At 62.9% G+C, this 48,026-nt stretch carries 41 protein-coding genes, 3 tRNA genes, 2 pseudogenes and 1 riboswitch; of the genes and pseudogenes, 28 read left to right on the forward strand and 18 right to left on the reverse strand.

All coding sequences use genetic code 11. From position 1 onward, the window contains the following. The 4 genes from DUPY_RS04845 to DUPY_RS04860 form a co-directional block, all read right to left on the reverse strand. Window positions 1–654 (reverse strand): hypothetical protein (locus DUPY_RS04845; protein WP_070246748.1); only part of this gene is annotated, 654 nt, incomplete at its 3' end. Then, complete coding sequence (locus DUPY_RS04850; RefSeq protein WP_070246711.1) at window positions 651–1,631, reverse strand: MlaD family protein; 981 nt, start codon at window positions 1,629–1,631, stop codon at window positions 651–653. The genes DUPY_RS04845 and DUPY_RS04850, both read right to left, overlap by 4 nt. 8 nt (window positions 1,632–1,639) lie before the next feature. Beyond that, the gene (locus DUPY_RS04855) at window positions 1,640–2,398 is read right to left on the reverse strand and encodes an MlaE family ABC transporter permease (protein WP_141749425.1); all 759 of its coding nucleotides are present in this window, start codon (window positions 2,396–2,398) and stop codon (window positions 1,640–1,642) included. Window positions 2,399–2,489: 91 nt separating this feature from the next. Continuing rightward, a complete protein-coding gene (locus DUPY_RS04860) occupies window positions 2,490–3,356 on the reverse strand; it encodes a LysR family transcriptional regulator (protein WP_070246713.1) in 867 nt (288 codons plus the stop codon). A 110-nt stretch (window positions 3,357–3,466) separates the two neighbouring features. Here DUPY_RS04860 and DUPY_RS04865 point away from each other — a divergent pair, with 110 nt between their 5' ends. Beyond that, complete coding sequence (locus tag DUPY_RS04865) at window positions 3,467–4,852, forward strand: MFS transporter (protein WP_070246714.1); 1,386 nt, start codon at window positions 3,467–3,469, stop codon at window positions 4,850–4,852. Here DUPY_RS04865 and ribB read toward each other — a convergent pair. After that, the gene (ribB, locus tag DUPY_RS04870; protein WP_070246715.1) at window positions 4,849–5,517 is read right to left on the reverse strand and encodes a 3,4-dihydroxy-2-butanone-4-phosphate synthase; all 669 of its coding nucleotides are present in this window, start codon (window positions 5,515–5,517) and stop codon (window positions 4,849–4,851) included. The genes DUPY_RS04865 and ribB overlap by 4 nt on opposite strands. 104 nt (window positions 5,518–5,621) lie before the next feature. Beyond that, a riboswitch (FMN riboswitch) is annotated at window positions 5,622–5,772 on the reverse strand. A gap of 96 nt (window positions 5,773–5,868) precedes the next feature. On the opposite strand from ribB, the gene DUPY_RS04875 reads away from it, so the two are divergent. Further along, a complete protein-coding gene (locus DUPY_RS04875; protein ID WP_070246716.1) occupies window positions 5,869–8,691 on the forward strand; it encodes a M16 family metallopeptidase in 2,823 nt (940 codons plus the stop codon). Between the two features lie 55 nt (window positions 8,692–8,746). Continuing rightward, complete coding sequence (locus DUPY_RS04880; RefSeq protein WP_070246717.1) at window positions 8,747–8,947, forward strand: hypothetical protein; 201 nt, start codon at window positions 8,747–8,749, stop codon at window positions 8,945–8,947. Between the two features lie 11 nt (window positions 8,948–8,958). Here DUPY_RS04880 and DUPY_RS04885 read toward each other — a convergent pair whose 3' ends face one another. The 4 genes from DUPY_RS04885 to DUPY_RS04900 all read right to left on the reverse strand — a co-directional run bounded on the left by DUPY_RS04885 (window position 8,959) and on the right by DUPY_RS04900 (window position 13,412). Beyond that, the gene (locus DUPY_RS04885; RefSeq protein ID WP_070246718.1) at window positions 8,959–10,317 is read right to left on the reverse strand and encodes a diguanylate cyclase domain-containing protein; all 1,359 of its coding nucleotides are present in this window, start codon (window positions 10,315–10,317) and stop codon (window positions 8,959–8,961) included. A 338-nt stretch (window positions 10,318–10,655) separates the two neighbouring features. Beyond that, the gene (locus DUPY_RS04890) at window positions 10,656–11,849 is read right to left on the reverse strand and encodes an aminotransferase-like domain-containing protein (protein ID WP_070246719.1); all 1,194 of its coding nucleotides are present in this window, start codon (window positions 11,847–11,849) and stop codon (window positions 10,656–10,658) included. 67 nt (window positions 11,850–11,916) lie between these two features. Continuing rightward, complete coding sequence (locus DUPY_RS04895; RefSeq protein ID WP_070246720.1) at window positions 11,917–12,378, reverse strand: RidA family protein; 462 nt, start codon at window positions 12,376–12,378, stop codon at window positions 11,917–11,919. Window positions 12,379–12,479: 101 nt separating this feature from the next. Then, the gene (locus DUPY_RS04900) at window positions 12,480–13,412 is read right to left on the reverse strand and encodes a DMT family transporter (protein WP_070246721.1); all 933 of its coding nucleotides are present in this window, start codon (window positions 13,410–13,412) and stop codon (window positions 12,480–12,482) included. Window positions 13,413–13,509: 97 nt separating this feature from the next. Between DUPY_RS04900 and DUPY_RS04905 the strand changes: the two genes are divergently transcribed. From DUPY_RS04905 to htpG, 3 genes are all read left to right on the forward strand, one after another. After that, window positions 13,510–15,201: an aminotransferase-like domain-containing protein gene (locus DUPY_RS04905; protein WP_208599998.1), complete on the forward strand. Its 1,692-nt coding sequence runs from the start codon at window positions 13,510–13,512 to the stop codon at window positions 15,199–15,201. Window positions 15,202–15,213: 12 nt separating this feature from the next. After that, the gene (locus tag DUPY_RS04910; protein WP_070246722.1) at window positions 15,214–16,269 is read left to right on the forward strand and encodes a PDDEXK nuclease domain-containing protein; all 1,056 of its coding nucleotides are present in this window, start codon (window positions 15,214–15,216) and stop codon (window positions 16,267–16,269) included. A gap of 161 nt (window positions 16,270–16,430) precedes the next feature. Further along, window positions 16,431–18,344, forward strand: coding sequence for a molecular chaperone HtpG (gene htpG / locus DUPY_RS04915; RefSeq protein ID WP_070246723.1), 1,914 nt, complete (start codon window positions 16,431–16,433; stop codon window positions 18,342–18,344). A gap of 60 nt (window positions 18,345–18,404) precedes the next feature. Here the strand turns inward: htpG and DUPY_RS04920 are convergent, their stop codons facing one another. Beyond that, a complete protein-coding gene (locus DUPY_RS04920) occupies window positions 18,405–20,510 on the reverse strand; it encodes a toxin-antitoxin system YwqK family antitoxin (RefSeq protein ID WP_070246724.1) in 2,106 nt (701 codons plus the stop codon). Next, window positions 20,511–21,065: an RBBP9/YdeN family alpha/beta hydrolase gene (locus DUPY_RS04925; protein ID WP_070246725.1), complete on the reverse strand. Its 555-nt coding sequence runs from the start codon at window positions 21,063–21,065 to the stop codon at window positions 20,511–20,513. Between the two features lie 527 nt (window positions 21,066–21,592). Between DUPY_RS04925 and flhD the strand changes: the two genes are divergently transcribed. The 15 genes from flhD to DUPY_RS05000 all read left to right on the forward strand — a co-directional run bounded on the left by flhD (window position 21,593) and on the right by DUPY_RS05000 (window position 35,397). After that, window positions 21,593–21,910 (forward strand): flagellar transcriptional regulator FlhD, encoded by a 318-nt coding sequence (gene flhD / locus DUPY_RS04930; RefSeq protein WP_070246750.1) that lies wholly within the window; start codon window positions 21,593–21,595, stop codon window positions 21,908–21,910. Between the two features lie 30 nt (window positions 21,911–21,940). Then, window positions 21,941–22,510 (forward strand): flagellar transcriptional regulator FlhC, encoded by a 570-nt coding sequence (flhC, locus tag DUPY_RS04935; protein ID WP_070246726.1) that lies wholly within the window; start codon window positions 21,941–21,943, stop codon window positions 22,508–22,510. 41 nt (window positions 22,511–22,551) lie between these two features. Further along, window positions 22,552–23,325, forward strand: coding sequence for an SAM-dependent methyltransferase (locus tag DUPY_RS04940; protein WP_070246727.1), 774 nt, complete (start codon window positions 22,552–22,554; stop codon window positions 23,323–23,325). A gap of 129 nt (window positions 23,326–23,454) precedes the next feature. Further along, window positions 23,455–24,315, forward strand: coding sequence for a flagellar motor stator protein MotA (motA, locus tag DUPY_RS04945; RefSeq protein ID WP_070246728.1), 861 nt, complete (start codon window positions 23,455–23,457; stop codon window positions 24,313–24,315). Window positions 24,316–24,351: 36 nt separating this feature from the next. Next, window positions 24,352–25,308, forward strand: coding sequence for a flagellar motor protein MotB (motB, locus tag DUPY_RS04950; protein ID WP_070246729.1), 957 nt, complete (start codon window positions 24,352–24,354; stop codon window positions 25,306–25,308). 46 nt (window positions 25,309–25,354) lie between these two features. After that, the gene (locus tag DUPY_RS04955) at window positions 25,355–25,903 is read left to right on the forward strand and encodes a chemotaxis protein (RefSeq protein ID WP_070246730.1); all 549 of its coding nucleotides are present in this window, start codon (window positions 25,355–25,357) and stop codon (window positions 25,901–25,903) included. A gap of 71 nt (window positions 25,904–25,974) precedes the next feature. Then, window positions 25,975–26,340: a response regulator gene (locus tag DUPY_RS04960; RefSeq protein WP_070246731.1), complete on the forward strand. Its 366-nt coding sequence runs from the start codon at window positions 25,975–25,977 to the stop codon at window positions 26,338–26,340. Between the two features lie 45 nt (window positions 26,341–26,385). Beyond that, window positions 26,386–28,590: a chemotaxis protein CheA gene (gene cheA, locus DUPY_RS04965; protein WP_070246732.1), complete on the forward strand. Its 2,205-nt coding sequence runs from the start codon at window positions 26,386–26,388 to the stop codon at window positions 28,588–28,590. A gap of 12 nt (window positions 28,591–28,602) precedes the next feature. Further along, complete coding sequence (locus DUPY_RS04970) at window positions 28,603–29,091, forward strand: chemotaxis protein CheW (RefSeq protein WP_070246733.1); 489 nt, start codon at window positions 28,603–28,605, stop codon at window positions 29,089–29,091. A 128-nt stretch (window positions 29,092–29,219) separates the two neighbouring features. Beyond that, window positions 29,220–30,983, forward strand: coding sequence for a methyl-accepting chemotaxis protein (locus DUPY_RS04975; protein ID WP_070246734.1), 1,764 nt, complete (start codon window positions 29,220–29,222; stop codon window positions 30,981–30,983). Window positions 30,984–31,016: 33 nt separating this feature from the next. Beyond that, window positions 31,017–31,883: a CheR family methyltransferase gene (locus DUPY_RS04980; protein WP_070246735.1), complete on the forward strand. Its 867-nt coding sequence runs from the start codon at window positions 31,017–31,019 to the stop codon at window positions 31,881–31,883. A gap of 9 nt (window positions 31,884–31,892) precedes the next feature. Beyond that, on the forward strand, window positions 31,893–32,489 hold the full coding sequence (gene cheD, locus DUPY_RS04985; protein ID WP_070246736.1) for a chemoreceptor glutamine deamidase CheD: 597 nt from the start codon (window positions 31,893–31,895) through the stop codon (window positions 32,487–32,489). A gap of 18 nt (window positions 32,490–32,507) precedes the next feature. Then, window positions 32,508–33,581 carry a protein-glutamate methylesterase/protein-glutamine glutaminase gene (locus DUPY_RS04990; RefSeq protein WP_070246737.1) on the forward strand — a complete coding sequence of 358 codons (1,074 nt, stop codon included), beginning with the start codon at window positions 32,508–32,510 and terminating at the stop codon, window positions 33,579–33,581. A 143-nt stretch (window positions 33,582–33,724) separates the two neighbouring features. Next, window positions 33,725–34,114, forward strand: coding sequence for a chemotaxis response regulator CheY (gene cheY / locus DUPY_RS04995; RefSeq protein ID WP_008450066.1), 390 nt, complete (start codon window positions 33,725–33,727; stop codon window positions 34,112–34,114). A gap of 56 nt (window positions 34,115–34,170) precedes the next feature. Further along, the gene (locus tag DUPY_RS05000) at window positions 34,171–35,397 is read left to right on the forward strand and encodes an EAL and HDOD domain-containing protein (RefSeq protein WP_070246738.1); all 1,227 of its coding nucleotides are present in this window, start codon (window positions 34,171–34,173) and stop codon (window positions 35,395–35,397) included. 13 nt (window positions 35,398–35,410) lie between these two features. Here the strand turns inward: DUPY_RS05000 and panC are convergent, their stop codons facing one another. From panC to DUPY_RS05015, 3 genes are read right to left on the reverse strand one after another with little or no spacing between them, the layout of a single operon-like run. Next, on the reverse strand, window positions 35,411–36,250 hold the full coding sequence (panC, locus tag DUPY_RS05005; protein ID WP_070246739.1) for a pantoate--beta-alanine ligase: 840 nt from the start codon (window positions 36,248–36,250) through the stop codon (window positions 35,411–35,413). Between the two features lie 20 nt (window positions 36,251–36,270). After that, entirely contained in the window at window positions 36,271–37,131 is an 861-nt protein-coding gene (locus tag DUPY_RS05010) for a segregation and condensation protein A (protein ID WP_070246740.1), read from the reverse strand. Window positions 37,132–37,150: 19 nt separating this feature from the next. Beyond that, entirely contained in the window at window positions 37,151–37,360 is a 210-nt protein-coding gene (locus DUPY_RS05015; RefSeq protein ID WP_026636982.1) for a DUF3460 family protein, read from the reverse strand. Between the two features lie 145 nt (window positions 37,361–37,505). On the opposite strand from DUPY_RS05015, the pseudogene DUPY_RS05020 reads away from it, so the two are divergent. Next, window positions 37,506–37,661: pseudogene (locus DUPY_RS05020) on the forward strand (EamA family transporter); the annotation flags it as partial. 168 nt (window positions 37,662–37,829) lie between these two features. On the opposite strand, the gene DUPY_RS05025 reads toward DUPY_RS05020, so the two are convergent. From DUPY_RS05025 to metG, 3 genes are all read right to left on the reverse strand, one after another. Continuing rightward, a complete protein-coding gene (locus DUPY_RS05025; protein ID WP_070246742.1) occupies window positions 37,830–38,228 on the reverse strand; it encodes a hypothetical protein in 399 nt (132 codons plus the stop codon). 260 nt (window positions 38,229–38,488) lie between these two features. Continuing rightward, complete coding sequence (locus DUPY_RS05030) at window positions 38,489–40,222, reverse strand: extracellular catalytic domain type 1 short-chain-length polyhydroxyalkanoate depolymerase (protein WP_070246743.1); 1,734 nt, start codon at window positions 40,220–40,222, stop codon at window positions 38,489–38,491. A 441-nt stretch (window positions 40,223–40,663) separates the two neighbouring features. After that, window positions 40,664–42,835, reverse strand: a complete 2,172-nt coding sequence (gene metG, locus DUPY_RS05035) for a methionine--tRNA ligase (RefSeq protein ID WP_070246744.1) — start codon at window positions 42,833–42,835, stop codon at window positions 40,664–40,666. A gap of 133 nt (window positions 42,836–42,968) precedes the next feature. On the opposite strand from metG, the gene apbC reads away from it, so the two are divergent. Continuing rightward, window positions 42,969–44,057, forward strand: coding sequence for an iron-sulfur cluster carrier protein ApbC (gene apbC / locus DUPY_RS05040; protein ID WP_070246745.1), 1,089 nt, complete (start codon window positions 42,969–42,971; stop codon window positions 44,055–44,057). 45 nt (window positions 44,058–44,102) lie between these two features. On the opposite strand, the pseudogene DUPY_RS05045 reads toward apbC, so the two are convergent. Then, a pseudogene (locus DUPY_RS05045) lies at window positions 44,103–44,863 on the reverse strand (ornithine cyclodeaminase family protein). 85 nt (window positions 44,864–44,948) lie between these two features. Between DUPY_RS05045 and DUPY_RS05050 the strand changes: the two are divergent. The 5 genes from DUPY_RS05050 (at window position 44,949) to DUPY_RS05070 (ending at window position 47,924) form a co-directional block, all read left to right on the forward strand. Beyond that, complete coding sequence (locus DUPY_RS05050) at window positions 44,949–46,070, forward strand: alanine racemase (RefSeq protein WP_070246746.1); 1,122 nt, start codon at window positions 44,949–44,951, stop codon at window positions 46,068–46,070. Window positions 46,071–46,131: 61 nt separating this feature from the next. Then, on the forward strand, window positions 46,132–47,541 hold the full coding sequence (gene gltX, locus DUPY_RS05055; RefSeq protein ID WP_070246747.1) for a glutamate--tRNA ligase: 1,410 nt from the start codon (window positions 46,132–46,134) through the stop codon (window positions 47,539–47,541). Window positions 47,542–47,626: 85 nt separating this feature from the next. Further along, window positions 47,627–47,702 (forward strand) — tRNA-Ala (locus DUPY_RS05060). 22 nt (window positions 47,703–47,724) lie between these two features. Further along, window positions 47,725–47,800: transfer RNA gene (locus tag DUPY_RS05065), tRNA-Glu, on the forward strand. Window positions 47,801–47,848: 48 nt separating this feature from the next. Then, window positions 47,849–47,924: transfer RNA gene (locus DUPY_RS05070), tRNA-Ala, on the forward strand. Window positions 47,925–48,026: the final 102 nt, after the last annotated feature.

A 48,026-nucleotide genomic window follows, 5' to 3' on the forward strand; every position in this document is an offset into this window, starting at 1 on the left:
GGCCGCTGATGGCGTGGCTCGGCGCTGCAAGCGCTGCGCCTCCATCGTATCGCCAGCCTGCTGCGCGCGCATCGCTTGCACGCCGAGCCACGCCATCAGCGGCCGGCGCCAGCCCTGGTTCGACGCCACCTCGACCGCATCGTTCAAGGTTTGCGGTGTGGCTCTGCCGGCGCGCATCAGCACACCGGAGGCCACCAGTTTGGCCAGCGGATCGACAATTGCCTGCACCGCCGCCGCTGCGGCAGCATCGGTCGCGGCAGCAGCTGCGGTGCGGTGCTGTTCGGGCAGCAGGGCAGCATCGGCAGCGGTGGCGTGGCCGGCCAGGTAGGCGGCGTAGGCGCGGTCGGCCGGGCTGGCGTCCTGCGCCAGCTGGTTAAAGCCGGTGCAGTCTTCGAATACCAGCGATGCCACGCGGGTGGCGCAGCGGGTCAGTTCGGCGCGCAGCACCATGGTGGCCTGGCCGGTGCTGGCCAGGGCCTCGCGGGCGCGCTTGAAGTCGGCGTCTTCCACCCGGCTGTTGCCGGTCAGGTAAGCGTTGGTAAAGCGCTCGACCGAGCTTTGCGCGGTCAGTTGCCAGTCCGGCGCGGGCGGGGTATTGCCGCAGCCAGCCAATAGTGCGGCTGCAAGCGCAAGCAGGGAGCGGTTGATGCTCATGGTAGTTTGATCTCCGGGTCGCGCCTGAACGGCCATTTGCGGTTAATGTCGTTGACCAGCTGCTCCACCCGGCGCAAGCTGCTTTCCACCTCGTTGCGCAGCGTGCCCAGGTCGGCCGTGGCTTCCTTGGCGTTGGCGCCGACAGCCTGCGCTTCCACCAGCACCGCGTCCATTTTCTTCAGGCTGTTGCGGGCGTCGGCCAGCAGACCGTTGAGCTGAACGATGGTGGCCTGGGCATCGGTCATCACGCCTTGCGGGCCGAAGACCTGTTTGTCGGCATTGCCCACCAGGCTGTCGGCCTTGGTGGCCAGCGCGTTGACGGTGATAAGCAGCTTGTTGGCGCGCTCCGTCAGTTGCTGCGCGCTCTTGTCGTCGCCGGCGATCAGTCCCATCGCGCCGGACGGGCCATTGAGCTTGCCGGTCACGCCCTGGACATTGGCCAGGCTGGCGGCCAGCGCCGAATTTTCGGCCGTGAGGGTGTTGAGGTTTTGCAGCAGGTCTCGCGCGGAGGCCAGCAGGCGCGGGATTTCCGCGCCGGGGTCGCCGACCAGCAGGGTGCGCGCGGCGCCGTCGGGCAGCGGCGGATCGGTGGGAATGCCGGTAAAGGCGCGCAGCTTGGCACCGCCCACCAGGCCGCGCTCGAGCGTGAAGATGCTCGATGTGCGCAGCCAGTGTGCGTCGTCCTCGGGTACATCGACCAGCACGCGCGCCTTGCCTTCCTTGCTCAACTCGATGCGGCGCACGCGGCCAATGGGAAAGCCGGCGAACGTCACGTCCATGCCGACCACCACGCCGTCGGAGTCGTCGGCTTCGAGTACCAGGCGCTGGGTCGATTCGAAGGCGCCGCGCGCGTACATCAAGTACACGGCCGCACCGGCGACCAGCAGCACCATCAGCACCAGCAGCACGGCCGCCTTGAATTCGGCGTTGCGCACCGGTGTTTCGTGAACTACTTCCTGCGTCGTTTGTTCTGTCATCGTTATACCTAGTAGTAGTTACCCATCAGCGATGCCACCTCGATCAGCAGGATCACCGCGAACAGCCGCACCATGTCCGACAGGCCGTGCGTGACCTTGGCCCGGTAGCTGGCGCCGTAATAGAACGACGAGGCCATCGGGATCAGGCCCACCGCAAGGCTGAAGAAAATGATCTTGAGCGCCAGGATCATGGCGACGGCCGGATTGAACACCTGTCCCACCACGCGCGTGTAGCCGGGCAGGGCGTACGGCGTGAAGCCATACAGGGTCAGGTACGCCAGCACCAGCGTGAGCACGCATGATACGGCGGCCAGCATCCAGACCGCGAAGATGCCGGTGGCCACGCGCGGGAAAAAGGCGCTGCGCAGCTCGTCCAGAGTGGCGGCCGCGCCGGCTTTGCGGCTTTGTGAAAACTCCAGCCCGGTCGGCAGCGTGGTGCGCAGCGCCACGAAAGCGGCAGCCGTGAGCGGAATGAGTTCGAGCGTGAGCACCCGCACCACCAGGTCGAGCGCATAGCGGGTGAGGCCGTAGCTTTGCGAGGTGACCACCACGATGCGGATCAGCACCAGGCTCACCAGCGCCGACAGCACGCCGAACCACACCAGGTTGGGCACCGTGTCGCGCACCAGGTGGTGCGCCAGGATGCGGCGGTTATCTTTGCGATACGTGGCCGGCATCACGCCCACGGTGAGCATCAGCACCGAGAAATTGAGCAGCCGCCACCAGTCCAGTATCCACGCCACGGCGCCGCGGTGCAGCCGACGCACGATATTTGGCTGAATGGGATGTGATGGATGAACGCTCATCTTGGCATCTTAGCATTCGCATTGCCCGGTATGGCGTACGGATGCGCGGTCTTCATGCGCCGGGAAAGCTCTCGATGATGGCGTCGGCGGCGGCGCGCACGCGGGCGCTGCGGCTCAGGTCGCCGTGCATCACCAGCCAGACGTCGTAATGGTCCACCCGGTCGGGCCACACGCGCACCAGCAGCGGGTCGCCGTCGGCCATGTGGCACGGCAGTTCGGCCACGCCCATGCCCTTGCGGGCGGCGTCGAGCAGCATCAGGCCGCTATTGACTTCGATCGCCACGCGCGCGTTGGTGACCGGCTCGCGGCAGATCTTGTCGCGGTGGCGCGGCGCCACGCTGCCCTGGTATACCACGATGTCGTGGCCGGCCAGTCCCACGCCTTGCTCCGGCATACCGCGCAGCGCCAGGTACGACGGCGCCGCGTACAGGCCCATGCTGCGCTTGACCAGGTGGCGCGAGATCAGGTCGGGGCTGGTGGGTTTGAGCGTGCGCACCGCCAGGTCGGCTTCGCGCCGCGTGAGGCTGGTGATTTCGGTGCCGGTGGTGAGCACGATGCGGATGGCCGGATGGGCTGCGTGCAGGCGCCGCATGGCGTCCACCACGAAGGTGGCCGCCATGGTGTCGGACGTGGTCACCCGCACCACGCCGCACAGGCGGTTGTCGATGCCCTGCATCTCGCGCTGGAATTGCAGTGCGGCCGCCTCCATGGCCTGGGCGGCGGTTACGGCCAGTTCCCCTGCCGGGGTAGCCAGGTAGCCGGACGGCGTGCGCAGGAACAGCCGCGCACCGAGCGAGTCCTCCAGCGCATTCAAGCGGCGCCCCACCGTGGCCTGGTCGATGCCGAGCTGTCCGGCGGCAGCGCGCAGCGTGCTGGCGCGGTAGATGGCGAGAAAAATCCGGGCGTTGTCCCAGTCCATGCGATGTCTTTCGAGCGTGCGATGCATTTTGCATCGGGGTGCCGATGTTATGCGTCTTTACCGCATTCTGCAAGATGCCTAAGATGAGGTCCTTCAGACAAGGACTGCCCATGACCACCCCCGTTTTGCCGGCCGCCGCGCCGGCCCGCGAATTTGCGCCGTTGCTGGTGCTGACCACCTTGGCCATCGGCTTCGTGATGGCGATGATCGACGTCACCGCCGTCAACACCGCCCTCTCCGACATTTCCACCAGCCTGGCCGTGCCGCTCGCCGGCCTGGTGTGGGTGGTGGATGGCTACACGCTGACCTTTGCCGCGCTCCTGATGGCCGGCGGTGCGCTGGCCGACCGCTTCGGCCCCAAAGCGGTCTACCAGGGCGGCCTGGCCGTGTTCATCCTCGGCTCGGTGCTGTGCGCGCTGGCGCCCAGTGGCGCGGCGCTCGTCGCTGCGCGCCTGTTGCAGGGGGGCGGCGCGGCGCTGTTCATGCCCAGTTCCCTGAGCCTGCTCACCCACGCCTACGACGACCCGGCCACGCGCACCCGCATGTTGGCCACCTGGTCGGCCATCGTTGGCTGCTCGTCGGCGGCCGGGCCGCTGGTAGGCGGCTTGCTGGTCCACGAATTCGGCTGGCGCAGCGTGTTCTGGGTGAATGTGCCGATCGGCGTGGCCGGCATCGCGCTGGCGCACATCGTGGCGCCGGCCACGCAGGCCAACCGCCGTGCGTTGTCGCTGTGGAGCCATGCGCTTGGCGTGGCCTTGCTGGCCGGCCTGAGTTTCGTGCTGATCGAAGGACCGGTGCTGGGCTGGACGTCAATCCCGGTGCTGGCGGCGGCGCTGGCCACGCTGGCCGTGGGCGCCTGGCTGGTGGCGCGCGAGAAGCAGGGTGCGCACCCGCTGATTCCACGCGCGCTGTTTGCCACGCCGGCCTTTGCGGCCGCCAACGGCGTGGGCTTCATGATCAACTTCGCCGTGTATGGCCAGCTGTTTTTACTGAGCCTGTTTTTACAGGAGCGCGGCGCCGATGCGCTGGAGACGGGCGTGCGCCTGATTCCCATGATGGCCGCTTTTGCCATCGGCAACCTGACGTCGGGCCGCATCTCGGCGCGGGTGGGACCGCGCGCGCCGATGCTGTATGGCTTGCGGGTGGGGCTGGTGGCCGCCCTGGTGATGCTGACGACGATGACGCCGCAGTCGCCGTACTGGTATTTGATCGCGGTGACGATGGTGATGAATGTCGCCATCGGCATCGCCATTCCCGGCATGACCGCCACCGTCATGCTGGTGGCGGGCCGCGACTATGCCAACAGCGCTGCCGCCGCGCTCAACGCCAACCGCCAGGTCGGCGCGCTGGTGGGTGTGGCCGCCATGGGCGCTGTGCTGCACATGGCGCCCGGGTGGGCGGTACGGCTGCCATGGGCATTCGGGCTGGTCGCCGCCGCGTATGCGACGGCGTGCTCGCTGGTTTATCGCTATGTCAAGGCAGGCGAGCGGACTTAAACTCCGTGCTTCCGGCGCCAGGCGATCATCTCGGCGATGGTGAGGATCGGCATCGCATGCAACGCGGCGAACGCTTCGATGTCGGCTCCGCGCATCATGGTGCCATCGGGGTTCATCAATTCGCACAGCACCGCCGCCGGTTGCAGACCGGCCATGGTGGCCAGGTCCACCGAGCCTTCGGTGTGGCCTTTGCGCGCCAGCACGCCGCCCGGTGTGGCGCGCAGCGGGAACACGTGGCCCGGGTGGACCAGGTCGTGCGGCCTGGCGTCGGCGGCAATGGCGGCACGGATGGTGGTCACCCGGTCGGCAGCCGAAACGCCTGTGGTGACGCCGTCGCGCGCCTCGATCGACACCGTGAACGGCGTGCCGTAGCGGCTGCCGTTGTCAAGCGCCATCGGTGGCAGCTCCAGCTCGCGCACCTTGTCGGCGGGGAGGCACAGGCACACGATGCCGCTGCATTCGCGGATCAGGGTGGCCATGGTGGGGATGGTGATCTTTTCGGCGGCGACGATCAGGTCCGCTTCGTTCTCGCGGTCGAAATCGTCGAGCAGGATGACCGGCACACCGGCGCGCATGGCGTCCAGGGCGGCGGCAATGCGGCCTTCGAGGTCGTCGGACACGAGGGAGTAAGTGTTAAGGGGTGCTACGGATTGCGGGTCGAACATGGAAAACGCTCCTCGCTGTAAGCGAAAAACGCGACAGGGCAAGCAGATACGCGCAGCCCGCCACGCGCAGGCAGAACACCTGGGCGCGGGGAGGCCGCGTTACCGCACATCTTCTTTCATCCGGACTATACCGTCGGCCCTGGAGTCGCACCAGGTCTGCTGACCCCTGGCGCTGAACCGCCAGGGCGCTCGCGGGCTATGACCGTTGCCGGTCTTACCGCCGGTGGGGAATCGCACCCCGCCCCGAAGACGTTGTTGGCGCCTGCCGGATGGCAGGCGCGCGACGATTCTAGCCCAATTTTCGCAATTCGGTGTAAGGTAGCTGGTTACCTTAATTTATATGCATCTCGAATGAAGATCAGAATCATCCTGGCCGCCGCGCTGCTGTCTTGCTCTTTGCTGGCGCAGGCCGAAGCCACGGTCGCGCCGTCGCTGTCCCTCTCCAGCAACCTTCCCACCAGCCCCCTGGTCAAGACCGGCAAACTGGCCAACGGCCTGACGTACTACATCCACAAAAACCCGCGTCCGGAAAACAAGCTCGAACTGCGGCTGGTGGTCAAGGCCGGTTCGATCCTGGAGGACGACGACCAGCAGGGCCTGGCCCACTTCACCGAGCACATGGCCTTCAATGGTTCCACCAATTTCAAGCGCAACGAGCTGGTATCGTACCTGCAGTCGATCGGCGTGAAGTTCGGCGCCGACCTCAATGCCTACACCACTTTCGACGAAACGGTGTACATCCTGCCCATCCCCACCGACAATCCGAAAGTGGTGGACCAGGGCTTCCAGGTACTGGAAGACTGGGCCCATGGGCTGTCGATGAACGACGCCGACATCGACAGCGAGCGCGGGATCGTGCTCGAGGAACTGCGTATCGGCAAAGGCGTCGAAGACCGCGTCAACAAGGTGCTGCTGCCCAAGGTGCTCAATGGCTCACGCTATGCCGAGCGGCTGCCGATCGGCAAAGAACAGATCATCCGCAATTTCAACTACGACGCCATCAAGCGCTTCTACCGCGACTGGTACCGGCCCGACCTGATGGCGGTGGTGGCGGTGGGCGACATCGATCCGGACCAGGCGCAAAAGCTGATCGAGCGCCATTTCGGCAGGCTGAAAAATCCGGCCAACCCGCGCCCGCGCGTGTACGCCACCATCCCCGAGCGCCAGGAGTCCGAAGGGCTGGTCGTCACCGACAAGGAGATGAGCACCAACACCATCTACATCCGCTATCCGATCCAGCCCTGGCCGGCCGAGAACACGCTGCGCGACTATCGCCAGAAGCTGATCGAGTCGATCGGCGCCTCCATCCTCAGCCAGCGCATGGTCGAATTGACGCAGCAGGCCAACCCGCCGTTCCTGCAGGGCGGCAGCGGCATGAGCAAGATTGTGCGCGGCTACCGCTCGTTCGGCGCCGGTGCGGTGCTGGGCAAGGGCGGGGTGGCGCCGGCCATCAATGCGCTGGTGGCCGAGGACGAGCGCGCGCGCCAGTTCGGCTTTACCGCGTCGGAGCTGGAACGTGCCAGGAAGGGCATGTTGCGCAGCTACGAGAATATGTACCAGGAGCGCGACAAGTCCGATTCGGCTGGCTACGCGGCCGAATATATCCGCAACTTCCTCGAGGGCGAGTCGATCCCCGGCGTGGTGAACGAGTACCAGTACGCCCAGCAGCTTATCCCCGGCATTACGCTGGACGAGGTCAACGCTGCCATGCGCGCGGCGATTCCCGACAACCAGAGCAAGCTGGTGATCTACACCGGCATCGACAAGCCGGGCGCACCCGCGCCCAAGCCTGCCGAACTGCTGGCGCTGGCCACCGCCGCCGAGAAGATCAGCGTCAAGGCCAACGAAGAGAAGGTGTACGGCAGCCAGCTGATGCCGGCCAGGCCGGTGGCAGGCAGCATCGTCAAGCAGACCACCAACGACAAGCTGGGCACCACCGACCTGCTGCTCAGTAACGGCGTGCGCGTGGTGCTGCGGCCCACCGACTTCAATAACGACGAGGTGCTGATGGGTGGGCTGCGCTACGGCGGCTGGTCGCTGTTCGAGGACCGCGACCTCTTTGCTGCGCACTACGCCAGCAGCATCGTCAACCAGATGGGCGTGCTCGATTATTCGCCCAGCGACCTGGTGAAAATGTTGGCCGGTAAGAGCGTCAGTGCCAGCGCCCGCGTCAGTGCGCTCAATGAAGCGGTGCGCGGCGAAGCGGGCCGCGACGACATCGAAACCATGCTGCAACTGACGTACCTGCAAATGACCCAGCCGCGCAAGGACCCGGTCATCTACAGCGCCTTTGTCGACCGCCAGCGCGAGCTGGCGCAGAACAACCTGGTGCGGCCAGAGTCGGTGTTCTACGATACCGTCAGCCGCACGCTGTACAACGACAGCCCGCGCGTGCGGCGCCTGGCCAAACCGGCCGACTTCGACCAGCTCTCGCTCGACCGCGTGTTTGACCTGTACACCAGCCGCATGGCCAGTGCGCGCGACTTCACCTTCTTCATCGTCGGCAGCTTCGCTGTCGAGAAGATCAAGCCCCTGATCGCCACCTACCTGGCCAGCCTGCCCACCGGGCCGATTGCCACCGCCTTCCGCGACGAGGGCATCCGTCCGGTGCGCGGCGTGATCAAGAAAGAGGTACACGCGGGCGCCGAGCAAAAGAGCGTGATCTCGCTGTCGTTTACCGGCGAGGCGCCCTATACGCGCGAAGATGCGCTGCGCATGCGCGTGCTTACCGAGGTCCTCAACATCAAGCTGATCGAAGTGCTGCGCGAGAAAATGGGCGCGATCTACAGCGCGGACCTGAGCGGCTCGCTCAACCGCCAGCCGTACGCCAGCTACGCCATCAACGCCAACCTGCCGTGCGCGCCCGAAAACGTCGACAAGGTGCTGGCCGCCACGTTTGCCGAGATCGAAACGGTCAAGCAGCAGGGCGCGCAGGTGGCGGACCTGGACAAGGTCAAGGCCTCGATGCTGCGCGCCTACCGCAAGAGCATGCGCGAAAACGGCTACTGGATGGGCTCCTTGCAGAACGCCTTTGTGAACGGCACCGATCCGCAGGAAATCCTCACGTTCGAGCAGCGCCTCGCTGCCGTCACGCCAGCCGACGTGGCGCAGGCGGCGCAGCGCTACTTCGACCTGCAAAACTATGTGCAGGTGGTGCTGTATCCGCAAAAGTAAGCAGGGCGCCTGTTACACTGGCGCCTTGCATTCATACACGTAGCAGAGGCTGATCATGGCAAAGAAAAAAGAAGAACTGGACGAGGAAACCCTGGCGCTGATCCACTGGTGCATCGAGGTCGAAGGTTTCCTGGTCGCCGGTGGCGCCACCGTGGACCAGGCGCAGGAACATATCGAAGAACAGATCGAGTGGTTCACCGACCAGTTCTACGATGGCCTCACGCCCGAAGAAGCGGCCAAGGAGGCCCTGGCTTAATTATTTGGTCATCAACCGGCCATCAACGCCTTGACCGCATCGAGCGCCGCGCTGCCGGTGTTGGAACACCGCACCTGGTTGCGGCCACCTTCCTTGGCCACGTACATGGCGCGGTCGGCGGCCACGAACAGCGATTCGGTGTTGTCCAGCTGGTGCGGCAGGATGGTCGCCACGCCGATGCTCACCGTCAGCCACGCCGACGTGGTTGAACGCGGATGCGGAATTTGCAGCGCTTCGATGTGGGCGCGGATCGCCTCGGCCAGCAGGCATGCCGCGTCGCACGGGGTTTCGGCAAACAGCAGCACGAACTCCTCGCCGCCGTAGCGTGCCGCCAGGTCGGTGGTGCGCATCGCGTGCGAGGCGATCGCCTGCGCCACCTGCTGCAGGCAGGCGTCGCCGGCCGGGTGGCCCAGCGTGTCGTTATACAGCTTGAAGTGATCGACGTCGAGCACCACCAGCGACAGCGGCTGGCCGCTGCGCATGGCGCGCTGCCATTCCTTTTCCAGGAAGTTGTCGAAGTGGCGGCGGTTGGCGATCTTGGTCAGCGGGTCGACCATGGCCGCGCGCTGCAGCGCGTCTTCCGACTGCTTGTGGTGGGTGATGTCGTGCAGCAGGCCGATGAACAGCGGCTGGCGCAGGTACATCGGCGTGAGCGTCAGGTCCATGCACACCGAGCTGCCGTTGCGGTGGCGGATGATCACCTCGCGCGTGCCGTGGTGGTGGGCGGCGCCTGGCGCGCTGGCGTAGCGGCTGAAATACTCGAGGTATTCCTGCGCCACCAGCGGGTTGAGCAGGTCGGAGATATGGCTGCCGGCCAGTGCGTTCTCCTGGTAGCCCAGGTATTTATCGCAGGCCGGATTGGTAAACTGGATGCGGCCGTCGGCCTCGATGATCAGCAGGCCCTCGGCCATGTTGTTGACGATGGTGCGCAAGCGCTCGGCCTGTTCTTCCTGCGATTCCACGTTCACGCGGATCTGCAACTGGGTACGCACCCGTGCGCACACTTCGGCCATGCGCAACGGCTTGCCGATGTAATCGACCGCGCCAAGGTCGAAACCGGCCACCACGTCGTCGGTGCCGGTGCGCGCGCTCATGAAGATCACCGGGATGCGCGCAGTGGCGGGATTGCCCTTCAACTGGCGGCAGGTGTCGAAACCGTCCAGCCCCGGCATCACCACGTCGAGCAGGATCAAGTCTGGCTGGACCCGGCGCGCAATCTTGAGCGCTCGCTCGCCCGAGGTGGCGACAAAGGCCTGGTAGCCTTGCTCGACCATCAGTTTGCGCAACGCGGCCAGGTTCTCCGGCGCGTCATCGACGATCAGGACGGCAGCATCGCGCCGCCCCGCCATGCCGAGGATTTCGGGCGTCATGGCGCATCCTTAGCAGTCGGGTGAACGGGGATAAATTCTGCACAGTTGAACAATGAATTGCCTTGATTTAAGAGTGGTGATGGCCTTAAATCATACAACTTTGACTGCAGTAAAGGTGAAAATTAGCTTCGGGTATTCTTCAGGGAGAGACGATGCAACCTGCCCGGACCCCGGATTCGCCGGGTTTCTTCATTAACATTGTTATTTCTGCCAGGAACTTTGCTGATTTTGCCACGATATGGCGCGTACCGATACCGATATGGAATCGGCAAGTGTTGTATTTGTGCAGGGAGAATTCGGGCGGCGCGCGCCGCCCGGGATGAGGCGAGGGGACCAACTCAGATCTTGGCCGCGATCAGCTTGCCGAGAATTTCGATGCCGATGCGAATGCGCTCCGGCGCCACCGTCACGAACGACAGTCGCAGCGTGTTGGTGGCCGGGTCGTTGGCGTAGAACGGCGCGCCGGGGACGAAGGCCACTTTCTGGGCGATCGCCTCGTCGAGCAGGGCGATGGCGTTGATGTGCTTGGGCAGGGTTACCCAGATGAACATGCCGCCTTCGGGCCTGGTCCATTCCACGCCGGCCGGGAAGTACTGGGCCATGGCGTCAAGCATGACCTGGCACTGGTTGCCGTACAGGCTGCGGATTTTCGGGATGTGCTGTTGCAGGAACCCATCCTTGATCACCTCGTGCACGACCATTTGCGTCAGCTGCGAGGTGTGCAGGTCGGCGGCCTGCTTGGCCAGTTCCAGCCGGCGCACCAGCGGCAGCGGCGCCACCACGTAACCGAGGCGGATGCCCGGGGTGAGTACCTTCGAGAACGAGCCCATGTAGATCACGCCGTCCGGGTTCATCGCCACCATTTTCGGCAGCGGATCGCCTTGATAGCTGAGCGCGCCGTACGGATCGTCTTCGATCAGCGGCAGGCCCAGGCGAGCGCAGGTTTCCACCAGCTCCACCCGGCGCGGGGCCGACAGCGTGCGGCCGGTCGGGTTCTGGAAGTTGGGCAGCGCATACAGCAGGCGCGCGCCTTCGGCGACCGGCGCCAGCGACGATGGCACCAGGCCGTGGTCGTCGGTGTCCACCGACTTGAATTGCGGACGGTACACCGAGAACGCCTGCAGCGCGCCCAGGTACGACGGCGTTTCCACCAGCACCCGGCTGCCTTCGTCGATCAGCACCTTGCCCAGCAGGTCCAGCGCCTGTTGCGAACCCGACGTCATCAGCACCTGTTCCGGCACGATTTTGGCGCCTTCGGTGGACAGCGAATCGGCGATCCACTGGCGCAGCGGCAGGTAGCCGTCGGTCGGACCGTATTGCAGCGCCACTTTACCGTTTTCGCGCAGCACCTTGTCGTAGGCGACCTGCATTTCCTCGACCGGGAAGGTCAGCGGCGACGGCAGGCCGCCGGCGAACGAAATGATTTCCGGCTGCTGGGTGATCTTGAGGATTTCGCGAATGAACGAAGCTTTTAGCTGCTCCGCGCGTTCGGCAAAGCGCCACTGGATCGGATTCGGGTTCTCGATTTTCATACGGTCTCACTAGGTGGGTTCAACAAGCGCGCTGCGGCGCCTTTATTCAGCGCCTTATTCGGATTGCTCAGGCGACTTCTGCGATCAGTTCGATTTCGACGCAGGCGCCCATCGGGATCTGCGCCACGCCGAAGGCCGAGCGGGCATGCTTGCCGGCGTCGCCGAAGACTTCGCCCAGCAGCTCGGAAGCGCCATTGGTCACCAGGTGCTGCTCGGTGAAATCGCTGGTGGAGTTCACCAGGCTCATCACCTTGACGATGCGCTTGACGCGGGTGAGGTCGCCGCCTACGGCCGCTTGCAGCGTGCCGATCAGGTCGATGGCGATGGCGCGCGCTGCCTGCTTGCCTTCGGCGGTCTCGATATTCTTGCCCAGCTGGCCAGTCCATACGCTGCCATCGGCGCGCTTGGCGATATGGCCCGACAGGAACACCAGGTTGCCGGTCTGTGCGTACATGACGTAGGCGGCGGCCGGCGTTGCAGGCGCGGCCAGGGTGATATCGAGCGCTTCGAGTTTTTCGTAGACAGACATGGCGTCTCCAGACTTGTGAAAAAAATTAATCGGTGGCCGTTATTGTACTCTTGACGCAGGCTCTGCCTCCATACGGGCAAAAAACCAGATAGTCCACGGTTTCAACGCCGTTTTACCCCCATTTTGCGGCCGACGCCTACCGTGGCGATCACGGCGATTGCGAAAACCACGGTTTGCCAGTCGAGCGCTTCGCCCAGGAACGCGGCCGCGCCCAGCAGGCTCAAAAACGGTTGCACCAGTTGCACCTGGCCCACCCGGGCCACGCCGCCCAGCGCCATGCCGCGATACCAGAAAAAGAAGCCGATAAACATCGAAAACACGCACGTATAGGCAAACCCGGCCCAGGCGGCGGGATCGGCCGCCGCGATCAGTGCCGCGTCGCGCCAGCACAGCCAGGCCACGACCGGCACCAGTGGCGGCGCGGCCAGCACCAGCGCCCAGCAGATGGTGTGCTGGCCGCCCAGGGTTTGCGACAGCCGGCCGCCGGCTGCGTACCCCATGGCCGCCAGCAGCACGGCGGCAAAAATCGCCAGGTCGGCCGCGTGCAGCCCGCCGCCGCCCTGGCGCAGCGCAAAGCCCGCCACCAGCGCCGAGCCGCACACGGCCATGATCCAGAAACCGCGGGACGGCTTTTCGCCGCCGAGCAGGGCGGCAAACACGGCGGTGGCCAGCGGCAGGATGCCGACCAGCACGGCGCCGTGGGCGGCGGGCAGGGTACGCATGGCGATCGAGGTCAGCCACGGAAAGCCGATCACGCAGCCGAACGCCACCAGTGTCAGCGGCAGCCAGGCGCCGCGCGGCGGCCAGCTGGCGCGCTGCCACACCAGCCAGGCGCCGGCCAGCACCGCCGCGCCCAGCGCCCGGGCCAGCGCCACGAACATCGGCGACAGCCCATTGGGTGCGAAGTCGGTGCCGCCCACGGCCAGGCGGGTGAAGGGCAGGGTCAGGCTGAAGATGGCCACGCCGGCCAGGCCCAGCAACATTCCCCTGGAATCGTCGGAAGTGATGGAAGCGGATAGGGTGTGTGCGGTCATGGTGTCGCCCTGGTATCGATGGTGTTCATGCTACGTGACAAAACCAGTACAGTGCCGGTACACTTGACCATATAATGACTTGCACTGTGATGGCGAGATGACCAATACAAGAAACCTGCCTTCGATGCTCGGCGCGGCCGCCTCCCGCGCGGCGCAAGCCGTGGCCGAGGCGCTGGCGGCGCAGGCCGAGCGCGAAGCCGGTAAGGAGACGGCGGCAATCGCCGGCGTGCCTTCGGATGCAGCCGACTCGGGGCGGGCTATGCCGCGCGCGGCCATACAGTCCAGGGGCGCCACGGCAGCCGCCGCCGTGGCAGCAACGTCAGCCACGCGGCCAGTCACGCGGCCGGCAGCGGGCGCCATGGTTGGCCTGCTGTCGCGCGACTCGGGCGAAACGCTGATCGACCAGATCGTCCGCTCGGTAGCGGCGCGTATCGATGAGCGCCTGCTGCGCGGTGGCGCGCGCATGCCGTCGATCCGGTCGTTCGCGGCCACCCATGGGGTGTCGCCGTTCACGGTGGTGGCCAGCTACGATAAGCTGGTGGCCGCCGGCTACCTGGAATCGCGGCGCGGCGCCGGTTTTTTCGTGCGCGAACGCGTGCCGATGGCGCTTAACGCTGCCGAGTCCGCCTTTAGCGCGACCGCTGCCAGCGATCCGGCCAGCAAGCCGATCGACGTGGTGTGGCTGGTCCGTAATATGTTCCGCCAGATGCCGCACCAGCACATGCCCGGCACCGGCGTGCTGCCGGCCGACTGGCTCGACGGCGCGGCGATCGCCAATGCACTGCGCGCGGTCAGCCGCCAGAATGCCAGTTTGCTGCTCAACTATGGCGTGCCGCAGGGCTTTTTGCCGCTGCGCCAGCAGTTGCAGCACAAGCTGTCCGAGCTGGAAATCGCCGCCGCGCCGGAACAGATTGTCACCACCGCCGGCGTCACCCAGGCGCTGGACCTGGTCGCGCGCGAGTTCACCCGGCCCGGCGACACGATTTTTGTCGATGATCCCGCCTGGTTTTTGATGTTTGGCTCGTTTGCGGCGCTGGGCGCCAAGGTGATCGGCATTCCGCGCCTGGGCGACGGCCCCGACGTGGCCCGGCTGGCCGAACTGGCCGCCATCCATCGACCGAAGCTGTTCATCATCAATTCGGTACTGCACAACCCCAGCTCGACATCGCTGTCGGCAGCCAAGGCGTTCCAGGTGCTCAAACTGGCGGAAGAACACGACTTCATCCTGGTCGAGGACGATATCTATTGCGATCTGCACCCGGGTAGCGCAGTACAGCCGGCCACCCGGCTGGCCGCGCTCGACCAGTTGCAGCGGGTGATCTACCTCGGTGGCTTTTCCAAGACCATGGCCGCCAACCTGCGGGTGGGCTTTATCGCCACCTCGATCGAGCGCGCCGAGCGGCTGGCCGACCGCAAGATGCTCTCCACGCTCACCACCAGCGACATCGGCGAACGGGTAGTGTATAAAGTGCTGTCCGAAGGCTCGTACCGCAAGCATGCCGACCGTGTGCGTGCCAGGCTCGACAGCGTGCGCGCCAAGACCCTGCGCCAGATGGAGCGGGTAGGATTAAAGGTCGTGCACGCGGCGCCGGCCGGCATGTTCGTCTGGGCCGACGCCGGCTGCGACACCAACGCCCTGGCCGAGCGCGCCATGGCCGAACACCTGCTGCTGGCGCCCGGCAGCCTGTTTTCACCAACCCAGCTGCCATCGACCTTCATGCGCCTGAACGTGGCGGCGATGCAGGAACCGGCGGTATGGCGTTTTTTGGAAAAGATCAACATCAAATAGGAACTTGTGCAAATGAGTGATCCCGCGCTCGTGCCTGGACCTCAACATCAAATCCCGGCACTGCTAATGACGCTTGGTGAATTAATCCGCCAGGCACGCCAGCGCGCGTTACGCGCTGTGGATACCATCCAGGTGCAAACCTGTTGGGGGTTGGGGCGTCATATCGTCGAGTTTGAACAGGGCGGTGTCGCACGCGCAGCTTACGGCAAGCGCTTGTTGCCCGAACTGGCCAAGGCATTGACAGCCGAGTTTGGTAAGGGTTTCGACGCATCCAACCTGCGGTATATGCGCCTGTTTTATCAGGCTTTTCCAAAGTGTGACGCACTGCGTCACGAATTGAGCTGGACACACTATCGTACCTTGCTGCGGGTCGATAGCGAAACGGCCAGAACCTGGTACATGAACGAGGCGGCCGCCCAGAACTGGAGTTCGCGAGCGCTTGAACGTCAGATCGGCACACTGTATTACGAACGCCTGCTGGCCAGCCGGGACCGCGCCGCAGTCGAACAGGAGGCCACCCGAATGACTGAGGCGAACGCGAATCCGCGGGAATTTGTACGCGATCCGGTGCTGCTTGAGTTCCTTGGCGTGCCTGGAGCCGGGGTGCTGTTGGAAAGTGAGCTCGAACAAGCATTGATGGGGCAGCTAGAGGCTTTTCTGCTCGAACTGGGCAAGGGTTTCGCCTTTGTCGCCCGCCAGCAGCGCATCAGCACCGAGAGCCGTGACTTCTATATCGACCTGGTGTTTTACAACTACCTGCTCAAGTGCTTCGTTATTTTCGACCTGAAGCGAGGCGAGCTTACTCATCAGGACATCGGGCAAATGGATATGTATGTACGCATGTACGACGATCTCAAACGCGGACCAGACGATAACCCCACCGTCGGCACCATATTGTGCACCCACAAGGACGCGTCGGTGGTTCGTTATTCTGTGTTGCACGGCCATGAACAATTATTCGCCAGCAAATACAAACTCATCCTGCCCAGCGAGGAAGAGCTTCGTGCCGAACTCGATCGTGAGCGCGCCCGCTTGCAACTGGCCCAACAGCGTGATAACGACAATTAACATCCGAAAAAACCCGGCGTCGGCATCTCGCTCAACCCGGCTTTGCTTCCAGAGCGAAACAGGCGTTATCATGCTGGCGCCCGTAGTGCAGGGGCGGCCTTGAAATTCTTGTGGTCAGCCCCATAACCCGGACACCAACAACATTTTCCATCGAGGACATAATGACGGCACCAGAAAAACAAACCCTTGGCTTTCAAGCGGAAGTAAAACAGCTGCTGCAGCTGATGATCCACTCGCTGTACTCCAACAAGGAAATCTTCCTGCGCGAGCTGATCTCCAACGCCTCCGACGCGTCGGACAAGCTGCGCTTTGAAGCGATCAACAACGACGCCCTGTACGGCAACGACCACGAGCTGAAGATCAAGGTCGGCTTCGACAAGGCCGCACGCACCATCACCATCTCGGACAACGGTATCGGCATGAGCCGCGACGAGACCATTTCGCACCTGGGCACCATCGCCAAGTCGGGCACCAAGGAGTTCTTCGGCAAACTGTCGGGCGATCAGCAAAAAGATGCGGCCCTGATCGGCCAGTTCGGCGTGGGTTTCTACTCGGGCTTCATCATCGCCGACAAGATCACCGTGGAAACCCGCCGTGCCGGCCTCGATGCGTCGGAAGGCGTGCGCTGGGAATCGGGCGGCGAGGGCGACTATTCGATCGAGCAGATCGAAAAAACCGGCCGTGGCACCGACATCATCCTGCACCTGCGCGAAGGCGAGGACGAGTTCCTGTCGTCGTGGAAGCTCAAATCGATCATCCGCAAGTACTCGGACCATATCTCGCTGCCGATCGTGATGCAGAAGGAAGAGTACGACGAAGAGAAAAAGGAAACCGTCCTGCGCGACGAGACCGAAACCGTCAACCAGGCCAGCGCCCTGTGGGCCCGCAGCAAGTCCGAGATCACGCCGGAACAGTACGACGAGTTCTACAAGCACGTCTCGCACGACTTCCAGTCGCCGCTGACCTACACCCACAACCGCGTGGAAGGCCGCAGCGAGTACACCCAGCTGCTGTACATCCCGGCCAAGGCGCCGTTCGACCTGTGGGACCGCAACAAGCGTGGCGGCCTCAAACTGTACGTCAAGCGCGTATTCATCATGGACGACGCCGAGCAGCTGATGCCGACGTACCTGCGCATGGTCAAGGGCGTGATCGACTCGGCCGACCTGCCGCTGAACGTTTCGCGTGAAATCCTGCAAGAGTCGCGCGACGTGCGCGTGATCCGCGAAGGTTCGACCAAGCGCGTGATCGGCATGCTGGAAGAACTGGCCAACGCCGACGAGCAGGAAAAGAAAGACAAGTACGCGACCTTCTGGACCGAGTTCGGCCAGGTGCTCAAAGAGGGCATCGGCGAGGACGCGGCCAACAAGGACCGCCTGGCCAAGCTGCTGCGCTTTGCCTCGACTGCCAACGACAACGACGAGCAGACCGTCTCGCTGGAGCAGTTCCTGGCGCGTGCGAAAGAAGGCCAGGACAAGATTTATTACGTCACGGCCGACAATTACGTCGCCGCCAAGAACAGCCCGCACCTGGAAATCTTCCGCAAGAAAGGCGTGGAAGTGCTGCTGCTGACCGACCGCGTTGATGAATGGATGTTGTCGTTCCTGACCGAGTTCGATGGCAAGGAACTGGTGTCGGTGGCCAAGGGCGGCCTCGACCTGGGCGCGCTGGAAGACGAAGCCGAGAAGAAAGAGCACGAAGAAACCCAGACCTCGTACCAGGACCTGGTGGGCAAGATGAAGGAAGCGCTGGCCGACAAGGCCAAGGACGTGCGCGTGACGTTCCGCCTGACCGACTCGCCAGCCTGCCTGGTGGCCGATGAAAACGAACTGTCGGGCAACCTGCTGCGCATGTTGAAAGCGGCTGGCCAGAACGCGCCGGAATCGAAGCCTATCCTGGAAATCAACCCGGACCACCCGCTGGTGCAGCGTTTGAAGGCGGAAGACGTGGCCAGCTCGTTTGCCGACTGGGCCAACATCCTGTTCGACCAGGCCCTGCTGGCCGAAGGCGGTTCGCTGGCCGATCCGGCCTCGTTCGTCAAGCGCTTGAACGAGCTGCTGCTGAGCGCGAAGTAATCTCGGGCCAGGCGCAAGTCGCCTGACGCACATGGCCCGTCATCGCTGACGGGCCATTTTTTATTCGCCGAAGATAAAATGCGGCTTCTTGGGCGGTGGGCATCCTTCCGGGCCCGGCGACGTCTGCTTGCCGGTCTCGTCGAACTTCTTGCCGCAGTCGAGCACCTTGCCATTTTTGAAGCTGAAAATGCTGGCCACCTTGCCGTTGGGGTGATAGCAGATATTGTCGCCGTCGCGGTTGGTCGTGCCGTAGCTGATCATGGCCACGCCGTTGACGGTACGCTTGTCGTGGCCGATGCGCGGTTCGGTACACTTGAGCTGGCCATTCTCGAAATACGTGTTCAATACCGACCTGTCCGCGACACGATCGACCAGCAGCTCGTCCTTCACCTTGCCATTGGCGTACCAGCTGCGGCCCTCCTGGCGCGCGCCGAACTGGAACACGTAATCGTATTCCGGTTTGCCGTTGGCAAAATAGGTGCGGTGATAATCACACACATCGTCCCGGTCCCACTGGTATTCGTTGAAGCTGCAGCGCCGGATATCGTTGATCAGCTGGCCGTTCTCCGCGTAGTCGCGCAGCCAGGTTTCCAGTTGCCCCTTGATGACCGCCAGCCGCTCGGGCTTGCCGTTCGGGTAGTAGCGTGCATGGAGCCCGTCTTTTGTGCCCATCTTCCACGTGGTGTCGAGTCGCAGGATCTTGCCGGTGTCGTCGTAGGCGCGCTCGCGGCCGTCCAGCTGGCCGTTGCGGTAGGTGGCCGAATAGATCACGGCGCCGTCGGGTGCGTAGCGCGTGCGGGCGCCGTCGAGCACGTCCATATTGTAGTGGTCGCGCAGGCGCAGCTTGCCATCGGCGGTCGTGGCGATTGCTTCGCCATGCTTCTTGCCTTTGACAAAATTTGCGCGCATGGTCGTGGCGACATCGCCATCCCGGTAAAAGAAAGTCCAGGGGCCGCTGCGCAAATCATCCTGGAACGCTCCCCGGCCGTCGTCGATAATCCACGGGCCTTGCCGGCTGCCCTTGACGTACTCGCCGCGTTCGATGACCTTGCTGCCCATGGTGCGCTCGTAAGGTCCGTTGAGCTCGCCGCCGGCATAGGTGTCGAAGCCGGTCACATCGCCGTCGCCGTTATAGTTGATGACCGTCCAGCGGCCTTCGCGCTTACCGGCACGCAAGACGCCGTCTTCGCTGAAGCGCGGTCCCGCGTAATGCCATTGACCCTCGGCTACGCCATTGACGTAAGCGCCCTTGCTTTCGCCTTCGCGCAGACCGCTGCGCTCCCACATGCCCTGGCGCTTGCCGTTGACGTAGTTGCCTCGTTCGATGACCGCGTTGTCATCCCATGCCAGGCTATAGAACACGGAGGGACCATCGGGTTTGCCGTCAAATTCCTGTGGCGCGGTTTCCCACGCCAGTTGCCATAGCCGGTAATTGGGCAAGCTGCTGCCCATGTCGCTGTCCAGGGTGTAGGTCGCGGTGAGGAAGCGGCCGTTCTTCTTCCCGAAAATCTTCTTGTACGTGACCGCATCCTTGCTGTCCGGCGCCGCCCGCTGGCCATCGGCCGTGTAGTAACCCATGACAGTGCCGGTAGTGTGGTCGACGCCGTCGAAGTCGGGGTTGCCACTTTTGCCACCCACGCGTCCGTCCACGCTGTAGTCGAGCGGCGCCAGTTCCGCCAGCGCCGCCTTGACGCGCGCGGCATTGAGCGCGGTGTCACCCTTGGCAATGCGGTCGAGCGCAGGCTGCAGGGCGGCCAGTCGCACGTAGTTGCCCAGGGCCTGGTGGTAGCGGTAGGCGCGCAAGCCCTGTTTGCCATCGAGGCGCAGCAGGACCAGCATGGTCTGGTGCTCGGGCGCCGGATCGCGGTCGAGTGCAGCATAGAACACTGAACGGATGTCGGCCTTGCCGAAAGTTTCGAGCTTGCGCGCTTTGGCATTGACCAGGGGTTCGCCATTCGTCCCGGTGCAGGCGCAGTAGTAAGCGGTGACGCCGCCGGCTTCCTTGATGAAGGCAATATCGGCGCCGCTGTCCTGCGAGGAAGTAACGACCGGGTGGGCCAGGGATTTGCCCTCGTAGAACGGTGCAGCGTGGACCAGATGGACTGGGGAAGCAAGCGCTGCGGCCAACAACACCGCAAGCAGCTTGGCAGGAGGCAAGCACCGCATTCAGACTCCTGCCAGCGTCAGCCTGGCGCAAAACTCTTCCAGCAGCTGCGCGCCTTCCGGCCAGGCGCCGTAGCCGGCGTCGCCGTTGATGTGACCGGCATCGCCGATCTCGACGCAGACGCTGCCCCAGGCCAGCGCGAATTCGCGCGCTCGCTCGATCGATACGTACGGATCGTTGTTGCTGGCAATGACCAGGGTGGGGAAGGGCAGTGGCGCCAGCTGCATCGGCTGGAAGCCGGTGGTGCAGTCCGGGTAGGACGGGGCGTCGGTGTCTGAAGGCGCTACCAGGAAGGCGCCGGCCACCTGGTGGCCAGATCCCGATGCGGCCCAGCGCGTGACCAGTGCGCAGCTCAGGCTGTGGGCAACCAGCACCGGCGGCGTGGCGCAGCGGGCGATGGCGGCGTCCAGTTCAGCCACCCATTCGTCGGCATCAGGCGTCTCCCAGTCGCGGTGGGGCACCCGTACCCAGTCCGGGTGCTGTTGTTCCCAGTGGCTCTGCCAGTGCGCGGGGCCGGAATTCCACAGGCCTGCCAATACCAGTACTTCTTGCGCCATAACGACTCCCATAGATGATCTAAGAGACATGATTCTACCGAAAAACTTTTTTTGAACTTTTTTCAAAAAAATTCAAATAAACCCTCAAGTTCCCCAAAACCTTGCCGTTACCAGGTTCAGGATGCGGGGAAAAGCAGGTAAAGACCGCTCCAGGTTGCATGAAGGTAGCCGAAAATAATTAAAAATTTTTTCGTGGAAACCCTAAAGTTCTCCAAAAAGCTGCCGTAACCGGGTTAGATGTAGCAAAAAAGCGTCGCTTGCATGAAGTTTTTTAGTCCCGTTCCACCGCTTTTTCAGGACGAATTTGAAGACTGCCAGCCACCAGAAGTCTGCGCCGCAAGGGCGTAGAGCCTCGATCTGCGAGTGTTTGTAAGACAAACACCGACGGGTCGCGTTCGCTATTTCCTGACGGAAAATACGGAGGAACACCTCTTCTCGTATTTTTGTTGCTCCCGCAGAATGTATCTCACTGGAAACGTAATTCCACAGTGAAATATACGAAGCACACGAACTACTGGGAGATGGAAATGACTGCAAACGACATGATGGCTGAGATCCGCGATGCTAACCTGAGCTACCTGATGCTCGCGCAGCAAATGATCCGCGCTGACAAGGTCACCGCGATCTTCCGTCTCGGCGTCTCTGCCGAAATCGCCGAGCTGATCGAAGGCATGAGCAACGCTCAAATCCTCAAGCTCGCTGGCGGCAACATGATGCTGGCCCGCTTCCGCTTCGACGACAGCGCCATCCTGTCGATGCTGACCAACTATAATAAAGACCGCACCCTGGCGCAGTCGCACGCCGCCATCCTGATGGCCGGCCAGGCCGTTGAAGAAATCGCATAATCTATCTATCAGCAGCCGGGAGCCCAGATCATGACCAAGAAAAGCGTAGTCTCCGAAGCCCAGGAAATTCAACTGGCCATCGAACTGATCCAACTGGGCGCACGCCTGCAGTTGCTCGAGTCGGAAGTGTCGCTGTCGCGCGAGCGGCTGCTCAAGCTCTATAAAGAGCTGCGCGGCATGTCGCCACCGAAAGGCATGCTGCCGTTTTCGACCGACTGGTTCCTGACCTGGCAGCCGAACATTCATTCTTCGCTGTTCATCAACATTCACCAGTTTTTGGTGACCCACGCTGGCGCTTCCGGCATCCAGGCCGTGATGAAGGCTTACCAGCTGTACCTCGAACAAATGCCGCCGGCCCCGGGCGAAGAGCCGCTGCTGTCGCTCACCCGGGCCTGGACCCTGGTGCGTTTCTTCAGCAGCAAGATGCTGGAAACCGCGCCTTGCAACAAATGCCAGGGCAAATTCGTGGTCAACGCCATGGACCTGCACGGCAGCTACGTGTGCGGCCTGTGCCACATGCCTTCCCGCGCCGGCAAGACCAAGGCGGCGCAAAAAGCGCGCGACGCCGAACTGGCCGACGCTGAAGCGCTGGCTGCCTGATCGGCCTGCGTTTCTTGCCTGGTCCGTCCTACCTCTCGACAATGGTCCGCACGCCCGCCGTGCGGGCCTTGCTGATCCAGTGCGGCGCCGCGCCGCTCACGCTGGTGCTGGTTTACCTGCTGGCCTCGCTCCGTCTTCCCTGGTTTTACCCGGTTAACTACCTGACCGTGGCCGTGATCCACGGCCTGCTCGCAGCCGTCATTACCTGGCGGGTGGGGCTGGCGCCGTGGTGGCGGCTCATCGAGTTCCTGTTTCCGCTGGCGGTGCTGGCCACGCTGGCGCTGCATTTGCCTCCGTGGATCTTCCTGCTGGTATTTCTCGTCCTGTTGGGCTGGTACTGGTCCACGTTCCGCACCCAGGTGCCGTACTACCCGTCCAGTCCGGACGTGTGGGATGCCGTGCGCCAGCAACTGCCACCGCCGTCCCCCACTGGCCAACCGCTGCGGGTGATCGACATCGGCAGCGGGCTCGGTGGTTTCGTGCTGTATATGGCCAGGGTACGGCCCGATATCGAGGTGGTCGGCATCGAGCTGGCGCCGTTGCCGTGGCTGGTCAGCTGGCTGCGGGCGCGCATTGCTGGCAGCCGGGCCCGGTTTATCCGCGGCGATTACGAGCAGCTCGACTTCGGCCAGTTCAACCTGGTGTTCGCCTACCTGTCGCCGGCGGTGATGGCGCCTTTGTGGCGCAAGGCAGAGGCGGAAATGTGTCATGGCGACACGCTCATCAGCTACGAGTTTGCAATTGACGCGAGAAAGCCCGATCTGGTCATTCACGCCACAAACACATCAACTCCCCTCTATAAATGGTGCTTTTAAGCATCATTCGGCGTTATTCGCTTGCCCGTCAGCACTCAGACACGCTATTGTAGTTCTACACGTAAATTTTATGAAATCGGGCCGCCGTTAGTTAATGTTTTGGCCCTTTTTCTTTTTCGGGAGTCTTACTTGTTTGTCATCATCGGTTATGTCGTCATCATGGTCGGCGTCTTTGGCGGTTACGCCATGGCGGGCGGGCACCTGGCTGCGCTGTTCCAGCCGCTCGAGCTGGTGATGATCGGCGGCGGCGCCTTCGGCGCTTTCATTGCCGGTAACAATGCCAAGACCATCAAGGCCACCATGGGCGCCATGCCCAAGCTGCTCAAGGGCTCGCGCTTCAATAAAGACCTGTACATGGAGCTCATGTCGCTGATGTTCGACGTGCTGTCCAAGGTCCGCAAGGAAGGCCTGATGTCGATCGAAGGCGATATCGACAGTCCCGAACAAAGCCCGGTGTTCAGCAAATACCCGAGCGTCCTGTCCGATCATCACATCGTCGAATTCATCACCGATTACCTGCGCCTGATGGTGTCCGGGAATATGGATGCGTTCCAGATCGAAAACCTGATGGACAACGAGATCGACACCCACCACCACGAGGGCGCAGCGCCGGCCCACGCGATTGCCCGCCTGGGCGACGGCATGCCCGCTTTCGGTATCGTGGCGGCGGTGATGGGCGTGGTCCACACGATGGAAAACGTCGGTTTGCCACCGGCCGAGCTGGGCATCCTGATCGCCCACGCGCTGGTCGGTACCTTCCTCGGTATTCTGCTGGCCTATGGTTTTGTTGCGCCGCTGGCCAGCTTGCACGAACAGAAGCTGGAAGAAGAAACCAAGATGTACCAGTGCGTCAAGGTCATCCTGCTGGCCAGCCTCAACGGCTATGCGCCGGCGCTGGCCGTGGAGTTCGGCCGCAAGGTGCTGTACTCGACCGAGCGCCCGACCTTCAGCGAGCTGGAAGACCACATCAAGAAATCGAAATCCAAGTGATGAATTTTCTGATGTTCAGCCAACCAAGGAACCGCCATGGCTGAAGAAGGCTTACGGCCGATTATTGTCAAACGCATCAAGAAGCACGGCGGCGGTCACCACGGCGGCGCGTGGAAGATCGCCTATGCCGACTTCGTGACGGCGATGATGGCGTTCTTCCTGTTGATGTGGCTGCTCGGCTCCACCACCAAGGGAGACTTGAACGGTATCTCCGAATACTTCAAGACGCCGTTGAAGGTGGCGATGCAGGGCGGCTCCGGCAGCGGCGACAGCAGCTCGGTGATCCAGGGCGGCGGCACCGATCTGACCCGCAAGACCGGCCAGGTCAAGGCCAGCGACAACCCGACCGAACAGAAAACCTATAACCTCAACGCGGCCAAGAAGGCGCTCGAGGCCGAGGAAAAAGAGCGCCTGAAAAACCTCAAGCAAAAGATCGAGCAAAAGATCGACGCCAACCCGGTGCTGACCAAGTTCAAGAACCAGCTGCTGCTCGACATCACCAGCGAAGGCTTGCGGATCCAGATCGTCGACGAGCAGAACCGGCCGATGTTCAATTCGGCGCGCGCCGAGTTGCAGCCGTATTTCAAGGAAATCCTGCACGAGATCGGCTTCGTGCTCAATGACGTGCCAAACCGCATCGGCCTGACCGGCCATACCGATTCCACGCCGTACATGAGCGAGACCGGTTACAGCAACTGGGAACTGTCGGCCGACCGCGCCAACGCCTCGCGCCGCGAGCTGATCGTCGGCGGCATGGCCGACGCCAAAGTGCTGCGGGTGGTGGGGCTGGCTTCTGCCGCCAACCTCGACAAGGCTGATCCGTTCAACCCGATCAACCGCCGCATCAGCATCCTGGTGATGAACAAGCGCACCGAGGAAAGCGTGATCCGCGATGGCGGCCGCCAGATCGAGGTGGGCGCCGAAGAGGGCGCGGTCGAGGATGCACCGGCTGCGCCGGCGCCGGCGCCGTCGGGACCGCCGGTCCGCAAGTAACGATTGATGTTCAAAATACGTAGCAAGCAGTAATCAAGAGACTTATATGACGAGAAAAAAAATCCTGGGGTCGCATGTCAAACGCCTGATGTCGGGCGTGTCCGACCACGGGCGCAAGCATCTGACCGAGGTTGAAACCGACCTGATCCAGACCCGGCTGCTGCTGGAGGAAGCGATCGAGAAGCTTTCTTTCAACTTCATGGCCATTCACCAGGCGGTGGCGGGCGAGCAGCCCACCATCCAGAAGCTGCTCGACGGCGCCGACATCACGCCCGAACAGCGCACCCAGCTCGAAGCGCTGCCGGGCCAGGTGGGCGGCTACGTCAACGCGGCCGTGGTCAGCCTGCAATTCCAGGACATGACCAGCCAGCTGATCGACCGCACCCTGAAACGGGTGACCGGCCTGCGCGAGTTTCTCGGCACGCTGGGCGAACACGGCGCCGAGATGGTGCCCGAGAGCGACAACGAACAAATCGTCGAATTGCTCGGCAAGGTGAGCATGGCGCTGGCGATCCAGAGCCTGGAGTTGCGCAGCGTGCTGCGCAAGGCCGTACATCAGCAACACATGGAGAGCGGCGACATCGAACTGTTCTGAAGGCATACCTTCGAACACCGCCGATACGATAGCAACAGCCGGAGCTCCGGCAACATAAAGTGAGAACCAAGATGGCCAAGACAATACTTGCAGTTGATGATTCCAGTTCCCAGCGTCAGATGGTGGCCTTCAGCCTGAAGGCAGCCGGCTACGACGTGGTCGAAGCCGTGGACGGCATGGACGGCCTGGAAAAAGCCAAGCTGCAACAAGTCGACATGGTGTTGACCGACCAGAACATGCCGCGCATGGATGGCCTGGAACTGATCAAGCTGCTGCGCCAGCTGCCCAGCTACGCCAAGACCCCGATCCTGATGCTGACCACCGAGTCGTCGGAAGAGATGAAGAACAAGGGCCGCGCTGCCGGCGCCAACGGCTGGCTGGTCAAGCCGTTCGATCCGCAGCGGCTCAACGAGGTGGTGAAGAAAGTCATCGGCTGATCGGGCGCATGCAATGATGCTGAGCGAACTTTACGGAGTATCACCATGACCATCGATATAAGCCAGTTTTTCCAGGTCTTTTTCGATGAGGCCGAGGAACTGCTGGCTGAAATGGAAAGGTTGTTGCTGGCCGTCGATATCGATGCCCCCGACGCCGAGGATCTCAACGCCGTCTTCCGCACTGCCCACTCTGTCAAGGGCGGCGCCTCCACGTTCGGCGTGACCGACATGACCGAAGTGACGCACATCCTGGAGACCCTGCTCGACCGTATCCGCAAGGGCGAAATGGCGCTGACGTCCGAACACGTCGATGCGTTTTTGGCCGCCAAGGACATCCTAAAGATGCAGCTGGACGGCCATCGCCATGGCAGTGAAGTGGACCAGGACGCGGTGGGCAATATCCGCATGGTGCTGCACTCGCTGACGGAAAACGTGCCGGTGGCGGCGCTGGCCCCGGTGGCCGTGGCGTCGTTCGGCGCGGCCGATACCCAGGTGGTCGACCACAGCGGCGGCCGCCGCTACCGCCTGGAGCTGCCGGTGATGGATCACCGCGAAGTGACCGCGCTGGGCGCCGAGCTTGGCTTGATGGGCCACGTGTCGATCACGCCGCTCGACCGCGACCGCAACGCCATGGTAGTGACCACCCACGAGAGCCTGGACGACATCATCGCCATCTGCTCGTTCGTGCTCAACCCGGAAGACATGATCGTCACCGAGCTGCCGGCGCTTGACGCCGCCCAGCAGCAGCTGGAAGACGCGGCCCGCAACAAGGTCGAGAGCGATCTCGGTTACGGCTTCTTCGACGCCGTGCCGCTGCATCCTGACAATGACGCTGCAAGCAGTGGCGCCGGGGAAGGCTACGGTTTCTTCCAGCCGCTCGATGAAATCCGCGCCAATGCGCAGTCCGCCAGCGACGATGCGCGCGGCTACGGTTTCTTCCAGCCGCTGGAACAGATCCGCGCGGCCGCCGGCATCGTCAGCGATCCGGTGACGGTGCAGGAAGAAGAGAAAAAGGCTGCCAAGAAGGAAGAGAAAGAAAAGGAAAAATCCCACGCCGGCGCCGAATCGTCGTCGATCCGCGTCTCGATCGAAAAAGTGGACCAGCTGATCAACCTGGTGGGCGAGCTGGTGATCACGCAGGCCATGATCGAGCAGCGCGTCGATACGCTCGACCCGATGAAGCACGAGCGGCTGCTCAACAGTGTCAGCCAGCTGACCCGCAACACCCGCGATTTGCAGGAAGCGGTGATGTCGATCCGCATGATGCCGATGGACTTCGTGTTCTCGCGCTTTCCGCGCATGGTGCGCGACCTGGCGGCCAAGCTCGGTAAAAAAGTCGACTTCATCACCAACGGCGCTGCCACCGAACTGGACAAGGGCCTGATCGAGCGCATCGTCGATCCTTTGACGCACCTGGTGCGCAACTCGATCGACCACGGCATCGAAATGCCGGCTGCGCGCCGCGCCGCTGGCAAGAGCGACGCCGGCCGCCTGTTCCTGTCGGCGTCGCACCAGGGCGGCAACATCGTCATCGAAGTGTCCGATGATGGCGGCGGCTTGAACCGTGAACGGATCCTGGCCAAGGCCCAGCAGAACGGCCTGGCCGTGAGCGACAGCATGACCGACCCGGAAGTGTGGCAACTGATCTTCGCGCCCGGTTTTTCCACGGCCGAAACCGTCACCGACGTGTCGGGCCGCGGCGTGGGCATGGACGTGGTGAAACGAAACATCACCGCCATGGGCGGCGTGGTCGATATCCGTTCGGCCAAGGGTTTCGGCACTACGATCTCGATCTCGTTGCCATTGACGCTGGCGATTTTGGACGGCATGTCGATCAAGGTGGGCGAGGAGGTGTACATCCTGCCGCTGGGCTTCGTGATCGAATCGCTGCAGCCGACGCCGGAAGACGTGAAAGAAATCAGCGGCAAGGGCCGCGTGATCAAGGTGCGCGGCGAGTACCTGCCGCTGGTGCCGCTGTACCAGATGTTCGACATCACCCCGCGCTTTACCGACCCCAGCCAGGGCATCGTGGTCATCATCGAAACCGAGGGCCGCAAGGCCGGGCTGTTCATCGACGACCTGGTGGGCCAGCAGCAGGTGGTGGTCAAGAACCTGGAATCGAATTACCGCAAGGTGGCCGGCATTTCCGGCGCCACCATCCTGGGTGACGGCGGCGTCTCCCTGATTCTCGACGTTGCCGCCCTGATACGCTCGTCGCGCCAGTTGGCCGATGAACAGATTTTTTCGTAGAGAGGAATTACCATGTCCGACGCATTGACCACAGGCGCGAACGAGATCGCCGGCCACGAATACCTGGCCTTCAAGCTGGGCTCGGAAGAGTACGGCATCGACATTTTGAAGGTGCAGGAAATTCGCGGCTACGAAGCCGTCACCCGTATCGCCAACGCGCCCGAGTTCATCAAGGGCGTGATCAACCTGCGCGGCATCATCATCCCGGTGGTGGACATGCGCATCAAGTTCAATCTCGGTGAACCGATCTACGACCAGTTCACCGTGGTGATCATTCTGAACATCAACGGCCGCATCGTCGGCATGGTGGTCGATTCGGTGTCCGACGTGACCACGCTCACGCCGGAACAGGTGAAGCCCGCGCCCGAGATGGGCACCGCCTTCAGCTCCGACTACATGATCGGCCTGGGCACCATCGATGAGCGCATGCTGATCCTGGTAAATATCGACAAATTGATGCTGAGCTCAGACATGGGCTTGATGGAACAAGTGGCGGCCTAAACCCAGCCCCAAAGCGGTACGCGTCCCTGCCCGCGGCGCGCCCCACAGAGGGTGCGCCAGAAGAACACCTATCACCACCGCGTGGACGTCTCCGGTGGGTAAAACACTGCAGTAACGGGGGAACAGAGATGAATTTACGCGATGTCACGATCGGCACGCGCTTGCGTGTCGGCTTTGGGGCCATCCTGGCCATCCTGGTGGTGATGGTCTTGCTGACCAACTACCTGAACTACAACAACAGCAAGCGCCTGGAAAACGGTCTCACCGTCGCCAGCGCCAAGAACCTGCAAGCGAGCATCATGAAAAGTGCGATGCTCGAGACCGGCATCGCCATGCGCAATATTGGCCTGCAATCGGACGTCAGCCTGATGCAGAAAGAAGAGCAAAAGGTCAAGGATCAGCGCGCGCTGTACGAAAAGGCGCTGGCCGACCTGAAAACCCTTGGTTTATCGGGCGAAGAGCAGGGCGTGCTGGCCGAGATCAGCAAGCTCGACGGCCAGACCGACAGCGCCTTCAAGGAAGCGCTGGCGCAAATCCTGGCGTTCAACACCGAAGGCGCGGCCAAGATCCTGTCGGGCCGGATCGACCCGCTGAACCAGCAAACGCTCGGCCAAATCAATAAACTGGTCAACCTGCAGCTGGCCAGCTCGAACCAGGTCATCGGCAGCTCGGAAGGCGCCGTGCGCTCGCTGATGTATCTGCTGTTTGGCCTCGGCGCCGCAGCGGTTGCCCTGGGCGTGGTGTGCGCGGTGGTGATCACCCGCTCGATCACGGTGCCGCTGGCCGGCGCGGTGGTGGTGGCGCAGCGCGTGGCGTCCGGCGAACTGACCACGGAAGTTGTCGTGGTGGGCCGCGACGAAACCAGCGAACTGTTGCAGGCGCTGCGCGACATGAACCAGAGCCTGGCCACCACGGTAGGCGAGGTGCGTGCCGGCTCCGAACTGATCACCACGGCCGCGCATGAAATTGCCGCCGGCAATGCCGACCTGTCTGCCCGTACCGAAACCCAGGCCAGCTCGCTGGAAGAAACCGCGTCGTCGATGGAAGAGCTGACGTCCACCGTCAAGCAGAACGCCGACAATGCGCGCCAGGCCAACCAACTTGCGGTTTCGGCCTCTTCGGTGGCGGAGAAGGGCGGCAACGTGGTCTCGCAAGTGGTCTCCACCATGGGCTCGATCAAGGAAAGCTCGAGCCGCATCGTCGACATCATCGGCGTGATCGACGGCATCGCCTTCCAGACCAATATCCTGGCCTTGAATGCGGCCGTGGAAGCGGCGCGTGCCGGCGAGCAGGGCCGTGGCTTTGCGGTGGTGGCCTCCGAGGTGCGCAACCTGGCGCAGCGTTCGGCCGGCGCTGCGCGCGAGATCAAGGAACTGATCAGCGACTCGGTGGACAAGGTCGATGCCGGCAGCCGCCTCGTCGATGAAGCGGGCCAGACCATGGACCTGGTGGTGACCTCGATCCGCCAGGTAGCCGACATCATGGGCGAGATCACCGCCGCCACCCAGGAGCAAAGCAACGGCATCGAGGAGGTCAACCAGGCCATCAGCCAGATGGACGAGATGACCCAGCAAAACGCCGCACTGGTGGAAGAGGCCGCCGCCGCTGCCCAGAGCATGACGGAGCAGGCCGAGATCCTGGGGCGTGCGGTCAGCATCTTCAAGCTGGCCAGCGATGGCGGCCACAGGGCTGCGCCGGCTGCTGCGCCCCGTGTGGCAACGGTGGCCGCTGCCAGCAGGCCTGCCGCCAAGCCGGCGGCGCGCCTGGCTGCCGCTGCCAAGCCTGCTGCTGCTGCTGCCGAGGTTGCACCAAAGGCTGTGTCCAAGGCCGCACCCAAGAGTACACCGAAACCCATCGCCAAGCCGCAGGCTGACGAATGGGAAGAGTTTTGAACTACGCATTGATGCAACATCCAAGGACACACCATGCCGCACAGTAAAGATACCGTTAAAGAGTTCGATTTCAATGCCCGGGACTTCGAGCGCGTGCGCGGCCTGATCTATAAACGCGCCGGCATCTCGCTGGCCGACAGCAAGCAGGAAATGGTGTACAGCCGCCTGGCGCGACGCCTGCGCGCCACCGGTATTGCATCGTTCGCCAAGTACCTCGACGACCTCGAAGCCGGCCGCCTGGGCGAGGAGTGGGAGGCATTCACCAATGCGCTCACCACCAATCTGACGTCGTTCTTCCGCGAGGCGCACCACTTCCCGCTGCTGGCCGACCATATCAAGGGCAAGCGCGACACCTTGAACATCTGGTGCTCGGCCGCGTCCACCGGCGAGGAACCGTATTCGATCGCCATGACCGTGTGCGAGGCGTTCAACACGCTCACGCCCAACTGCAACATCATCGCCACCGACATCGACACCAACGTGCTGGCCCACGCCGCCAACGGCGTGTATACGATGGACCGGCTCGACAAGATGAGCCCTGAGCGCAGCCGCCGCTTTTTCCTGAAAGGCAAGGGCGAGCGCGAAGGCCAGGCCCGCGTGCGCCAGGAGCTGCGCAACATGATTACTTTCAAGCCGCTCAATCTGCTGGCCGACAGCTGGCCGGTAAGCGGCCAGTTCGACGTGATTTTTTGCCGCAACGTCATGATCTATTTCGACAAGGACACCCAGCGCAAGATCCTGTCGCGGTTCGTGCCGTTGATGAAGCCGGACGCGCTGCTGTTCGCGGGTCATTCCGAGAATTTCCTGTACGTGTCCGATGCGCTCAAGCTGCGCGGCAAGACGGTGTACGAGCTCGACGAAAAAAACCGGACCGCGGCCAAGGCGCCGCACCGCACCTAGAGAGCTGCCATGGACCTCGAACAATTTGCCACGAATCTGTACTACGACCGCACCTTCGATTGCGAAGCGGCCAAGATCCTGCCGGGCGAATACTATTTCACCAACAAGGACATGCTGATCGTGACCGTGCTGGGTTCGTGCGTATCGGCCTGCATCCGCGACCGCGTGACCGGCCTGGGCGGCATGAACCACTTCATGCTGCCCGACGGCGGCGGCGACGGCAGCCCGGTCTCGGCCTCGGCGCGCTACGGCACGTACGCAATGGAAATCCTGATCAACGACCTGCTCAAGGCCGGCGCCAAGCGCGAGAACCTGGAGGCGAAAGTCTTCGGCGGCGGCGCCGTGCTGAAAGGTTTTACGGCGATCAACGTCGGCGAACGCAATGCCGCCTTCGTGCTCAGCTTCCTGAAGACCGAACGCATCCGCGTGGTGGCCGAGGACCTGAACGACATCCATCCGCGCAAGGTGTACTTCTTCCCGCGTACCGGCAAGGTGCTGGTGAAAAAGCTGATGCAAACCCATAACGATACGCTGGTCAAGCGCGAAGTGGAGTACGCGAGCCGCCTGAAGAAAGCACCGGTCGGTGGCGAAATCGATTTGTTTTAATTTGTAGAAAGCACACGTATGAAGATCAAAGTTCTCATCGTCGACGACTCCGCGCTGATCCGCAGTGTCATGAGCGAGATCATCAACAGCCAACCCGACATGGAAGTGGTGGCGACGGCGCCCGACCCGCTGGTCGCGCGCGAGCTGATCAAGCAGCACAACCCGGACGTGCTCACGCTCGACGTCGAGATGCCGAAGATGGACGGCCTCGACTTCCTGGAAAAGCTGATGCGCCTGCGGCCGATGCCGGTCGTGATGGTGTCGTCGCTGACCGAGCGTGGCTCCGAGATCACCATGCGCGCGCTGGAACTGGGCGCGGTCGATTTTGTCACCAAGCCGAAGATCTCGATCCAGGCCGGCATGCGCGAATATACCGACCTGATCTCCGACAAGATCCGTGCAGCCGCCAAGGCCCGCGTGCGTGCGCGCACGCTGCCGACAGCCGGCACCGCCCAGGGCAGCGTGCCGCTCTCAGCGCTACGCAACCCGCTGCTGTCGTCGGAAAAACTGATCATCGTGGGCGCCTCCACCGGCGGCACCGAAGCGATCCGCGAATTTTTGATGCAGATGCCGTCGGACTGCCCCGGCATCCTGATCACCCAGCACATGCCCGAAGGTTTTACCCGCTCGTTTGCCAAGCGGCTCGACTCGCTGTGCAAGATCTCTGTGCAGGAAGCGCAGGGTAACGAACGGGTGCTGCCGGGCCACGCCTACATCGCGCCCGGCCACTCGCACCTGTACCTGACCCGCAGCGGCGCCAACTACATGACCAAAATCGACCAGGCCGAACCGGTCAACCGCCACCGGCCCTCGGTGGACGTGCTGTTCCGCTCGGCGGCGCAGGCGGCCGGCAAGAATGCGGTGGGCGTGATCCTGACCGGCATGGGCAAGGACGGCGCGGCCGGCATGCTGGAGATGAGGAATGCCGGCGCGTATAATTTCGCCCAGGACGAAGCCAGCTGCGTGGTGTTCGGCATGCCGCGCGAAGCGATTGCCATCGGCGCCGCGCACGAGGTCGGTGCGCTGACGGCGCTGCCGGGCATGGTACTAGGTTATCTTGCGCAGCACGGCATGCGCGCATTGCGGGTCTAAGGGGTCTAAAAGGTGTAAATGTGGTTGCAGTGACGTTTTACTGCGACTTTGTTCGCCTTGGAGCAACGAAAATGCTATCCTACAACTTGCTTGGAATTCGTAGGCAATATTAACAACCGCGTAAAGAAACAACGGAGTAATTCATGGCTGATCCAAAGATGAAATTTTTAGTTGTTGACGATTTTTCGACGATGCGTCGCATCGTCCGAAATCTGTTGAAAGAACTGGGTTATGCCAATGTCGACGAGGCGGAAGACGGCGTCATGGCGCTGGCCAAGCTGCGCGCCGAGTCGTTCGACTTCGTCGTCTCGGACTGGAACATGCCGAACATGGACGGCCTGACGATGTTGCAAAACATTCGTGCCGACCCCGCCCTGGCCAAGCTGCCGGTGCTGATGGTGACCGCCGAAGCCAAGAAGGAAAACATCATCGCCGCCGCGCAAGCCGGCGCCAATGGTTACGTGGTCAAGCCGTTCACCGCCGCCACCCTGGACGAAAAACTGAACAAGATTTTCGAAAAGCTGGGCGCGTAATACTTCGGTAGTCGGGCCCGTCCCGACTACGCTCGACATCCTGCCCACGGACGGTCATGCACCACACCCATTTCCTGGTTCGCGAGCCGTTGCTCGACCCGCAGCAGCGGGTGGTCGGGTATGAGTTGTCCTGGCAACAGCCGCAACATGCGGCCACTGGCAGCGCCTCCCCGGCGCCTGCGCTGGAGTCCCTGCTGGCGTTTGTCGCCAACCACGTGATCGGTGGCGACGACGGCGAGTCCTGGCTCCTGCTCGATAAAATACTGTTCCTCGAAGCCGTGCCCGAGATGCTCTCGGCCGACGCCCTGCATCGAATGCCGCCGTCGCGCACGGTGCTGTCGCTGCCGGCCGCCACCCTGGACCATCCCGACACCCTGCAAGCGGTGCACGCATTGCGCGCCGGCGGCGTGGGCATCTTGCTGCGCAACTTTGCCCGCGCCCCGGCCGGCCTGCGCCTGGCGTCGCTGGCGTCGTTCGTGGAAGTACGGTTCAGTAGCGCGAACGTGGCCACGCAGGCGCGCGCGTATGCGGCACTCAAGCAGTCGGGGCTGACCATGGTAGCGCGCCCGGTGAGCAACTGGGCCGACTTCGACGCCTGCGCCGCACTGGGCCTGAACGCCTTCGTCGGCAAGCTGCACCTGACGCCGCGGCCGGGCACGACCACGCGCGGCGTCAACCCGGCCCAGGCCATCATCCTGCAACTGATGCAACTGGTGAAGGAAAACGCCGACCTGGCCCAGATCGAGGCCGTGCTCAAGCGCGATCCCACGCTGTCGTACAAGCTGTTGCGATTTATTAATTCGTCCGGCTTCGGGGCGGGGCGCGAGGTGCAGTCGATGCGCCAGGCCCTGACCCTGCTCGGCTATGCGCCGCTGCACCGCTGGCTGACGTTGTTGCTGGCAACGGCCAGCACCAGCGGCTACTCGCCGGTGCTGCTGGAAACGGCGGTGGTGCGCGGCCGCCTGGCCGAACTGCTGGCGCGCGATACGCTGGGCAGGAGCGAGGCCGAACAGGTATTCGTGGCCGGCATGTTTTCGCTGCTGGACCGTTTGCTGGGCATGACGATGGAAGAGGTGCTGGGCGCGATCCAGTTGCCGGACGAAGTGATCGAGGCACTGCTGACCCGCAGCGGGCGCTACGGGCCGTACCTGGCGCTGGCCGAGGCGTGCGAGCTGAACTCGGACCTGGTGGCGGCGCTGGCGATTTCACTCAAGCTGAGCCCGGAAGAAATCAACCAGGCCCACTTGCAGGCGCTGGCGTGGGCGCAGCAGATGGCGGCTTGAATTTTACGCTGGTTCAAATTTCCAGGTTATCGATCAACCGCGTACCACCAAGTTTGGCCGCCGCCAGCACCACCAGCGGCGCGCCCTGCGCCAGGTCGCCGGCGGTTGGCGGCTGCAAGTCGATACGCTTGCGGATCGACACGTAATCGGGCTGCCAGCCGCGTTGCGCCAGGTTTTCCATCGCCTTGTGCTCGACCTCGAACACGTCCAGGTGACCGGCGCGAACTTCCTCAGCGACAAAATTCAGGGTCTGGAACAGCACCGGCGCTTCGGCTCGCTCGGTCTGCGACAGGTACATATTGCGCGACGACAGCGCCAGGCCATCCTCGGCGCGATAGGTTTCCGCGCCGATGATCTCGGTCGGCAGCGCGAACTGGCGGCTCATGTTGCGCACCATCATCAACTGCTGGTAATCCTTCTTGCCGAACACGGCCACCTTCGGCTGCACGCACGAAAACAGTTTCAGCACGATGGTGGTGACACCGGTGAAGAAGCCGGGACGGAACTCGCCCTCGAGCGTATTGCCCAGGTCGGACGGCGGGTTGACGCGGAATTCCTGGGGCTCCGGGTACAAGTCCTTCTCGGTCGGCGCGAACAGCACGTACACGCCTTCCTTTTCCAGTTTTTCCACGTCGGCCTGGAAGGTGCGCGGGTATTTGTCGAAGTCTTCGTTGGGGCCGAACTGCAGGCGGTTGACGAAGATGGACGCGACCACCGGATCGCCATGCTTGCGCGCCAGTCGCATCAGCGACAGGTGGCCCTCGTGCAGGTTGCCCATGGTGGGAACAAAGGCGGTGCGCAGTTGACCGCTGAGCTGATCGCGCAATTCTTCAATGGTGGTGATGATTTTCATGGGTGATTTCTGTAAACATTTCAGGCTGGCGAGTAGGCCAGCCGGACATAGATCGGTGCGAACGGTTCGGCCTGGGTGATTTCGATCAGCGTTTCCTTGGCCAGCTCGAGCAGGGCGACAAAATTGACCACCACCACCGGTACGCCGCCAGCGACGTCGAACAGGTCGGCAAACTCGACGAAGCGTGTCGATTGCAGACGCCGCAGAATACCCGTCATGTGCTCGCGCACCGACAGTTCCTCGCGGCTGATCTTGTGGTGCTGGGTCAGTCGTGCACGCTTCATCACGTCGAGCCAGGCCTGCTGCAAATCGACCGGCGCCACGTCGGGCAGCACGGTCACCAGGCTTTGCTCGATATGGATCTGGGTGCGCACGAAGTCGCGGTCGAGCTGCGGCAGGGCGTTCAGGTCGAACGCGGCCAGCTTGATCTGCTCGTAATCGAGCAGGCGCCGCACCAGCTCCGCGCGCGGATCGTCCGCTTCGATATCGAGGTCGCTCTGGCGCTGCGGCAGCAGCATGCGCGACTTGATCTCGATCAGCATGGCAGCCATCAGCAGGTACTCGGCCGCCAGTTCCAGGTTGGACTTGCGGATCTGGTCCACGTACTTCAGGTATTGCAGCGTGAGCTGCGCCATCGGTATGTCGAGAATATTAAAATTCTGCTTGCGGATCAGGTACAGCAGCAAGTCGAGCGGACCTTCGAACGCGTCGAGGAACACTTCCAGCGCATCGGGCGGAATATACAGGTCGTTGGGCAGCTTGAGCAGCGGCTCGCCGTACAGGCGCGCGAAACCGGACGCATCGACGGTCGCCTCTGCCTCGGCGCCTGCCGGCGTCCCCGGCGTCACCGGTATGACATCGGCCGCTGGTTCTGGCAACATGCCTGCCGCCCGGGTGTGATCAGAGCTTGTTCTGGTACACGTAGGCTTGCTGTTTGACGGCCGACTTCAGCTGGCGTTCCTGCTCGTCGAGCGAGATCGGCGGGCGGTCCCACAGCAGGGCGCGGCCTTGCTGCTGACCGGCTTCGATCGCCGGATTCTTCGCTTTCAACTCTTTGATGAACAGGGTGTGGTCGGATTCGTACATCGAATGTTGTTTAGAGAGTTTCATATCGTCCGTATGAGTGGATTAGCAACGGCTATTTTACCGCGCCAGCGCCTTGCCGGGCGAATTTGATCGCTGCGCCGGGCGGCGGTTGGCACGATGGGTTAAGCTCCCCGCATAAAAGTTGCCAATCTATAACCCTGATAAAGCCATGACCGTGCGCCTGACCTCCCGCGCCATCTTCCTGCTGACCTTGCCACCCTTGCCATGGGCCGGCAACGCCATCGTCGGCCGACTGGTGCACCATATGGTGCCGCAGGTGCTGCTCAACCTGCTGCGCTGGACGATTGCAGGCTTGATCTTGCTGTTCCGCATCTTTACCACGGCGCGGCGTTCGCGTTGATCGTGGCCGGTACCATGGTGTCGGCGCGGCGCTGACACTCGTGCCGGTAAGCGTACGCTAAGAGTACGGAACGCGCACGAAGCCGCGCCGGTTGCCCGGGGCGGCTTCGTCACGATGGAGTGCGATCGCTGTTTAGCGAACCATCGGGCGTGCGTTGGCGCGCTGGCAATCGGCTTTTGCCAGGCGGTTATCGTGTTTGCCGGCGTTGGCAGCCGTTTGCGAAGGCGAGGAGGTGGCAACGGCGCCGTCAACGCAGTTCACATCGGCGTTGTACTGGGCCGAGGCCATTTTGGCGTCCTGGCGGGTCTGGTAGCGTTGTTGCGGATCGGTCTGGGTGGCAGCGTGGCTCGGCAGGGTGGGGTGCAGCTCACCGGTGGTGGAGGCAGCCTGGACCGACGTGGTGCTGATCGGTGCCGCTTCTTGCGGGCTCAGCTGGTTAGGCGTCAGCGCCGAGTTTTGCGCAAACACGCTGGCGCTCATGCACAGGGTGGCGATCAGTGCGGTCATCTTGGCGGTAGTCTTGGTGTTCATGTCGGCTCCTCTTGTTGCGTTGAATGAGGCTTGATTATTCCATCTCCTTCCGAGTTCAACCGTAGGACTCACGCTCATGACAACGTCGGACGACGCGGCGCCGGATTGCCGTCCTGGTCCCATTAAAACCAAGTGTCGGTGACGACACGCAACGGTGATATGACGTACCAGCCCCACCCATGCGGTACCACGCAACTGGGGTCGGACCCTGATCAGGGTCCGACCCCAGCCTTGGCCGAGCGGGGTTCGGCCCACCACGCTTACGGGCAGTTACCGACCTTGTAGAAGCCCTGGGCAGTCTGGGCCAGCGTGCTGCGGAAGTACAGGCTCGACAGTCCCATCAGGTCGTTCGAACCGTTGGCATAGGCCACGCCGTACTTGACGGTGGCGCGGCCCGCCTGCACGTGGGCGTAGTTGCTGGCCGTGACCGCAGTGCAGGTCCAGCCGCCGTTGCCGGCGGTGGTGGTCACCGCCAGGGCCGCCGACTGCGCGCTCTCGCCGCCATTGCCCACCGAGGTCACCGTGATGGTGTAGGCGGTGTTGGCGGTCAGGCCGCTGACGGTGTAGGCGGTGCCGGCTACCGGCTCGGTCGTCACGCGGGCGCCGTTGACGTACACCTGGTAGCCGGTGGCAGCGCCGGCGGCGGTCCACGTCAGTGGCACGGCGGTGTCGGTGACCGCGCCGGCGGTGATGCCGGTCGGTGGCGTCAGCGCCGGCTCGCTACCGACCGAGAACTGCGCAATGTTGCAGGCAGCCGAAGTGCGGTTGGCGGTGTCGGTGGCGGTCACGGTGCCGCTGTAGTTGCCGGCGGCCAGGTTGTAGGTCTTGTTGAAGTTGGCGCCGGCGCCGGCGGCGTTGTCGTTGACGGCGGTGGGGCCGTTCAGCACGACCGTGTAGTTCTTGACGTCGCCGGTGGCTGCGCCGCTAACGGTGGCGCTGGTGGTGCTGATGCCGGCCGCCGTGCACGATTTCATTTCCGGTCCGACGCTGGTGCCCACGCGCAGGTTGTTCTTGTACCAGAAATCCATCACGAAGGCAGGGTAGTTGACCTTGGTGTTGTCCACGAAGTTGACGTTCTGGCCGCCAGGGCCGGCCGGCCACGAGTGGCCCATGCCGGCGACCGTGATTTCGTGGGTGCGCACCTTGCCGTTGCTGTCACGGTAAGGAATGTTGGTGCCGCCGCCAGGCACGGTTTCCGCCGCGCTCGGGGTGAACGAACTGCCGTAGACGATGCGCATCGCTTCCGTTGCCAGCGGACCGTACTTCTGGTCCACCGTGTAGTCGAACGTGCCCCAGATGGCGCCGGCGATCTGCGTGCTGAACTTGTCGGCAGCGCTGCCGGCCATGGCCTTGCAGCGCGAGGCTGCGGTGCTGGCGGTGTAGCCGGAGGGCACGCCGCCGATCTGGATGGTCGTGGTGCCCGGGGTCGGGCCGGCATTGATGCCCAAGCCGGCAAACACGTCCGGCGCCAGGCAACCCATCACCATGGTTTCGCCGCCGCCCGACGACAGGCCGGTGACGTACACCTGGTTCGGATCGATCTGGTACTGCGGATCCTTGACGAAGCGGTCCACCACGTCGAGCAGCACCTTGTCGTGGCCGGACGCGCGGGTATGGCTGGTGTTGGCGTAGTCCCAGCAATGGAGGTAATAGACATTGCCGGTGGCGTTGGGCGCCACGATGACGGCGCCGTACTGGTCGCCCATGGCCGACCAGTTGTAGCCGCCGTCGTTGCCGTTGACGACGTCGCCGGCAGCGGTTTGCTTGCAGCCGTGCAGGACCAGCACCAGCGCCCGCTTGCCACCAATCTTGGGTTCGCTTGCTGGCCAGTAGAAGAAGCCGGTGAGGTTGCCGCCGTTGACGCTGTCGGCGGCCCAGGTTTGTTGCGCGCTCCACTTGCCGGGGCCCGGGGTTGCGCTCCACGAGGGCCAGGCCCAGCATAGAAGGATTAAGACGAGCGCGTGCCACAGCGTGCGCTGGATCTGGTGAGTCATGATGGTCTCCGTTATAAAAAGAATGGTGTGCTAACCCAGCCAAAAAATGAATGGCTGAGGAAATATTAGTCCACGAGAATTTTCATACAAGCTCCCCCGTAGTTCTACTGTTGCGTGCGTGATTGGCGCGACTCAACAAAATGCTGTAAAGGAGAAATTGAAAGCGCGCCTTATAAAATAAGGCGGTCTGAGCAGTTGGCGCATCGGAAGGACCTGATTTGGCGCCGGCGGAGTCTGGTTGAGTCAGACGTTGTGGTTATGCTGCTGAGTGCGCTTGGATCGCAAGTCGTCACCTCAATTTCGCGTTCGGCGCCACCTTTGGAGTGGCGTCGGCGAGCAGTATTTCACAAGTTTTTTCTGGAATAAGTAGGAGTATTACTCGTCCGCGAGTGGGAACGATGCCAACCGCCCATGGCGGGCGGTTGGCGAGGAGGCGGGGAATCAGCGGATGCGCATACCAGGTTCCGCACCTGGCCATGGAGTGAGGATGTAGATGCCAGGGTTGGCTTTTTCGTCCTTGGCCGATCCGGCCAATACCATGCCTTCGGAGACGCCGAACTTCATCTTGCGCGGCGCCAGGTTGGCGACCATGACGGTCAGCTTGCCCACCAGGTCTTCCGGCTGGTACATCGATTTGATGCCCGAGAAGACGTTGCGCAGGCGGCCTTCGCCCACGTCGAGCGTGAGGCGCAGCAGCTTGTCGGAGCCTTCCACGTGTTCGCAGTTGACGATTTTTGCCACGCGCAGGTCGATCTTGACGAAGTCGTCGATCGAGATTTGCGGCGCCAGTTCTTCCACGCCTTCGGGCATCGGCACCACCGGCGCAGGCGCAGCTGCAGCCTGGGCGGCCTGCTTGGCTGGCTTGGCCGGTTTTTCAACCGGGGCCGCTGCTTGCTGGTTCGGTGCATCGAACAGCTCTTCGATCATCTTGGCGTCCACGCGCGTCATCAGGTGCGTGTAGGCGCCGATGGTGCGGCCGAGCATCGCTTGCGAGACAGCGCCATTGGCGACCATGGTGTCGGCCCACACCAGCTGGCCGTCACCCAGGAACTTGGCCACGTTGGCCGCCACGCCTGGCAGCACTGGCGAGAGCAGGATGGTGAGCTGGCGGAACAGGATCAGCGCGGCCGTGCACACGTCGTGCAGTTCGGCGGTTTTGGCGTCGTCCTTGGCCAGGATCCACGGCTTGTTTTCGTCGACGTACTGGTTGGTGATGTCGGCGATTTCCATGATCTCGCGCAGCGCCTTGCCGTATTCGCGGGCCTCGAAATTGGCGGCGATATTGGCTTGCCGTTCCACGCCTTCGGGCGTGACCAGCGCGCGCTTGATCCATTCCTGCGCGCCCGGCGACAGGGTTTCGGCCAGCTTGCCGTCGAACTTCTTGGCGATGAAACCGGCGCAGCGGCTGGCGATGTTGACGAACTTGCCGATCAGGTCGCTGTTCACGCGGGCGACGAAATCGTCACCGGTGAAGTCCAGGTCTTCGACCTTGGAATTGAGCTTGAAGGCGATGTAGTAGCGCAGCCACTCCGGGTTCATGCCCAGGTTCAGGTAGCGCAGCGGCGAGATGCCGGTGCCGCGCGACTTCGACATTTTTTCGTTGTTGACGGTCAGGTGGCCGTGCACATTGACCTTCAGCTTGTCGATCACCGGGTGGCCGGCAAACTTGAGCATGGCAGGCCAGAACAGCAGGTGGAACGAGACGATGTCCTTGCCGATGAAGTGGATCTGTTCGGTGGCAGGATCATTGAGCAGGCCATTGAAATCGATGCCCTGTTTTTCGCAGTAGTTCTTCAGGCTGGCCAGGTAGCCTACCGGCGCGTCGAGCCAGACGTAGAAGAATTTGCCCGGTGCGTCGGGAATCGGGATGCCGAAGTACGGTGCATCGCGCGAGATGTCCCAGTCGGCCAGCTTTTCGCCGGACTCGCCCAGCCATTCGCTGACCTTGTTGACCATTTCGGGCTGCAGGCGGCCGGGCGTGTTGAGCCAGTCCTTGAGGAACTGGTAGCAGCGCGGGTCGGACAGCTTGAAGAAATACTGTTCCGAATCCTTGAGCACCGGCGTAGCGTTGGTAAACACCGAGAATGGGTTGATCAGTTCGGTAGGCTGGTAGGCTGCACCGCACACTTCGCAGTTGTCGCCGTACTGGTCTTTCGCGTGGCATACCGGGCACTCGCCCTTGATGTTGCGGTCGGCCAGGAACATGCCCTTGACCGGGTCGTAGAAGCGCGGCACGATCTTGGTCTGGATCAGGCCGGCATCGCGCAGCTTGCGGTAGATGCCTTGCGACAGTTCGACGTTTTCCGGCGAATCGGTCGAGTACCAGTTATCGAACGCGATGTGGAAGCCGTCGAGGTACTGGGCGCGGCCGGCGGCGATCTTGGCGACGAATTCCTGCGGCGTGATGCCTTCCTTTTCGGCGGCAATCATGATCGGCGTACCGTGGGTGTCGTCGGCGCCCACGAAGTGCACGATGCGCTGCTGGTCGCCGTCGCGCTGCATTCGCTGGAACCGGACCCAGATGTCGGCCTGGATGTACTCCATCATGTGGCCAATATGGAAAGCGGCGTTTGCGTAGGGCAGGGCAGTGGTGACGAACAGCTTGCGGGTCATGGTTGATGCACTTTGTGGGTGGGAAAACAAGCATTTTAACAGCGGTTCGGGTTGGCGGTCATCCCGCCGGACCGGCGCCCGGGGATTTTTGCCGCGATGCGCTAGAATGGGCGCATATTTCACGGAGAGCCTCATGAGCATCACAGTAGACGCAGTCAAAGCCGCCCTGTCGCAAGTTATTGATCCAAATACAACGAAAGATTTCGTCAGCGGCAAGGCCGTGAAGAATCTGAAGGTTGATAATGGTGATATTTCACTCGACATCGAGCTCGGCTACCCAGCAAAGAGCCAGGTCGACAGCATCCGCCGCAACGTCATCGCCGCCATCAAGGCCCTGCCTGGCGCCGGCAATATCAGCGTCGGCGTGAGTTCCAAGATCATTCCCCACACGGTGCAGCGCGGCTTGAAGCTGATGCCCAATGTGAAGAACATCATCGCCGTTGCCTCGGGCAAGGGCGGCGTGGGTAAATCGACCACCGCCGTCAACCTGGCGCTGGCGCTGGCGGCCGAAGGCGCGTCGGTCGGCCTGCTCGACGCCGACATCTATGGCCCATCGCAGCCGATGATGCTGGGCGTGTCCGGTCGTCCGCAGACGGTCGACGGCAAGTCGATGGAACCGATGGAAAACCACGGCGTGCAGGTATCGTCGATCGGTTTCCTGATCGACCCGGACGAGCCGATGGTCTGGCGCGGCCCGATGGTCACGCAGGCGTTGCAGCAACTGCTGGAACAGACCAACTGGCGCGACCTCGACTACCTGATCGTCGACATGCCGCCGGGTACCGGCGACATTCAGCTGACCCTGTCGCAAAAAGTGCCGGTCACCGGCGCGGTCATCGTCACCACGCCGCAGGACATCGCGCTGCTCGACGCCCGCAAGGGCCTGAAAATGTTCGAGAAGGTCGGCATTCCGATCCTCGGTATCGTGGAAAACATGAGCACCCATATCTGCTCGAACTGCGGCCACGCGGAAGAAATCTTCGGCGCCGGCGGCGGCGAGAAGATGTGCAAGGACTTCAACGTGGACTTCCTCGGCGCGCTGCCGCTGACCATGTCGATCCGCGAGCAGGCCGATTCCGGCAAGCCGACCGTGGTGGCCGACCCTGACGGTCCGGTCGCTGCCATCTATAAAGACATCGCCCGCAAAATCGCGGTGCAGGTGGCGGAGAAGGCCAAGGACATGACCAGCAAGTTCCCGAGCATCGTCATCAAGAACGACTGACGATGACAAGGCTGGCGGCGCCACTCCGCCAGCCTCAGGCAGCGCCTACCACGGCCATGCCACGCTGTTGCCCAGTCCCTGCGCGACCGCCGCACCATACAAATACTCTCCCAGCACCAGGTCCTGCAACGCCAATCCCGTCATATCGAATACCGTCACGTCGTCTGCCGCGCGCGTGAATGCACTGCCGGTCAGCACATTGCCCAGCTCCAGGCACGCGACGTCGTCTGCCCATTGCATCTCTCCCAGCGCCTGCGCCTGCGCGCGATCATCGACCACCACGCGTGAGCGCGCCAGCAAGCCATCGGGCAGCTCGCGCTTGCCGCGCGTATCGGCGCCGACAGCAGTGATGTGCGTGCCGGGCTGAACGGCCTCCATGTTAAATAAAGCGCCGCCGCCCGGCGTCGCAGTGATGATGACGTCGCTGTCGGCCACGGCCGCACCGGCGTCCGGCGCGTGGCTTATGCAGCGCACGCCGGACGGTTCGGGCAAGTCAGGCGCATTGCACAGTACCTCGGCCAGCGCAGCCTCGAACCGGGCATGGGGCTTGCCATCGCGCGAGACGTAGCGCACCGACATCAGCGCGGGCAGGGCGCGCAAGGCTGCTGCCACCTGCGCGCCACGTGGCCCGACTTGATGCCGAACACGCCATCGGCGAGTTTTTCACGGACCACCGGAAACACCCGGCCTTCGCGCTGGCAGTGCAGCGTGAACGCATCGCGCACTGCGGTGAGGGCGAGCTCCGTGGAGAGCAGGGCGGCGATGGCGTCGCGGTCGAGCAGCAGCAATTGGGCGATATCGCGCATGAGGATTTCTCGTTATAAGATAATGTTTGGCAGTTTATCTAAAAATAGATAAAATGTCTTTATTAGATCCAACTGGAGTGTCATCATGTCGTTGAACCTGGAAACCCCGGCGCTGCTGCTGCATGCGCGCATGCAGCAGAACATTGCGCGCATGCAGCAGCGGCTCAGTGCCTTGGGTGTGGCATTTCGTCCGCATGTCAAAACCAGCAAGTGCCTGGAAGTGGCCAGGCGCCAGCTGGCGGCAGGCGCGCAGGGCATCACGGTGTCCACCCTGAAAGAGGCCGAGCAGTTTTTCGAGGCAGGTATCAGTGACATCCTGTATGCGGTAGCCATCGTGCCCAACAAGCTCGATCATGCGCTGCGCCTGCTGCGCGCCGACCTGCGCCTGACGTTACTGGTGGAGTCGGTGGCGATGGCCGAGCACGTCGCCCGTCACGGCGTGCAAAACGGCGTGTGCTACGACGTGCTGATCGAAGTCGATACCGACGGCCACCGCTCCGGCATCGCCCCGGCAGATCCGCTGCTGCTGGACGTGGCCGCAAACTTGCGCGGCGGCGCGCGCTTCAAGGGCGTGATGACGCACGCCGGCAGCTCGTACGACCTGCGCACGCCCGAGGCGCTGGCCGCCATGGCCGAGCAGGAGCGCAGCCGCTGCGTCGATGCGGCCGAGCGGTTGCGCGCGGCCGGCCATGCGTGCGAAGTGGTGAGCGTCGGGTCCACGCCCACCGCGCTGTCGGCCGTTCACCTCGAGGGCGTGACCGAGGTGCGGGCGGGCGTGTACGTGTTCTTCGACCTGGTGATGGCCGGCGTGGGCGTGTGCCGCGTTGGCGACATCGCCTTGTCGGTGTTGTGTACGGTGATTGGCCACCGGCCTGACCAGGGTTGGATCATCACCGACGCCGGCTGGATGGCAATGAGCCGCGACCGTGGCACGCAGAAGCAGGCGCGCGACTACGGCTACGGCATGGTCTGCGACGCGGACTGTAACGCCATCGCGGAACTCGCATTCGATCAGGCCAACCAGGAACACGGCGTGCTGCAATGGACCGGTGCCGAAATCGACCTGGCGGCGCGGTACCCGGTCGGCAGCAGCCTGCGCATCGTGCCCAACCACGCCTGCGCCACCGGCGCCCAGCATCCCTTCTATTATGTCTTGCCGCAGGACGGTGGCGCGCCGCGCAAATGGCAGCGTTTCAGCGGCTGGTGACGGCATTGGGGAAGCAAGGCTGTAAAATAGCGGTCTTTCTACCTCAGCTTTATAGAATCCGATGACCAACGCACCAGCCAAACCAGTCCGCACCCGTTTCGCCCCCAGCCCGACCGGCTATCTCCACCTGGGCGGCGCCCGCACGGCGCTGTACTCGTGGGCCTTTGCCCGCCACTTCGGCGGCACCTTCGTGCTGCGTATCGAAGACACCGACCTGGAACGCTCCACGCCCGAAGCGGTGCAGGCCATCATCGAAGGCATGGAGTGGCTGGGCCTCGGTCACGACGAAGGCCCGTTCTACCAGATGCAGCGCATGGACCGCTACCGCGAAGTGCTGGCGCAAATGCTGGCAGCCGGCACTGCCTACCAGTGCTATTCGTCGCCCGAAGAAGTGGAAGCGATGCGCGAGCGCATGCGCGCCGCCGGCGAAAAGCCGCGCTACGACGGCACCTGGCGCCCGGAGCCGGGCAAGACCCTGCCGGCGATTCCAGCAGGCCGCAAGCCGGTGCTGCGCTTCAAGAATCCGCTCGATGGCGAAGTGACCTGGAACGACTTCGTCAAGGGCTCGATCACCATCGGTAACAAAGAGCTGGACGACCTGGTGATCGCCCGCCCGGACGGCACGCCGACGTATAACTTCTGCGTGGCCATCGACGACCTCGATATGGAAATCAGCCACGTGCTGCGCGGCGACGACCACGTCAACAACACGCCGCGCCAGATCAACATCCTGCGCGCCATCGGCGCACCGCTGCCCGAGTACGGCCACCTGCCGATGATCCTCGGTTCCGACGGCGCCAAAATGTCCAAACGCAAGGACGCCGTCAACGTGATGGACTATCCGGCGCAAGGCTACCTGCCCGAAGCGATCCTGAACTACCTGGCGCGCCTGGGCTGGAGCCATGGCGACGAGGAAGTGTTCTCGATGGCCCAGATGATCGAATGGTTCGACGGCAGCCACCTGTCCAATTCGGCGGCGCAGTTCAACATCGAAAAACTGAACTGGCTCAATAACCACTATATCAAGCAGGCCGACAACGAACGCCTGGCCAGCTTGGCCCGGCCGCGCATGCTCGATAACGGCGCCGAGTTCGATGGCGCGCCGGCGCTGGCAGTGGTGCTGGGCCTGATGAAGGAGCGCACCAACACTATTAACGAGTTGGCCGACGCGTCGATGCTGTTCTTCCGCACGCCGCAACCCGACGCCGCGCTGCTGGCCCAGCACGTGACCGATGCGGTGAAGCCCGCGCTGGCGCAGTTTGCCGAGCGTTGCCAGACGGTGGAGTGGAACAAGGCCGCGCTGGCCGCCATGATCAAGGAAGTGCTGGCGGCGAACGGCCTGAAGATGCCGCAGATGGCGATGCCGCTGCGCCTGTTCCTGACTGGTCAGTTGCAGACGCCGGCGATCGACGCGGTGCTGGAAATCTTCGGTCGCGAGACCGTTGTGGCGCGCGTGGCAAAGTTTCTTTAAATATTAGTAGATTGCAGGGGCAAAGTTGCAAAAGGGTATTTGCATAATACGGCGCCTCTGCTATACTCTTGTCTCTCGCGCAAACGGGGGTATAGCTCAGCTGGGAGAGCGCTTGCATGGCATGCAAGAGGTCAGCGGTTCGATCCCGCTTACCTCCACCACTGCGTAGAGAGCACAGACACTGTCCCCATCGTCTAGAGGCCTAGGACATCACCCTTTCACGGTGAGTACGGGGGTTCGAATCCCCCTGGGGACGCCAGCTTCGCCAAAGTTGGTAGCAGTAAGTAGTCAATGTTTTTGCGCCCGGGGGGGTATAGCTCAGCTGGGAGAGCGCTTGCATGGCATGCAAGAGGTCAGCGGTTCGATCCCGCTTACCTCCACCAACAGCGCAAAGACGAAACGATGTAAACAGTTTTACCGTAGTGCCAAGGTCCCCATCGTCTAGAGGCCTAGGACATCACCCTTTCACGGTGAGTACGGGGGTT

Source organism: Duganella phyllosphaerae (assembly GCF_001758785.1).
GTDB classification, from domain to species: Bacteria; Pseudomonadota; Gammaproteobacteria; order Burkholderiales; family Burkholderiaceae_D; genus Rugamonas; species Rugamonas phyllosphaerae.

Excerpts from the sequence above, each read along its gene's own strand:
- DUPY_RS04910 (WP_070246722.1), top strand. The coding sequence starts at position 15,214 with ATGAGTGATCCCGCGCTCGTGCCTGGACCTCAACATCAAATCCCGGCA.
- DUPY_RS04875 (WP_070246716.1), top strand. The coding sequence starts at position 5,869 with ATGAAGATCAGAATCATCCTGGCCGCCGCGCTGCTGTCTTGCTCTTTG.
- DUPY_RS04890 (WP_070246719.1), bottom strand. The coding sequence starts at position 11,849 with ATGAAAATCGAGAACCCGAATCCGATCCAGTGGCGCTTTGCCGAACGC.
- DUPY_RS05025 (WP_070246742.1), bottom strand. The coding sequence starts at position 38,228 with ATGAACACCAAGACTACCGCCAAGATGACCGCACTGATCGCCACCCTG.
- DUPY_RS04860 (WP_070246713.1), bottom strand. The coding sequence starts at position 3,356 with ATGGACTGGGACAACGCCCGGATTTTTCTCGCCATCTACCGCGCCAGC.
- DUPY_RS05000 (WP_070246738.1), top strand. The coding sequence starts at position 34,171 with ATGCACCACACCCATTTCCTGGTTCGCGAGCCGTTGCTCGACCCGCAG.
- htpG (WP_070246723.1), top strand. The coding sequence starts at position 16,431 with ATGACGGCACCAGAAAAACAAACCCTTGGCTTTCAAGCGGAAGTAAAA.
- flhC (WP_070246726.1), top strand. The coding sequence starts at position 21,941 with ATGACCAAGAAAAGCGTAGTCTCCGAAGCCCAGGAAATTCAACTGGCC.
- DUPY_RS05050 (WP_070246746.1), top strand. The coding sequence starts at position 44,949 with ATGTCGTTGAACCTGGAAACCCCGGCGCTGCTGCTGCATGCGCGCATG.
- DUPY_RS04905 (WP_208599998.1), top strand. The coding sequence starts at position 13,510 with ATGACCAATACAAGAAACCTGCCTTCGATGCTCGGCGCGGCCGCCTCC.
- cheA (WP_070246732.1), top strand. The coding sequence starts at position 26,386 with ATGACCATCGATATAAGCCAGTTTTTCCAGGTCTTTTTCGATGAGGCC.
- DUPY_RS04920 (WP_070246724.1), bottom strand. The coding sequence starts at position 20,510 with ATGCGGTGCTTGCCTCCTGCCAAGCTGCTTGCGGTGTTGTTGGCCGCA.
- ribB (WP_070246715.1), bottom strand. The coding sequence starts at position 5,517 with ATGTTCGACCCGCAATCCGTAGCACCCCTTAACACTTACTCCCTCGTG.
- motB (WP_070246729.1), top strand. The coding sequence starts at position 24,352 with ATGGCTGAAGAAGGCTTACGGCCGATTATTGTCAAACGCATCAAGAAG.
- panC (WP_070246739.1), bottom strand. The coding sequence starts at position 36,250 with ATGAAAATCATCACCACCATTGAAGAATTGCGCGATCAGCTCAGCGGT.
- DUPY_RS04970 (WP_070246733.1), top strand. The coding sequence starts at position 28,603 with ATGTCCGACGCATTGACCACAGGCGCGAACGAGATCGCCGGCCACGAA.
- DUPY_RS04885 (WP_070246718.1), bottom strand. The coding sequence starts at position 10,317 with ATGACGCCCGAAATCCTCGGCATGGCGGGGCGGCGCGATGCTGCCGTC.
- DUPY_RS04895 (WP_070246720.1), bottom strand. The coding sequence starts at position 12,378 with ATGTCTGTCTACGAAAAACTCGAAGCGCTCGATATCACCCTGGCCGCG.
- DUPY_RS04940 (WP_070246727.1), top strand. The coding sequence starts at position 22,552 with ATGGTCCGCACGCCCGCCGTGCGGGCCTTGCTGATCCAGTGCGGCGCC.
- DUPY_RS04900 (WP_070246721.1), bottom strand. The coding sequence starts at position 13,412 with ATGACCGCACACACCCTATCCGCTTCCATCACTTCCGACGATTCCAGG.
- metG (WP_070246744.1), bottom strand. The coding sequence starts at position 42,835 with ATGACCCGCAAGCTGTTCGTCACCACTGCCCTGCCCTACGCAAACGCC.
- DUPY_RS04955 (WP_070246730.1), top strand. The coding sequence starts at position 25,355 with ATGACGAGAAAAAAAATCCTGGGGTCGCATGTCAAACGCCTGATGTCG.
- flhD (WP_070246750.1), top strand. The coding sequence starts at position 21,593 with ATGACTGCAAACGACATGATGGCTGAGATCCGCGATGCTAACCTGAGC.
- DUPY_RS05030 (WP_070246743.1), bottom strand. The coding sequence starts at position 40,222 with ATGACTCACCAGATCCAGCGCACGCTGTGGCACGCGCTCGTCTTAATC.
- DUPY_RS05015 (WP_026636982.1), bottom strand. The coding sequence starts at position 37,360 with ATGAAACTCTCTAAACAACATTCGATGTACGAATCCGACCACACCCTG.
- DUPY_RS04960 (WP_070246731.1), top strand. The coding sequence starts at position 25,975 with ATGGCCAAGACAATACTTGCAGTTGATGATTCCAGTTCCCAGCGTCAG.
- DUPY_RS04990 (WP_070246737.1), top strand. The coding sequence starts at position 32,508 with ATGAAGATCAAAGTTCTCATCGTCGACGACTCCGCGCTGATCCGCAGT.
- DUPY_RS04975 (WP_070246734.1), top strand. The coding sequence starts at position 29,220 with ATGAATTTACGCGATGTCACGATCGGCACGCGCTTGCGTGTCGGCTTT.
- DUPY_RS04880 (WP_070246717.1), top strand. The coding sequence starts at position 8,747 with ATGGCAAAGAAAAAAGAAGAACTGGACGAGGAAACCCTGGCGCTGATC.
- cheD (WP_070246736.1), top strand. The coding sequence starts at position 31,893 with ATGGACCTCGAACAATTTGCCACGAATCTGTACTACGACCGCACCTTC.
- apbC (WP_070246745.1), top strand. The coding sequence starts at position 42,969 with ATGAGCATCACAGTAGACGCAGTCAAAGCCGCCCTGTCGCAAGTTATT.
- DUPY_RS04850 (WP_070246711.1), bottom strand. The coding sequence starts at position 1,631 with ATGACAGAACAAACGACGCAGGAAGTAGTTCACGAAACACCGGTGCGC.
- DUPY_RS04925 (WP_070246725.1), bottom strand. The coding sequence starts at position 21,065 with ATGGCGCAAGAAGTACTGGTATTGGCAGGCCTGTGGAATTCCGGCCCC.
- DUPY_RS05010 (WP_070246740.1), bottom strand. The coding sequence starts at position 37,131 with ATGTTGCCAGAACCAGCGGCCGATGTCATACCGGTGACGCCGGGGACG.
- DUPY_RS04865 (WP_070246714.1), top strand. The coding sequence starts at position 3,467 with ATGACCACCCCCGTTTTGCCGGCCGCCGCGCCGGCCCGCGAATTTGCG.
- DUPY_RS04980 (WP_070246735.1), top strand. The coding sequence starts at position 31,017 with ATGCCGCACAGTAAAGATACCGTTAAAGAGTTCGATTTCAATGCCCGG.
- gltX (WP_070246747.1), top strand. The coding sequence starts at position 46,132 with ATGACCAACGCACCAGCCAAACCAGTCCGCACCCGTTTCGCCCCCAGC.
- cheY (WP_008450066.1), top strand. The coding sequence starts at position 33,725 with ATGGCTGATCCAAAGATGAAATTTTTAGTTGTTGACGATTTTTCGACG.